This is a genomic window from Flavobacterium sp. GW821-FHT11G01 (assembly GCF_058808175.1).
Genome location: NZ_JBXARK010000008.1, coordinates 1 through 57,671, shown reverse-complemented (window position 1 = coordinate 57,671; position 57,671 = coordinate 1). Strand labels below are relative to the sequence as shown.

Annotated in this window: 53 protein-coding genes (1 of these 53 running past the window's edge); 38 read left to right on the top strand and 15 right to left on the bottom strand. The window is 33.2% G+C overall.

What is annotated here, in order from left to right:
• Positions 1-840 carry the 3' portion of a class 1 fructose-bisphosphatase gene (gene fbp / locus AC1RRN_RS14970; RefSeq protein ID WP_492968064.1) on the top strand. 165 nt of this gene lie to the left of the window's left edge, so 840 of the gene's 1,005 nt are visible here — the last part of the coding sequence; its start codon lies beyond the left edge, outside the window; its stop codon occupies positions 838-840.
• A gap of 197 nt (positions 841-1,037) precedes the next feature.
• Here fbp and AC1RRN_RS14965 read toward each other — a convergent pair whose 3' ends face one another.
• On the bottom strand, positions 1,038-1,469 hold the full coding sequence (locus AC1RRN_RS14965; protein ID WP_492968063.1) for a TerB family tellurite resistance protein: 432 nt from the start codon (positions 1,467-1,469) through the stop codon (positions 1,038-1,040).
• A 171-nt stretch (positions 1,470-1,640) separates the two neighbouring features.
• Here AC1RRN_RS14965 and AC1RRN_RS14960 point away from each other — a divergent pair, with 171 nt between their 5' ends.
• The 5 genes from AC1RRN_RS14960 to AC1RRN_RS14940 all read left to right on the top strand — a co-directional run bounded on the left by AC1RRN_RS14960 (position 1,641) and on the right by AC1RRN_RS14940 (position 5,028).
• Positions 1,641-2,234, top strand: coding sequence for a HupE/UreJ family protein (locus AC1RRN_RS14960; protein ID WP_492968062.1), 594 nt, complete (start codon positions 1,641-1,643; stop codon positions 2,232-2,234).
• Between the two features lie 5 nt (positions 2,235-2,239).
• On the top strand, positions 2,240-2,671 hold the full coding sequence (locus AC1RRN_RS14955) for a deoxycytidylate deaminase (RefSeq protein WP_492968061.1): 432 nt from the start codon (positions 2,240-2,242) through the stop codon (positions 2,669-2,671).
• Positions 2,672-4,249: a S41 family peptidase gene (locus AC1RRN_RS14950; RefSeq protein WP_492968060.1), complete on the top strand. Its 1,578-nt coding sequence runs from the start codon at positions 2,672-2,674 to the stop codon at positions 4,247-4,249.
• An 18-nt stretch (positions 4,250-4,267) separates the two neighbouring features.
• Complete coding sequence (locus AC1RRN_RS14945) at positions 4,268-4,633, top strand: nuclear transport factor 2 family protein (RefSeq protein WP_492968059.1); 366 nt, start codon at positions 4,268-4,270, stop codon at positions 4,631-4,633.
• Positions 4,634-4,710: 77 nt separating this feature from the next.
• Positions 4,711-5,028, top strand: a complete 318-nt coding sequence (locus AC1RRN_RS14940; protein WP_492968058.1) for a hypothetical protein — start codon at positions 4,711-4,713, stop codon at positions 5,026-5,028.
• A 229-nt stretch (positions 5,029-5,257) separates the two neighbouring features.
• Here the strand turns inward: AC1RRN_RS14940 and AC1RRN_RS14935 are convergent, their stop codons facing one another.
• From AC1RRN_RS14935 to AC1RRN_RS14925, 3 genes are all read right to left on the bottom strand, one after another.
• The gene (locus AC1RRN_RS14935) at positions 5,258-5,863 is read right to left on the bottom strand and encodes an FAD-dependent oxidoreductase (protein ID WP_492968260.1); all 606 of its coding nucleotides are present in this window, start codon (positions 5,861-5,863) and stop codon (positions 5,258-5,260) included.
• A 1-nt stretch (position 5,864) separates the two neighbouring features.
• The gene (locus AC1RRN_RS14930; RefSeq protein ID WP_056187321.1) at positions 5,865-6,068 is read right to left on the bottom strand and encodes a hypothetical protein; all 204 of its coding nucleotides are present in this window, start codon (positions 6,066-6,068) and stop codon (positions 5,865-5,867) included.
• A 106-nt stretch (positions 6,069-6,174) separates the two neighbouring features.
• Complete coding sequence (locus AC1RRN_RS14925) at positions 6,175-6,753, bottom strand: MarC family protein (RefSeq protein WP_492968057.1); 579 nt, start codon at positions 6,751-6,753, stop codon at positions 6,175-6,177.
• Positions 6,754-7,070: 317 nt separating this feature from the next.
• Here AC1RRN_RS14925 and AC1RRN_RS14920 point away from each other — a divergent pair, with 317 nt between their 5' ends.
• From AC1RRN_RS14920 to AC1RRN_RS14825, 20 genes are all read left to right on the top strand, one after another.
• Positions 7,071-7,643: a DUF3109 family protein gene (locus AC1RRN_RS14920; RefSeq protein ID WP_492968056.1), complete on the top strand. Its 573-nt coding sequence runs from the start codon at positions 7,071-7,073 to the stop codon at positions 7,641-7,643.
• Positions 7,644-7,975: 332 nt separating this feature from the next.
• Complete coding sequence (locus AC1RRN_RS14915) at positions 7,976-8,953, top strand: ribonucleotide-diphosphate reductase subunit beta (protein WP_072969680.1); 978 nt, start codon at positions 7,976-7,978, stop codon at positions 8,951-8,953.
• Between the two features lie 249 nt (positions 8,954-9,202).
• Positions 9,203-11,596 carry a ribonucleoside-diphosphate reductase subunit alpha gene (locus tag AC1RRN_RS14910; RefSeq protein WP_492968055.1) on the top strand — a complete coding sequence of 798 codons (2,394 nt, stop codon included), beginning with the start codon at positions 9,203-9,205 and terminating at the stop codon, positions 11,594-11,596.
• 592 nt (positions 11,597-12,188) lie between these two features.
• Positions 12,189-13,586, top strand: a complete 1,398-nt coding sequence (locus AC1RRN_RS14905; protein WP_492968054.1) for a DUF1800 domain-containing protein — start codon at positions 12,189-12,191, stop codon at positions 13,584-13,586.
• 12 nt (positions 13,587-13,598) lie between these two features.
• Positions 13,599-14,768, top strand: a complete 1,170-nt coding sequence (locus tag AC1RRN_RS14900; protein ID WP_492968053.1) for a DUF1501 domain-containing protein — start codon at positions 13,599-13,601, stop codon at positions 14,766-14,768.
• Positions 14,769-15,303: 535 nt separating this feature from the next.
• A complete protein-coding gene (locus tag AC1RRN_RS14895; protein ID WP_492968052.1) occupies positions 15,304-16,143 on the top strand; it encodes a prephenate dehydratase in 840 nt (279 codons plus the stop codon).
• Between the two features lie 88 nt (positions 16,144-16,231).
• Positions 16,232-17,377, top strand: a complete 1,146-nt coding sequence (locus tag AC1RRN_RS14890; protein ID WP_492968051.1) for a pyridoxal phosphate-dependent aminotransferase — start codon at positions 16,232-16,234, stop codon at positions 17,375-17,377.
• A gap of 107 nt (positions 17,378-17,484) precedes the next feature.
• A complete protein-coding gene (locus tag AC1RRN_RS14885) occupies positions 17,485-18,345 on the top strand; it encodes a prephenate dehydrogenase (protein WP_492968050.1) in 861 nt (286 codons plus the stop codon).
• 13 nt (positions 18,346-18,358) lie between these two features.
• Positions 18,359-19,441 (top strand): bifunctional 3-deoxy-7-phosphoheptulonate synthase/chorismate mutase type II, encoded by a 1,083-nt coding sequence (locus tag AC1RRN_RS14880; RefSeq protein ID WP_035653393.1) that lies wholly within the window; start codon positions 18,359-18,361, stop codon positions 19,439-19,441.
• A 256-nt stretch (positions 19,442-19,697) separates the two neighbouring features.
• Positions 19,698-20,681 (top strand): ribosome small subunit-dependent GTPase A, encoded by a 984-nt coding sequence (gene rsgA / locus AC1RRN_RS14875; protein WP_029270592.1) that lies wholly within the window; start codon positions 19,698-19,700, stop codon positions 20,679-20,681.
• A 30-nt stretch (positions 20,682-20,711) separates the two neighbouring features.
• Positions 20,712-21,074 (top strand): four helix bundle protein, encoded by a 363-nt coding sequence (locus tag AC1RRN_RS14870; protein ID WP_492968049.1) that lies wholly within the window; start codon positions 20,712-20,714, stop codon positions 21,072-21,074.
• Positions 21,075-21,108: 34 nt separating this feature from the next.
• Positions 21,109-21,561, top strand: a complete 453-nt coding sequence (gene dtd, locus AC1RRN_RS14865; RefSeq protein ID WP_492968048.1) for a D-aminoacyl-tRNA deacylase — start codon at positions 21,109-21,111, stop codon at positions 21,559-21,561.
• A 63-nt stretch (positions 21,562-21,624) separates the two neighbouring features.
• On the top strand, positions 21,625-23,532 hold the full coding sequence (locus AC1RRN_RS14860) for a DUF3858 domain-containing protein (RefSeq protein WP_492968047.1): 1,908 nt from the start codon (positions 21,625-21,627) through the stop codon (positions 23,530-23,532).
• Positions 23,533-23,567: 35 nt separating this feature from the next.
• Positions 23,568-25,577, top strand: coding sequence for a DUF3858 domain-containing protein (locus AC1RRN_RS14855; protein ID WP_492968046.1), 2,010 nt, complete (start codon positions 23,568-23,570; stop codon positions 25,575-25,577).
• A complete protein-coding gene (locus AC1RRN_RS14850; protein WP_492968045.1) occupies positions 25,578-27,566 on the top strand; it encodes a DUF3858 domain-containing protein in 1,989 nt (662 codons plus the stop codon).
• A 2-nt stretch (positions 27,567-27,568) separates the two neighbouring features.
• Positions 27,569-27,895, top strand: a complete 327-nt coding sequence (locus AC1RRN_RS14845; RefSeq protein ID WP_492968044.1) for a nucleotide pyrophosphohydrolase — start codon at positions 27,569-27,571, stop codon at positions 27,893-27,895.
• A gap of 134 nt (positions 27,896-28,029) precedes the next feature.
• On the top strand, positions 28,030-29,253 hold the full coding sequence (gene aroA, locus AC1RRN_RS14840) for a 3-phosphoshikimate 1-carboxyvinyltransferase (RefSeq protein ID WP_492968043.1): 1,224 nt from the start codon (positions 28,030-28,032) through the stop codon (positions 29,251-29,253).
• A 349-nt stretch (positions 29,254-29,602) separates the two neighbouring features.
• Entirely contained in the window at positions 29,603-30,652 is a 1,050-nt protein-coding gene (gene queA, locus AC1RRN_RS14835; RefSeq protein WP_072969667.1) for a tRNA preQ1(34) S-adenosylmethionine ribosyltransferase-isomerase QueA, read from the top strand.
• Positions 30,653-30,862: 210 nt separating this feature from the next.
• Positions 30,863-32,140, top strand: coding sequence for a kynureninase (gene kynU / locus AC1RRN_RS14830; RefSeq protein WP_492968042.1), 1,278 nt, complete (start codon positions 30,863-30,865; stop codon positions 32,138-32,140).
• A 249-nt stretch (positions 32,141-32,389) separates the two neighbouring features.
• Positions 32,390-32,821 carry a YMGG-like glycine zipper-containing protein gene (locus tag AC1RRN_RS14825; RefSeq protein ID WP_492968041.1) on the top strand — a complete coding sequence of 144 codons (432 nt, stop codon included), beginning with the start codon at positions 32,390-32,392 and terminating at the stop codon, positions 32,819-32,821.
• A gap of 55 nt (positions 32,822-32,876) precedes the next feature.
• On the opposite strand, the gene AC1RRN_RS14820 is transcribed toward AC1RRN_RS14825, so the two are convergent.
• Entirely contained in the window at positions 32,877-34,688 is a 1,812-nt protein-coding gene (locus tag AC1RRN_RS14820) for a hypothetical protein (protein ID WP_492968040.1), read from the bottom strand.
• A 157-nt stretch (positions 34,689-34,845) separates the two neighbouring features.
• A complete protein-coding gene (locus tag AC1RRN_RS14815) occupies positions 34,846-36,408 on the bottom strand; it encodes a hypothetical protein (RefSeq protein ID WP_492968039.1) in 1,563 nt (520 codons plus the stop codon).
• Positions 36,409-36,525: 117 nt separating this feature from the next.
• Between AC1RRN_RS14815 and AC1RRN_RS14810 the strand changes: the two genes are divergently transcribed.
• On the top strand, positions 36,526-38,916 hold the full coding sequence (locus tag AC1RRN_RS14810; protein ID WP_492968038.1) for a penicillin acylase family protein: 2,391 nt from the start codon (positions 36,526-36,528) through the stop codon (positions 38,914-38,916).
• 90 nt (positions 38,917-39,006) lie between these two features.
• Here AC1RRN_RS14810 and AC1RRN_RS14805 read toward each other — a convergent pair whose 3' ends face one another.
• From AC1RRN_RS14805 to AC1RRN_RS14780, 6 genes are all read right to left on the bottom strand, one after another.
• The gene (locus tag AC1RRN_RS14805) at positions 39,007-39,456 is read right to left on the bottom strand and encodes a hypothetical protein (protein WP_492968037.1); all 450 of its coding nucleotides are present in this window, start codon (positions 39,454-39,456) and stop codon (positions 39,007-39,009) included.
• A gap of 153 nt (positions 39,457-39,609) precedes the next feature.
• Positions 39,610-41,064 carry a serine hydrolase gene (locus tag AC1RRN_RS14800; protein WP_492968036.1) on the bottom strand — a complete coding sequence of 485 codons (1,455 nt, stop codon included), beginning with the start codon at positions 41,062-41,064 and terminating at the stop codon, positions 39,610-39,612.
• A gap of 230 nt (positions 41,065-41,294) precedes the next feature.
• The gene (locus AC1RRN_RS14795) at positions 41,295-41,795 is read right to left on the bottom strand and encodes a nuclear transport factor 2 family protein (protein ID WP_492968035.1); all 501 of its coding nucleotides are present in this window, start codon (positions 41,793-41,795) and stop codon (positions 41,295-41,297) included.
• Between the two features lies 1 nt (position 41,796).
• The gene (locus AC1RRN_RS14790) at positions 41,797-42,339 is read right to left on the bottom strand and encodes a nuclear transport factor 2 family protein (protein ID WP_492968034.1); all 543 of its coding nucleotides are present in this window, start codon (positions 42,337-42,339) and stop codon (positions 41,797-41,799) included.
• Positions 42,340-42,417: 78 nt separating this feature from the next.
• On the bottom strand, positions 42,418-43,212 hold the full coding sequence (locus tag AC1RRN_RS14785; RefSeq protein ID WP_492968033.1) for a helix-turn-helix domain-containing protein: 795 nt from the start codon (positions 43,210-43,212) through the stop codon (positions 42,418-42,420).
• A gap of 92 nt (positions 43,213-43,304) precedes the next feature.
• Entirely contained in the window at positions 43,305-43,898 is a 594-nt protein-coding gene (locus AC1RRN_RS14780; protein ID WP_492968032.1) for a GNAT family N-acetyltransferase, read from the bottom strand.
• Between the two features lie 426 nt (positions 43,899-44,324).
• Between AC1RRN_RS14780 and AC1RRN_RS14775 the strand changes: the two genes are divergently transcribed.
• Entirely contained in the window at positions 44,325-45,668 is a 1,344-nt protein-coding gene (locus AC1RRN_RS14775) for an FAD-dependent oxidoreductase (protein ID WP_492968031.1), read from the top strand.
• A gap of 87 nt (positions 45,669-45,755) precedes the next feature.
• Here AC1RRN_RS14775 and AC1RRN_RS14770 read toward each other — a convergent pair whose 3' ends face one another.
• A complete protein-coding gene (locus AC1RRN_RS14770; RefSeq protein WP_492968030.1) occupies positions 45,756-47,273 on the bottom strand; it encodes a helicase HerA-like domain-containing protein in 1,518 nt (505 codons plus the stop codon).
• A gap of 380 nt (positions 47,274-47,653) precedes the next feature.
• Between AC1RRN_RS14770 and AC1RRN_RS14765 the strand changes: the two genes are divergently transcribed.
• The 8 genes from AC1RRN_RS14765 to AC1RRN_RS14730 all read left to right on the top strand — a co-directional run bounded on the left by AC1RRN_RS14765 (position 47,654) and on the right by AC1RRN_RS14730 (position 54,146).
• Positions 47,654-48,478 (top strand): MotA/TolQ/ExbB proton channel family protein, encoded by an 825-nt coding sequence (locus tag AC1RRN_RS14765; protein ID WP_056187425.1) that lies wholly within the window; start codon positions 47,654-47,656, stop codon positions 48,476-48,478.
• 56 nt (positions 48,479-48,534) lie between these two features.
• Positions 48,535-49,161, top strand: coding sequence for an ExbD/TolR family protein (locus tag AC1RRN_RS14760; RefSeq protein WP_492968029.1), 627 nt, complete (start codon positions 48,535-48,537; stop codon positions 49,159-49,161).
• 19 nt (positions 49,162-49,180) lie between these two features.
• Positions 49,181-49,738 carry an ExbD/TolR family protein gene (locus AC1RRN_RS14755; RefSeq protein WP_492968028.1) on the top strand — a complete coding sequence of 186 codons (558 nt, stop codon included), beginning with the start codon at positions 49,181-49,183 and terminating at the stop codon, positions 49,736-49,738.
• A gap of 36 nt (positions 49,739-49,774) precedes the next feature.
• A complete protein-coding gene (locus AC1RRN_RS14750; RefSeq protein WP_492968027.1) occupies positions 49,775-50,572 on the top strand; it encodes an energy transducer TonB in 798 nt (265 codons plus the stop codon).
• Positions 50,572-50,802: a hypothetical protein gene (locus AC1RRN_RS14745; protein ID WP_026983456.1), complete on the top strand. Its 231-nt coding sequence runs from the start codon at positions 50,572-50,574 to the stop codon at positions 50,800-50,802. Before AC1RRN_RS14750 ends, AC1RRN_RS14745 begins: the two co-directional genes overlap by 1 nt.
• A gap of 2 nt (positions 50,803-50,804) precedes the next feature.
• Complete coding sequence (locus AC1RRN_RS14740) at positions 50,805-51,728, top strand: PstS family phosphate ABC transporter substrate-binding protein (RefSeq protein ID WP_492968026.1); 924 nt, start codon at positions 50,805-50,807, stop codon at positions 51,726-51,728.
• Positions 51,729-51,744: 16 nt separating this feature from the next.
• A complete protein-coding gene (locus AC1RRN_RS14735; RefSeq protein ID WP_492968025.1) occupies positions 51,745-53,412 on the top strand; it encodes a tetratricopeptide repeat protein in 1,668 nt (555 codons plus the stop codon).
• Positions 53,413-53,513: 101 nt separating this feature from the next.
• Positions 53,514-54,146 carry a 7-carboxy-7-deazaguanine synthase QueE gene (locus AC1RRN_RS14730; protein ID WP_056187446.1) on the top strand — a complete coding sequence of 211 codons (633 nt, stop codon included), beginning with the start codon at positions 53,514-53,516 and terminating at the stop codon, positions 54,144-54,146.
• A gap of 84 nt (positions 54,147-54,230) precedes the next feature.
• On the opposite strand, the gene AC1RRN_RS14725 is transcribed toward AC1RRN_RS14730, so the two are convergent.
• On the bottom strand, positions 54,231-54,776 hold the full coding sequence (locus AC1RRN_RS14725; RefSeq protein WP_492968024.1) for a YfiT family bacillithiol transferase: 546 nt from the start codon (positions 54,774-54,776) through the stop codon (positions 54,231-54,233).
• Positions 54,777-54,794: 18 nt separating this feature from the next.
• Positions 54,795-55,502: a class I SAM-dependent methyltransferase gene (locus AC1RRN_RS14720; RefSeq protein ID WP_492968023.1), complete on the bottom strand. Its 708-nt coding sequence runs from the start codon at positions 55,500-55,502 to the stop codon at positions 54,795-54,797.
• Positions 55,503-55,576: 74 nt separating this feature from the next.
• Between AC1RRN_RS14720 and AC1RRN_RS14715 the strand changes: the two genes are divergently transcribed.
• Together AC1RRN_RS14715 and AC1RRN_RS14710 are read left to right on the top strand one after the other, a co-directional pair.
• The gene (locus AC1RRN_RS14715; RefSeq protein ID WP_053472553.1) at positions 55,577-56,071 is read left to right on the top strand and encodes a YkgJ family cysteine cluster protein; all 495 of its coding nucleotides are present in this window, start codon (positions 55,577-55,579) and stop codon (positions 56,069-56,071) included.
• A 111-nt stretch (positions 56,072-56,182) separates the two neighbouring features.
• Entirely contained in the window at positions 56,183-57,418 is a 1,236-nt protein-coding gene (locus AC1RRN_RS14710; RefSeq protein ID WP_492968022.1) for an ABC transporter permease, read from the top strand.
• Positions 57,419-57,671 lie beyond the last annotated feature (253 nt).

Genomic DNA, 57,671 nt, shown 5'->3' with positions numbered 1-57,671 from the left:
GCAGGCGAACAAAATATTCAGGGCGAAGACCAGCAAAAATTAGATGTTTATGCAAACGAAGTATTTATCCAGACGTTAATAAACCGTGAGATTGTCTGTGGAATTGCTTCAGAAGAAAACGACGATTTTATAACTGTTCAGGGGAGCGACAACAGTCATAATAATAAGTACGTGATCTTAATGGATCCGCTTGACGGATCTTCAAACATTGATGTGAATGTTTCATTAGGAACTATTTTTTCTGTTTTTAGAAGAATAACACCAATTGGAACTCCGGTAACAAGCGAGGATTTTTTACAGCCGGGCATCAATCAGGTAGCAGCAGGATATGTAATTTACGGAACATCGACAATGTTGGTTTATACAACCGGACATGGGGTGAATGGTTTTACATTGAATCCGGCTATAGGAACATTTTATCTTTCACATCCAAATATGAGATTTCCACAAGACGGACATATTTATTCGGTAAACGAAGGAAACTATGTGCATTTTCCGCAAGGAGTAAAAAATTATATCAAATATTGTCAGCGTGAAGAAGATGACAGACCTTATACGTCAAGATATATTGGAAGCTTAGTCTCAGATTTTCATCGAAATATGATCAAAGGCGGAATTTATATTTATCCAACAAGTTCAAAAGCACCAAAAGGAAAATTACGTTTATTGTATGAATGTAATCCGATGGCTTTTATAGCAGAGCAGGCGGGTGGAAAAGCAACAGATGGTTTTGGAAGAATTATGGAAATCCAGCCGACAGAATTGCACCAAAGAGTTCCGTTTTTCTGCGGAAGCTATAATATGGTAGAGAAAGCTGAAGAATTTATGGCAGCTGAATAAGTATTCAGTGTTCAGTTTTTAGTATTCAGTCACAGTAATCCTAACAGGTTTTTAAAACCTGTTAGGATTACTGTTTTAAGTTTTCAGTAATAAAAAAAGTAAACCCGACAGGTTTTGAAACCTGTCGGGTTTATAAAAATTAGTTTCAATTTCAGTATCAGTATAAAGCTGAATACTAAAAAAGTGAACACTGAATACTATTTATTCATATTCTCCATTTCGAAAAGGAAAGTATCCAAATCTACTTTTTTGTCAACTAATGACAATGCTTTTCTAATAATATGATTTACGTTTCCTGGCGTAAATCCTAAAGCTAATCCCATACGTGTTAGCATAACTTCTTGTTGATCACCCAAATGATGGTCTACGTGAACCATTCTTGCCAAATCATATAAACGCTCTAAACGTTGCGCATATAAATAAGGTGGATTTATAGAATGTTGCCACGGATCTTTAAGGATTTCGTTATATTCGTCTTCTGAAATTTCTAACCTTGAAGCTAGTTTGTCCAAAAAAGCTTTCTCTTCGTCATTAATTTTTCCGTCAGCATATGCTACACGCACAATTGCAGAGAAATGACCTCTGTTTCTTTGTTTGAATTCGTTATCAAATAATTCTGAAAATGGCATAATTAATAGGGTTTTATATAGAACAAAGATAAATCTTATTTTAATTTAACATTTTAAATTTCTCATAAAATTTAACTTATTTTTCTGCGTTGAATTAATATCGGGGTTTCTTTAATTTTCAAAATAAATCGTAAGTTTACATCCCCTTAATCAATTAATACCATTACCCCTATGTCAGAATTTTGGATTTATTTTCAGATAGGATTAAAACACGTTTTAGATATCCATGCCTACGATCACGTTCTTTTTTTAATCGCCTTAACTATCCCGTATTTGTTTAAAGACTGGAAACGAATTCTGCTTTTAGTTTCTCTTTTTACAATCGGTCATACCTTGGCTTTGTTACTTTCTGTTTTTGGAATAATCGTTATAAAAGTAAATATAGTGGAGTTTTTAATTCCGATTACCATTTTGATAACAGCCATATTTCATCTTTTTACAGCAGGAAAAGCGACTAAAAATGAAGGTGTGAATTTAATTTTTATGGTAACGCTGTTTTTCGGAATCATACACGGACTTGGATTTTCAAACTATTTTAAAACCATTTTAGGTGGTTCGCCAAGTTCAAAATTATTACCTTTAGGCGAATTTGCATTAGGAATTGAAGCAGCACAGTTAGTAGTTGTTTTTGTAGTTTTGATACTATCCTATATTGTGCAGACCGTATTTCGTTTTTCAAAACGCGACTGGGCACTTGTAATGTCGGCTTTTATTATCGGAGTTGTAATTCCGATGATTATTGAAAGCCCAATTTGGAACAGATAAAATAAATGGACTTAAAAAAAATAAATAAGTACGATAAAGCGTACCTTCGTATTGCAAAAGAATGGGGCGCACTGTCTTACTGCAAACGTAAACAGGTTGGTGCCATTATCGTAAAAGACCGGATGATTATTTCTGACGGTTATAACGGAACACCATCCGGATTTGAAAATTGCTGTGAAGATGAAGATGGGTTAACCCGTTGGGAAGTTTTACACGCCGAAGCAAATGCAATTCTAAAAGTAGCCAGATCAACACAATCTTGTGAAGGTGCAACTTTATATATTACACTTTCGCCTTGCAAAGAATGTAGTAAATTAATACATCAGTCGGGAATAAAGAGAGTGGTTTACCAAAACGGATATCGCGATGATTCCGGAATTCAATTTTTATTAAAAGCAGGTGTCGAAGTCGAACATCTTCCTGTTTTAGAAGAGTAAATGAAATTTAATTCGAAATATTTGCCAATCGTGATCGGAGCGACTTTTGCTCTCGGAACTGTCCTCGGAAGCCTGATGAATGCTCCCGTTGATGACGGTCTTTTGGCTAAAAATTACTCCAAAACAAAACTCAACAAACTGATCGATTTTATCAATAATGAATATGTCGACAGTATCAATACCGATTCAATTGTAAACCTGACAGTTGATAATATTTTATCTAAATTAGATCCGCATTCTGTTTATATTCCGCCAAGCGAACAGGCAGAAGTGGCCGAAAGCATGAAAGGTGATTTCGTAGGAATCGGAATTAATTTTTATATGTATAAAGATTCTGTTGCGATTATAAAACCTATTGAAAATGGACCTTCTGCGAAAGCCGGAATAAAATCCGGAGACCGAATTTTATTTGCCGGAAAGACGAAATTATTTGGCAGAAAATTACCTTCCGATAGTTTGTTCTCCAAATTAAAAGGATTGCAGGGTTCTGAGATAGAATTGACGGTTTTTAGAAAATCGGAACAAAAGAAACTGAAGTTTAAAGTAAAAAGAGATGTTATTCCGATAAAAAGTGTCGATGCCTCTTTATTACTTGGAAATAATATCGGTTACATCAAAATCAATCGTTTTGCCGAAACTACTTTTAATGAATTCAAAACCGGTTTAACAAGATTAAAACAAAGCGGTATTCAATCGCTTGTAATTGATCTTCGAGACAACGGCGGCGGTTATATGGAAGAAGCTGTGGCTATTGCCGATGAATTTTTGAAAGACAAACAACTGATCGTTTTTACCAAAAATAAAAACGGAACAACAGAGAAAACATACGCGACAAAAGCCGGAAGTTTTGAAACCGGAAAAGTATATGTTTTGATCAATGAAAATAGTGCATCTGCAAGTGAAATTTTAGCAGGAGCCTTACAAGATAATGACCGTGGAATTATCGTAGGTCGACGTTCTTTTGGAAAAGGATTGGTACAACGCGAAATGGATTTCAACGACGGATCTGCTGTACGTTTGACCGTAGCAAGATATTATACTCCGACAGGAAGATCAATTCAAAAGCCTTATAAAAAAGGAAACGAAGAGTATTTTAAAGAATCGGAATCTCGTATAAAATCGGGTGAACTTTATGCTAAAGACAGTATAAAAGTGGCCGACTCATTAAAGTTTAAAACACCAAAAGGCAAAATTGTATACGGCGGCGGCGGAATCGTTCCTGATGTTTTTGTTCCGATGGAAGCAGAACATGGAAATGAAAATGTTGGCTATTTATTACAAACCGGAGTAGTAGGTCATTTTGTTTTTGAAGAATTAGATAAAAACCGAAAAGCTTTTACCGGACTTAAATTTAATGAGTTTTTAGCTGAAATGAAAAACTCGGATGTTTATTTCAAGAAATTCAAAAACTATATTTTCATGACGGGTTTGGATTTAAAATTAGACAAAACCAAAGCTTTGGTTAATCGTTATATCACTGCCGAATTTGCCAGACAATTGTATGGTGAACTCTATTATTACGATGTGATTTTGAAAGAAGATGCGATGATTAAAGCAGTTCAGAATCCGAAAAAATAACGTTGAAACCTTTTTAAGATGAAAATAGAAGCTGTTGTAAATGCTGAAATAGAACTTTTGACTGCCATTAAAAATGCAGATGTTTCGTTTCTAGAAAAAATCCTCCACGACGATTTGCTTTTCAATTTACCCGATGGAAATACGATTACGAAAGAATTTGATCTGAATTCCTATCGTTCAGGCAAAATGAAAATTGATGCACTGGAAGCTGTAGACCAAACTATAAATTTAATTGAAGATGTTGCGGTTGTTGCGGTAACAGTTTCATTAAAAGGATCGTTTGATAATAATCCTATAAATGGCGCTTTTCGCTACATCAGAGTCTGGAAACAATTTGACGAAAACCTAAAAGTGATTGCAGGAAGCTGTATTCAATTACAATAAAATAATAATAATTTATTTAAATATAATGTAATGAATCTCGCCTAAATAGTGCGAGATTTGTGTTTAAAATATATAATATGAAAAATCTAAAAAGAATAAGTTTTCTTGTAGTTTTAATGACTTTTATAATTTCTTGCACAAGTATGAAAGATACTAATAACAATACCGTAACAGGAAAAGTAGATTCAATAGAAGCAGGGAAAGACGGTTATACCGCTAAAATTTCTACAGCTGCTAAAGAAGTTTATTTTGCCACAATCAGCATAGTAAATTTTGGTGGGCCTCAAAATTATAAACAATTAAAAATTGGAGATAATGTTTCTGTAAAAGGAGAAATCTGGAAAACAGAAGATGAAAAACATATCAAGGTAACTGAGATTGTTTCGGTGAAATAATCGTTAAGAATATTTTTAACCATTAAGAGATTAAGTTTATTAAGCTTTGCGGCTTCTTTTCTTAATCTCTTAATGGTTTTGTTATGTTTTGAAGCTTAAGTTTATTAAGGGCAAAAACTTATGTCTGAAATTTTCTCGACACAACTTTGCGATTAAATTTATTAAATACAGAAACTTAATTTCTCTTAATCTCTTAATGGTTCAGAATAAAAAAACTTATGTTTTAAAATTATCGAATGCTATCGTGTGCGTGAGTTTGTACGCCATTATTCCATAAAGTCAGAATATCTGTAGCAACAGCAGCGCCGCTTCCTGCAGCAATGGCTAATTGACTTCTCCAGCCGGCTAAAGTTCCAATAACATAAATGCCATCAGCAACTTTATGATCGTCGTTTTTAAGCTGAATACGTTGTTTTTCCGGAAGTGCTTTTTTATGCGGTTCAATATACTGCATTAAACCTTCAATATCGAAAGTATTGGCAGAACCAATTCCGATTACAATATTTTTAGTTTTATATGAGTTTTTATTAGTAGTAACGGTAAATTCAGGATAAGTACCTTCAACTTTAACTACTTTTTCGTTTGGAATCTGAGTAATGTGAGGATAAGTCATGGCTAAATCCTGCGTACTTTCTACAAGTAATTCAGATCCTAATTTACCAGGCATTATTCCGTATGCGTTATAGAAGATCGCTTCTTGCAGTGAAGAATTCTTTTGATGGGTGAAGATTCCGATTTTTTTATCGACAACAAAAGCTTTGTTTTTGGCAGAACCTAAAACGAGAGCACAAGACATGCCTGATACGCCTCCGCCAATAATTAGAACGTCAAACATATTATCTGTTGTCGTGCATTTTTTCTTCAATTCTTTTTGAAATTCTAAAAATCAAAAGAATTAATACCGCGCAAAAAGCAGCTGCGATCCCAATAAGTGCTACACCGCTATCTCCCTGAAAAGGATTTTTAAAGTCTAATTGTGTAATATTAAAAACAATTAAAGCTAATGCTAAAAGCACTAAGATTGAAGTAAAGATTTTCATATGGTTGTTTGTTTGTCTAAAAATTAAACTAAAACTTTATACATATAGTAAATATGTTAAAAGTTCTATTTAGAAATTTTATGGGGTAAATTTATAAAAATATCTGTTAGACGAACAAACCTTTAACATTAGCAGCGAATAATTTAACAGCAATTGCTAAAAGTATGACTCCAAATGTCTTGCGTACCACGCCAAGTCCGTTTTCTCCTAATAAATTTTCTATTTTTTTTGATGATTTCAAAACAATATATACTAAGATAATATTCAACAAAATTGCAATGATAATATTGATTGTATGAAATTGTGATCGAAGTGAAAGTAAAGTGGTCATTGTTCCTGCTCCTGCAATTAAAGGAAAAGCTAAAGGTACAATAGAAGCAGATCCTGGTTCTTCGTCACGGTAGATTCTGATTCCGAGAATCATCTCTAAAGCTAAGAAGAAAAGTACAAAAGATCCGGCAACGGCAAACGAGTGAACATCAATTCCAATAAGATTAAGTAAACCTTCTCCAACAAAAAGAAAAACAATCATAATCAATCCGGCTACTATAGAAGCCTTTTCAGATTCAATATGTCCCACTTTTGATCTTAAATTGACGATAATCGGAATGGATCCCACGATATCAATTACAGCAAAAAGCACCATTCCAACAGTAATAATTTCTTTAAAGTCAATTTCTAACATATTACTTTGATTTTAAGCGTTTAAAATTTTTGCAAAGGTAGAGAATAAAGATAGGTGTTTTTTTAATACACGACACTTTTGTTATAAAAACATGTTTTGTTGGTTAAAAAAGTGATGTTTGTAACAATTATAAGTTTTGCCACAGAGTATCGCAAAGATTTTTCACAGAGATTCACAAAGATTTAATGGTAAAAAGAGAAAAAAATAAATTATTCTTTGTGAATCTCTGTGAAAGCCTCTGTGAATCTCTGTGGTAAATTTTTTATCCGCTTTCTTTGACTATCTTTGCACTTTATAAATTACAGTACTTTATTATCATGTTTCAATTAGGGAAAACCATTATTTCAGAAGATATTCTTGAAAAAGAATTTGTGTGCAACTTGTCAGCTTGTAAAGGAGCCTGCTGTGTTGACGGAGATGCGGGTGCGCCTTTAAGCGAAGCAGAAACTAAAATTCTGGAAGAAATTTATCCTAAAGTAAAACCTTTTTTACGAAAAGAAGGAATCGCTGCTATTGAAGCACAAGGAACCTGGGTAAAAGGAACCGATGGTGATCTTGAAACGCCATTAATTGATGAAAAAGATTGTGCTTACGTGATTTTTGACGGTAAAACTGCACTTTGCGGAATTGAGCAAGCTTACAACCAAGGAATCGTAGACTGGAAAAAACCAGTTTCTTGTCATTTGTATCCAATCCGTGTAAAAGACTTTACAGAGTTTGCAGCAGTAAATTACGATAAATGGGATATTTGTGATGATGCGTGTTCTTTAGGAAAAGAATTGGAAGTTCCGGTTTATAAATTTGTCAAAGAAGCTTTAATTCGTCGCTTTGGTGAAGACTGGTATATGGAACTTGAAAAAGTAGCGGAAGAACTTAAAAATTCGAAATAAAATAAGTGTCTTAATTACGTCTTTTCAGGAACATATTTTAACTCAAAAAATAAAGTTTTAACTCAAAAAAAACTTTTTAAAAACAATTAATATTTCTTGCTTTTTATTACAAAAAGTCTATATTTTACAGGGGCTTTAGGTATAAATGACTATATTAAATGTCTCATTTACAAATATTTAATTATTGTCTGAAAAGTATCTCATTTTTTAGCGTTGTTAAAAACTACATCGAATTGTGAATAAGTTTGGCTTTCATTTTTGGCAACAAATGACAATCTTTGTAATCGTTCTGAATAAGTAAAAATTCAGCATAAAAATTAAATAAAATTGTCATGTCACAAGTCGAACCAATATTACAAGAAAATAAAAATCGTTTCGTTATTTTTCCTATCAAACATCATGATATTTGGGAATGGTATAAGAAAATGGAAGCTAGTTTCTGGACTGCGGAAGAAATCGATTTGCACCAGGATTTGACAGACTGGAATAATAAATTGAGTGATGATGAAAGATATTTCATCAAACATATTTTAGCATTTTTTGCTGCATCTGATGGAATCGTAAATGAAAACCTTGCTGAGAATTTTGTAAATGAGGTACAATATGCTGAAGCGAAGTTTTTCTATGGTTTCCAAATCATGATGGAGAACATTCATAGTGAAACCTATTCATTATTGATTGATACTTATGTGAAAGATGAAGCAGAAAAAGCAGAGTTGTTTAATGCTTTGGAAGTTTTTCCTGCAATCAAGAAAAAAGCAGACTGGGCTTTAAAATGGATCGAGTCCGATTCGTTTGCCGAAAGACTGATTGCTTTTGCTGCTGTTGAAGGTATTTTCTTCTCAGGTGCTTTTTGTTCCATTTATTGGTTGAAAAAACGTGGTTTAATGCCCGGTTTAACTTTCTCTAACGAGTTGATTTCTCGTGACGAAGGTGTACATTGTGATTTTGCAGTTCACTTGCATAATCATCACCTAATTAATAAAGTTCCGAAAGACAGAATTAAAGAAATCATTGTTGATGCTTTAGATATTGAAAGAGAATTTGTAACAGAATCTCTTCCGGTAAGTTTAATTGGAATGAATGCGACTTTAATGACACAATACTTAGAATTTGTTGCAGACAGATTATTGGTAGAATTAGGTTGTGATCGTGTGTATGGATCAGCCAATCCGTTTGATTTCATGGATATGATTTCTCTTCAGGGAAAAACTAATTTCTTTGAAAAACGTGTTGCCGAGTATCAAAAATCTGGTGTGATGAACACTGACAGCGATGCTCAGAAAATTTCATTTGACGCAGATTTTTAGACAACAAAATATTTTAGCGATCCCAAAAACGCTAAAAGGATAAAATCATTTTTTTTAAATTGAATCTCTTCCCAAATCGTAGATTCAATAACAATTTTTTGCATTTTCGATCTATTTTATAGGTTGGGAGCAGACAACTATTGAGGATTCAATAATTCTCAAAAAATAATTTAAAAACACGCAATGTTTAAGTACTGGAATTCGTTTTCTAGTAACTTTCATTTTTTCAATAACTAAAATAGTAAGCTTATGTTTGTAGTAAAAAGAGATGGCCACAAAGAGCCCGTAATGTTTGATAAGATTACAGAAAGAATCAAAAAGTTGTGTTACGGCTTGAATGAGCTTGTAGATCCTGTTAAGGTAGCCATGAGAGTTATCGAAGGATTGTATGATGGGGTTTCTACTTCTGAATTAGATAATCTTGCGGCAGAAACGGCGGCTTCTATGACTATTGCGCATCCAGATTATGCACAATTGGCAGCGCGTGTGGCAATTTCGAACCTACATTCAAATACTAAAAAATCGTTCTCAGAAACGATGAAAGATATGTATCACTACGTAAATCCAAGAAATGGACAAGAAGCGCCATTACTTTCGGATGAAGTATTTAATGTGATCCAGGAAAACGCTGCGTTTTTAGATTCTCATATCATTTACACAAGAGATTTCAATTACGATTACTTTGGTTTCAAAACTTTAGAGCGTTCGTATTTGCTAAAAATAAACGGAAAAATCGTAGAAAGACCACAACATATGTTGATGCGTGTTTCGGTTGGTATTCACTTAAATGATTTAAAATCGGTAATTGAAACTTACGATTTAATGTCTAAAAAGTTCTTTACGCATGCAACACCAACGTTGTTCAACGCGGGAACTCCAAAACCTCAAATGTCTTCTTGTTTCCTTTTGGCAATGCAGGATGATAGTATTGATGGTATTTATGACACTTTAAAACAAACCGCTAAAATATCGCAATCAGCGGGAGGAATTGGTCTTTCTATTCATAACGTTCGTGCGACTGGATCTTACATTCGCGGTACAAACGGAACTTCAAACGGAATTGTTCCGATGTTGAGAGTTTTCAATGATACAGCTCGTTATGTAGATCAGGGTGGTGGAAAACGTAAAGGAAGTTTTGCGATTTACATCGAAACCTGGCATGCTGATATCTTTGAATTTTTGGATTTAAAGAAAAATACAGGAAAAGAAGAAATGCGTGCGAGAGATTTATTCTTCGCCATGTGGACTTCAGATTTATTCATGAAACGTGTTCAGGAAGATACAACGTGGACATTAATGTGTCCTAACGAATGTCCTGGATTATACGACGTTTATGGAGATGAATTTGAAGCTTTATATACAGATTACGAATTTAGAGGAAAAGGTAGAAAAACGATTCGCGCACGTGAATTATGGGAGAAAATCCTGGAATCACAAATCGAAACCGGAACGCCTTATATGTTATATAAAGATGCGGCAAACCGTAAATCGAACCACAAGAATTTAGGAACAATTCGTTCTTCTAACTTGTGTACGGAGATTATGGAGTACACATCTAAAGATGAAATCGCAGTTTGTAACCTGGCTTCTATTTCGTTACCAATGTTTATTGATAACGGAAAATTCGACCACGAAGCACTTTACAATGTTACAAAACGTGTAACTCGTAATTTGAACAAAGTAATTGATAGAAATTATTACCCGGTAAAAGAAGCTGAAAACTCTAACATGCGTCACCGTCCGGTTGGATTGGGAGTGCAAGGTTTAGCCGATGCTTTTATCATGTTGCGTATGCCGTTTACAAGCGATGAAGCTAAAGCTTTAAACCAGGAAATTTTCGAAACTTTATACTTCGCTGCTGTAACCGCTTCTATGGAAATGGCAAAAGAAGAAGGACCATATTCTACATTTGAAGGTTCTCCAATGTCTAAAGGAGAATTCCAATACAATATGTGGGGAATGAAAGATGAAGAATTATCTGGTCGTTGGGACTGGGCTTCATTAAGAAAAGAAGTGGTAGAGCACGGAGTTCGTAACTCATTATTAGTTGCGCCAATGCCAACAGCTTCGACTTCTCAAATTCTTGGAAACAACGAAGCTTTCGAACCATATACATCAAACATTTACACACGTCGTGTATTGTCTGGAGAATTTATCGTAGTAAACAAACATTTACTAGAAGATTTAGTGAAACTTGGTTTATGGAACGAAGATTTGAAACAAGAAATCATGCGTCATAACGGATCTGTTCAAAATATTGATATTATCCCGCAAGACTTAAAAGAACTATACAAAACAGTTTGGGAAATGTCGATGAAAGATATTATCGATATGTCTCGTCAAAGAGGTTATTTCATTGACCAATCACAATCGTTGAACTTATTCATGCAAGATGCAAACTATTCTAAACTAACGTCAATGCACTTTTACGCTTGGCAATCAGGTTTGAAAACAGGAATGTATTACTTGAGAACGAAATCTGCAGTTGATGCGATTAAATTCACATTGAACAATGATAAAAAAGAAGAAACTGCACCGTCTTTAGTTGCTGCAACTGAAGAAATCAGTGTTGAGGATTACAAAGCAATGTTGCTAAAAGCACAAGCAGCAGATCCTGAGGATTGTGAAATGTGTGGATCTTAATTTTTTTTAGAAGAAAAAGAAGAAAGAATAAAGAGAAAAGATTTATTCTGAATTAATAGAAAGCAGTTATTGTAATGATAACTGCTTTTTTTTGGGAGCTATTTCCCGCTTTTCGTTTCAATCTTTTTATTTTTAAAGAAAAAATAAAAAGGATTTCCACTTCAATCGGGGCTAGGAATTTAGATTTTCATTATAAGTTTTTGTTCAATTCTTTTATAATCTTATTAATTTCGATTTCTGTAATAAAGCTAATTTTTCTGTCTTTCTCAACGAATTAAAAATCCAGTTTGTCATTCAGAAACAATGAGAAATATTTGCAAGCAATTTTTATCATAGCCCACGGTTTCAACCGTGGGGATACAATGCATTTTCATGATTCGTCTCCCACGGTTGAAACCGTGGGCTATATTATTATTGTTTCAATATAAAAACGGCAATAACCCCAAAGATTCACCGTTTTAATTATTACCAAAAACTTTTTTCCAAATCTTAGTATCTTAGTATCTTAGTATCTTAGTAACTAAGAAACTCAGCACCTTTTCTTTTAAACCTTTAAAGAAAAGTCAAGTCTTATTGTAATAATTTCTGAATTATGAAAAAAAGCAATCTTTGGTCCTTACGATTAGGTTTTTCAGGAAAACAAGCAGCTCAAATTGAAAAACTAGGATTAGAAAAATTTCTAAAACATTCTTATGATTCAAAATTTGATAAACAACTTCCTGCTTTTTTAGAAGACGATCCCAAAACACTTCTCGAGCTTAAAGCATTGCGCGAATCCATAAAAACTGCGGATTCTGAATTCAAAAAGAAGATTCTGAAAAGAGAAATCTATTCTAATGTAGAATTAAAAAAATGGTGGATCTCTAAAATGCGAAATGACGAATTTCCTTTACGCGAGAATATGGTTTGTTTTTGGCACAATCATTTCGTCTCCACTTCCCAAAAAGTAAAAGTCAATTATTGGATTTACCAGCACAATATGATTTTACGCGAACATGCTTTTGGAAATTTCAAAGAATTAACAAAGCAAATTGTAAAATCAAATGCCATGGTTCGGTATTTAGATAATGTCGATAATAAAAAAGGCAAAATCAACGAAAATCTTAGTCGGGAATTACTTGAATTATTTACAATCGGAATTGGGAATTATTCTGAAAGTGATATCAAAGAAGGAGCAAGAGCTTTAGCGGGATTAAATTATGGAGACGACGGCGCAGTTTACAGAAAAAATATAGAAGATAATAGCGACAAAACCTATTTCGGGAAAACCGGAAACTGGAAAGCAGATGATTTGGTTGACATTATTTTTGAGCAGAAAGAGATTCCCTATTTAATTACCCGAAAAATCCTGAAGTGGTTTGTTTATGATAATCCACCAGAAGATTTGGTGACTTTTTATGGAGATTATTTCAGAAAAGTAAAGTTTGAAATCGAACCACTGTTGACTAAAATTTTCACAGAAGAATATAAAAAGGAAATTTCAGGAACTAAAATCAAAAATCCGCTAGTATATATTTTACAGCTTTTAGAAGAATTGCATATTGATGATTTGGATGATGCGATGATACTATTTTTTCTGAAACAACAAGGAATGGATTTCTACAACCAAATAAATGTGAAAGGTTGGGACGGAGGAAATTCCTGGCTGACTTCGCAAATTTATCTGCAACGTAATAATACTTCAGATTTGCTTTGCAGCGGAAGAAGTATTACCAGAAAAGTTTTGAATACAATGAATTCTGAAAATGAAAAACCAAAAACAGAATTCGAAAAAATTGAGGTGAAAATTGATTTTGATTCCGATGGAAATAATAAAACCATTATTATGGGACTGTCAGATAGATTATTATTCAAAGTAAATGATGCAATGCAAAAAGACATGGAGAATTTACTAAAATATGACTTTGATCCCAAAGATCCGCACGCCAATTTCGCAGTGGCAAGGCTCTTTAATTACATCACGAAACTACCGGAATATCAGTTGATTTAAAAGCTTAACATTATGAACAGAAGAAATTTTCTAACATTAACAGGGACATTCACCGGCGGATTGCTTGTACTTCCTGAATTTTTGCATGCTTTTGGTTCACAAAATAATTTGGTAATCGGAGAGCAATGTATAGTTTTTGTACAATTGAATGGAGGAAATGACGGATTGAATACTTTTATTCCGTACGACAATCCGTTGTATTATGACTTGAGGACAAAAATCGCTTTAAGTAAAGATGTAGTTGTCGGGAAAAATATGGGAATGGCATTTCATCCATCTCTGAAAGACTTTGTTCAAATGCAACAAAATGGAGATTTAACGGTAATTCAAAATGTGGGATATCCGGAGCCCATCCGCTCACATTTTAGAAGTCAGGAAATTTGGCAAACCGCAACCGATTCTGATAAATATATAAATGAAGGCTGGTTAGGAAGGTATTTAGATTTACAATGCAACGGTCATCAGGCGACGGCGGGTATAAATTTAGATTCGATTGATAATTTAGCTTTGAAAGGAATAGAACCCAATTCGATTACAGTAAAAGACCCAAACCGATTTAAAGTGAAATCAGATAAGGGCGAAAATGTAATATTGTCTGATAATCCTCAATTAGATTTTGTTCGAAAAATTGCCAATTCGGTTACAGAAGGTTCTGATGAAATCCAGAAAGCATTGGCAAAATCCAAAACAGAAATCAGTTATCCAAAAACCGGATTATCTAAAAATCTTGAATGGATTGCACGACTGATAAAAGGAAACCTGAATTCAAAAGTCTATTACACATCACTTGGCGGATTTGATACGCACGATAATCAGCTTGCTATTCATGAAAGAAAATTGACTGATTTGAATGATGCCTTGTACAGTTTTTACCAGGATTTAAAGCAGGCGCAATTAATGCAAAACGTTACAGTTGTTGTATTTTCAGAATTTGGAAGAAGAGTAAAAGACAATGGAAACGGTACCGATCACGGAACTGCAGCGCCAATGTTTATTATTGGTGGAAATAATAAAGGAACAATTTTAGGAAATAATCCAAATTTAGCCAACTTGGATAATGGCGATTTAAAATACCAAACTGATTTTAGAAGTGTTTATGCCTCTTTATTAAAAGAAAAATTGAATTTTGATTATTCAAAAATTGGGATTTCGAATAAGCCTGTTTCTGGATTGTTTGGATAATCGCAATCTTGTCATTTCGAGGAACGAGAAATCCTCATAAGTAATTCCGCAATCAAAATCGCCAATCTTTGTAGAGCTACTTGCGAGGATTTCTCGTTCCTCGAAATGACAAAAATGGCGGATTAATATTGTCTGTTGAATTAAATAACCAGAATAATTTGTGTGAATTTGTGTAATTCGTGGCGAAAAAACCTTAGCACCTTAGCATCTCAGAACCTAAGAACCTCATTTTAATATTCTCATTTTAAGCCGATATTTTTATATTATCATACAAAACCTGCTAAATTTGTTAAGAAATCCCTTTTTGTTTCATAAAATGCAATCTTTTTTTTGGTGCGGTAAAAATAATTTATACATTCGCAGAGAATTTAAATAATAACACAAACAAAATGGCATCTAACCGTTTTTATTTTAGCAACTCTTTTTATTTCTTCTTTAGTAGAAGTAAGGATTGTGCTATGGTTATTTGAAAAATATAAAGACAAATAAAACTAATATACAATCCTGATGCAAATCAGGATTTTTTTTTGAATATATGACAACGAAAATTGCAATACAAGGTATAAAAGGTTCTTTTCATCATCAAGTTGTGAAGGAGTATTTCTCTGAAAATGTGGCTATTGATGAATGTCTGTCTTTTGAAGAATTAATCGACAGCCTTCTTTCAGGAAAATCTGATCAGGCGGTTATGGCGATTGAAAATTCGATCGCAGGTCCAATTATTCCGAATTATGCTTTGATTGACAAGAACAATTTACACATTATTGGAGAACATTATTTAAGCATTCACCAAAATTTAATGGTTTTGAAAGGTCAGAAAATTGAAGATATAAAAGAAGTTCATTCGCATCCAATGGCCATTTTACAATGTATGGATTTCTTGAAACAATATCCAAATATCAAATTGGTTGAGGATAAAGATACAGCCGAAACAGCAAGAAGAATTCAGGAAAAACAATTAACCGGAATTGCAGCAATTGCAAGTAAAACGGCTTCGGAAATGTATGATTTAGAAATCATCGCGCCGGAAATTCAAACGATCAAAAACAATATGACTCGTTTTGTGATTATCAAAAAGCAAAATTCATTTTTGCCAGAAAACGAAATCAACAGAGCGTCCATCAAATTTGAATTGGATCACAAAAGAGGAAGCTTAGCAGCGGTTTTGAATGTAATGAGTGACTGCAAACTGAATTTGACAAAAATTCAGTCGCTTCCAAAAATTGAAACACCTTGGAAATATTCATTTTTCGTAGATGTAACATTTGAAAAATACGAAGATTTTGCAAAAGCCAAAACGTTATTAAACATAATGGCAGAATATTTTAAAGTGTTGGGAGAATATAAGAATACAAAACCTTTAAGTGAGTCTTAAAGTTGGAAAGTCGAAAGTCTTAAAGTCCAAAATAGAAAGTTTAAAAAGAGCCTAAAGCTTAAAGCTTACGGCCTAAAGCAATAAAAAAATGATTACAACAGCAAAAAGATTAGATACAGTTGAAGAATATTACTTCTCATCAAAATTGAGAGAAGTGCGTCAACTGCAGTCTGAAGGAAAATCGATCATCAATATGGGAATTGGAAGCCCTGATTTGAGTCCGTCAAAAGCAGTAATTGAAGCAGTCGCTGCGGCAATTCAAGACGAAAACGGACATGGTTATCAAAGCTATCAGGGATTACCGGAATTAAGAAAAGGGATGGCCGATTTTTATCAGAATCAATTTGGTGTTGAAGTGAATCCGAATAATGAGATTTTACCTTTGATGGGTTCAAAAGAAGGAATTATGCACATTTCGTTAGCATTTTTAAATGAAGGCGATCACGTTTTAATTCCGAATCCAGGTTATCCAACGTATACTTCGGTAACTAATTTGGTTGGAGCAGTTCCGGTTTATTATGATCTGAAAGAAGAAAATGCATGGGAACCGGATTTTGAAGCATTGGAAAAACTAGATCTTTCGAAAGTAAAAATTATGTGGCTGGGATATCCGCACATGCCGACAGGAGCGAGAGGAAGTTTAGCGTTATTTGAAAAATTGGTTGCTTTTGCTAAAAAACACAATATATTATTGATCAACGACAATCCGTATAGTTTTGTTTTGAATGATAATCCGATGAGTTTATTGCAGGTTGAAGGCGCAAAAGAGGTGGCTTTAGAATTGAATTCACTTAGTAAAACGTTCAACATGGCCGGCTGGAGAGTTGGGATGGTTTTAGGAAATCCTGAAATTATTGATGCGGTTCTGAAAGTAAAAAGCAATATGGACAGTGGAATGTTCTACGGAATTCAGAAAGGTGCAGTTGCAGCGTTGAATTGTGATAAATCATGGTTTGAAGATCAAAACAAAATTTACCGACGCCGCAGAGAATTAACAGAAAAACTAGCAGAAAAACTAGGTTGTGAAGTTTATAAAGAAGGAGTTGGGCTTTTTGTTTGGGCAAAACTTCCGGAAGGGATAGCATCAGCAGAGAAGTTCATTGACGAAATATTATACGAGAAACATATTTTCATTACACCGGGAACCATTTTTGGAAGCAACGGCGAAGGTTATATCAGATTCTCATTATGTGTGAAAGAAGAGAAAGTACAAGAAGCGATTGATCGGTTTTAGTATTAAGATTTCCTGCAAGGTTTTCAAAACCTTGTAGGTATGAGTTTGAAAGTCTTGATTATATAAACCTACAAGGTTTTAAAAACCTTGCAGGAAAAAAAAAGAATATGAAAGTATACGTAATAGGAATAGGATTAATAGGCGGTTCGATGGTGTTGGACATCAAAGACCAACATCCCGATTCGACCATTTTTGGAATCGATAGCAACGAAAAGCATTTGCAGGAAGCCATTGATTTAGGAGTTATCGACGAAGCGGGAAGTTTTGAAGATTTGGCTGAAGCCGATTTTGTAATCGTCTCAGTTCCGGTTGATGTCGCACTGACGGTTTTGCCAAAAGTTCTGGATGCAGTTGGAGATAAAACAATTGTTTTTGAGGTTGGTTCAACTAAAAAACCAATTTGTGATGCAGTGGCTAATCATCCGAAAAGAAGAAATTTTATTGCCACGCATCCGATAGCAGGAACGGAGTTTTCAGGACCTTCGGCGGCGATAAGAGGTTTGTTTAAAGGAAAAACAAACATTATTTGTGAAGTGGAAAAGACCACTTTTAAATTGCAGGAAAAGGCATTAAAGCTTTTCAGCGAAATAGGAATGAGGATTCGATATATGGACCCGACTTCACACGACAAACACATTGCTTACGTTTCGCATTTGTCGCACATTAGTTCGTTTATGCTTGGAAAAACGGTAATGAACAAGGAAAAAGACGAACAGGATATTTTTGATATGGCGGGAAGTGGATTTGAAAGTACGGTTCGTTTAGCAAAAAGTTCGCCGGCAATGTGGACACCGATTTTTAAGCAAAATAAAGAGCATGTTCTGGAAACATTAGAAGAATATATTTCAAATCTCAGTCGGTTTAGGGATTTGCTAAAAGAAGAAGATTACAACGCCATTTTTAATGAAATGGAAAGCACAAATAAAATAAAAGAAATACTAAACGGATTAACAACAACTAAAAAGTAAAATTAGAATTAAGATGGAAAATAAGAAAGAAATGAGAAAGTGGTTAGAAGATTTCAATTTAAATCACCCACTTGTGATAGCTGGACCATGTAGTGCAGAAACGGAAGATCAGGTTTTGAAAATTGCTCACGAATTGAAAGATTCAAAAGTTAGTGTATTCAGAGCAGGAATCTGGAAACCAAGAACACGTCCGGGAGGATTTGAAGGTGTTGGAGAAATTGGTTTAAAATGGTTACAAAAAGCAAAAGCTGAAACTGGTTTATTAATGGGAACTGAAGTGGCAACTGCAGCTCACTGTAAACTGGCTTTAGAACATGATATCGACGTTTTATGGGTTGGTGCTCGTACAACTGCAAACCCTTTCGCGGTTCAGGAAATTGCTGATACTTTGAAAGGAACTGATAAAATCGTTTTGGTTAAAAACCCAGTAAACCCGGATTTAGCTTTATGGTTAGGTGGTGTTGAGCGTTTACACATGGCTGGAATCGAGAAATTAGGAGTTATTCACAGAGGTTTCTCTACTTACGAAAAAACAAAATACAGAAACATTCCAGAATGGCAAATTGCTATCGAATTGCAAAATAAATTCCCTGATTTACCATTAATCATCGATCCATCTCACATTACAGGTGATCGTAAAATGATTTTTGAAGTAACGCAAGAGGCTTTAGATTTGAACTACGACGGTATGATTATCGAAACGCACTACGATCCGGACAACGCTTGGTCTGATGCTGCTCAACAAGTTACTCCAGACGCTTTGAAACAAATCATTAAAGATTTGACGATCAGAAAAACGGATGATACTACAGATGAGTACAGCCAAAAAATGAAAAAACTAAGAGCTAACATCGACGTTCTTGATGCTAACTTATTAGAACTTTTAGGAAAACGTATGAAAGTGGCTGACGAAATTGGTCAGGTGAAAAAAGATGCCAACGTAGCGATTCTTCAAAACAACCGTTGGAACGAAATCTTAGGAAAAATGATTTTAGAAGGTGAGAAAAAAGGTCTTACTGAAGAGTTTGTTTTGAGAATGTTCAAAGCAATCCACCAGGAAAGTATTGGTCACCAGGAGAAAATTTTCAACGCATAATTTTCTTTAAAATATATATGTGATATAAGTTAATTTAAGTTTGTTTGCATTTTGTGTTTAAATTTTCTTATGTCACAATATTAAAAATAGATTGTTTTTTTTAAAATCCCCATTGCTTTGAAAGAAGTGCTGGGGATTTTTTTTGATTTTAAATGCCGAAACCAATGGGTTTCAATTGTAAAACAGTAATTTTGTGCTTTAATATTTTAGTTTAAGAATAATCTAAAATCTAAAATCAGAAATCTAAAATTAAAGAATGACAGGACTCGTATATAAATCTACAGGAAGCTGGTACACTGTAAAATCGGAACAAGGCGATTTTATAGAATGCCGTATGAAAGGGAAATTTAGAATGAAAGGGATTAAAAGTACTAATCCGATTGCTGTAGGCGATATTGTCGATTATGAACTCGAAGAAACTTCTGATGCTGTAACCGGAACAATTTTTAATATTCACGAAAGAAAGAATTACATCGTTCGTAAATCGGTTAACCTTTCGCATCAAATGCACATTATTGCTTCGAATATTGACCGTGTTTTTTTATTGATCACGATTAATAATCCGCCAACAACTTTCAATTTTATAGATCGTTTTTTGGTAACTGCGGAAGCTTACAACATTGAAACCATTTTAGTTTTTAATAAGATCGATACTTTTGATGAGCCAACTTTAGAAGATCAATTGTATATGCAATACGTTTATCAGCAAATTGGATATAAATGTCTTCGTGTTTCTTCTACCGAAATGAAAGGTGTTGATGAACTAAAAGAAATGATGATTGGCAAAGTAAGTATGTTCTCCGGACATTCCGGTGTTGGGAAATCGACTCTGGTAAATGCTATGGAACCGTCTTTGCATCTTAAAACCAAAACCATTTCTGAAGCAAGTAAACAAGGTCAGCATACTACGACTTTTGCTGAAATGTATGATTTGTCTTTTAACGCAAAAATTATCGATACTCCGGGAATTAAAGGTTTCGGAATTGTGGATATGGAGAAAGAAGAAATCAGCGGATATTTCCCTGAATTCTTCAAACTGAAAGATCAATGCAAGTTTAACAACTGTCTCCATAAAGAAGAACCGCATTGTGCCATAAAAGCTGCATTAGAAAGAGACGAGATCGCCTGGTCGCGTTATAATAGTTATTTGAAAATCCTGGAAGGCGATGAAGAAAATTATCGCACGGACACTTATGACGAAGATCGTAAAATTAGCGACGAAACAAGAAACCAGAAGTAATTGTGAATTGTAAATTGTGAATTGTGAATTATGTCGGATAACGTAATAAAAACAAAGTCATTTAATTTTGCTCTTAGAATTATTAAGCTTTTTCAATATTTAAAAGAGGAAAAGAAAGAGTTTATTTTAAGCAAACAACTGCTTAGGAGCGGAACAGCAATTGGAGCATTGGTTAGAGAGTCCGAACAAGCAGAAAGCAAAAAAGACTTTATACATAAATTAGCAATTGCTCAAAAAGAAGCCAATGAAACAGATTATTGGCTAGAATTATTGTTTCAATCTGACTATTTGAATCAAACTCAGTTTCAATCAATAAAATCTGACATTATAGAGATAAATAAAATTTTAGCTTCTATAATAATTACAACCAAACAAAAATTAGTTACCACATGAATTCACAATTTACAATTCACAATTTACCATTTATATGAGAGTTGTTCTTCAAAGAGTATCACAAGCATCCGTAACTGTTGAATCTAAAATTGTCGCCGATATTCAAAAAGGTCTATTGGTTTTAGTTGGAATTGAAGATGCCGACACTCAGGAAGACATTGATTGGCTGGTTGGTAAAATCATTAAAATGCGAATTTTTGGTGATGAAAACGACGTCATGAATTGCTCGGTTCAGGATGTTGACGGCGATATAATTGTGGTAAGTCAATTTACACTTCACGCTTCTACAAAAAAAGGAAATCGTCCTTCTTATATTAAGGCAGCAAAACCTGAATTTGCTATTCCGATGTATGAAAACTTCGTAAAATCTTTAGAGAAAGACTTCAATAAAAAGGTGCAAACCGGAATTTTTGGTGCAGATATGAAAGTCAGTTTGTTAAATGATGGTCCGGTGACAATCTTAATTGATAGCAAAAACAGGGAATAAAAAATAATAAACAAATGTTAAGAATTTCTAAAAATAATATATATTTGGAGAAATTCCCTACTAATGAAAAGACCTTTTTTTGCGTTATTTTTTTTATTGTTTACCCTTATTTCTTCTGCTCAAAAGAGCGATTATTCTGTTGTAACTATTGCTGATAGTCTCAAGGCTAATGCCGATGCTGTGGTACGACTTGATCAAATGGATATAGTGATTGCTTCACAACGTAGCATGAATATCAAAACACAAAGAGTTGTAACTGTTTTTAATGAGGCGGGATTAAGTGATATTGAAGCTTATCAGGGATATGATAAATCAACTTCAGTAAAAAATATCGAAGCAATTATTTATGATGCTTTTGGTAATGAGATAAAGAAAGTAAAACGTAAAGATTTTAAAGACCAGAGCGCTGTCAGCGGAAGTACTCTTTTTTCAGATAATCGTGTGATTTTTTTAGAATATACCCCGATTTCTTATCCTTTTACTGTTGTTTACAATAGTGAGATTGAAAGTTCAAATACTGCCTTTTTACCACAATGGTATTTCTTAGGAGGCACTGCTGTAAGTATTGCAAAATGCGCTCTAAATGTTACCTATCCTAATAACCTTGGTTTTAAAAAGAAGGAATTTCAGCTTGCCGGATATAATATCAAAAAAACTTTAGATACTGATACACAATTAAGTTATGTTGCGACCAATATCTTCGCTCAGAAAGCAGAAAGTTTAAGCCCAACTGGCAGAGATCTTTATCCCAGAATTATGATGGGTTTAGAAAGTTTTCATTTAGAAGGTGTTGACGGAACTGCTAAAACCTGGGAAGCTTTTGGTAAATGGTACAGCGATAAAATTCTAACCGGAACTACCGATTTATCTGAAGAAACTAAAGTAAAAATAAAAGCCTTAGTAGGTGATGAAAAAGATCCGATAAAGAAAGCGAAAATCATTTATGATTATGTTCAGAAAAAATCAAGATATGTAAATATTGCTGTTGGTATTGGAGGATGGAAACCCATGCTTGCAACAGATGTAGATCGTTTGGGATACGGAGATTGCAAAGCATTATCAAATTATACTAAAGCGCTTTTACAGACAGTTGATGTACCATCCTATAACACTATTTTGTACGGAGATCGCAATAAGTCTAATATTCAGTCTGATTTTGTTTCGATGCAGGGAAACCACATGATATTGGCAATTCCAAATGGAGATAACTATACTTTTCTGGAATGCACGAGTCAGGATGATCCGTTTGGATATCAGGGAACTTTTACAGACGATAGAGATGTTTTAGTTGTTAAACCGGAAGGCGGTGTAATTGTAAGAACGAAAATTTATGAAGACAAAGGAAATAAGCAAATTGACAAAGGAATTTATACCATTGATGAAAACGGTAATTTTTCAGGTTCAATTTCGATAATTTCAGAAGGATCACAATATAGTTTTAAACAACGATTGGAAACTTTTCAGCCTACAGAAAAAGAGGCTCATTATAAAAAATATTGGGATCATATTAATAATCTCAAATTGGGAAAAATAACTTTTACGGACAATAAGGAAAATATACGTTTCACCGAAGATATTCAGATTAGTGCGATAAATTACGCCTCAATTTCATCTAATAAAATGATTTTTGCTGTTGACGCTTTTAATCAAAATAGCGAAAATATAAAACGCATCAGAAACAGAAAAAATCCTTTTGAGATTCAGCGTGGTTATTTGGATACAGATGAAATTGAAATTAATTTACCAGCTGGTTTTGCGATTGAGTTTTTACCTTCAAATTATGAATTAAAAGGGAAATTCGGAGAATACAAAACCGAAATCATCAAAAAAGAAAATAACAAACTGCTTTATAAACGCTCTATGTTCGTTAATAAAGGTAAATATTCAAACAAAGAATACGATGAATACCGTCTTTTTATGGAACAAGTGTCAAGAAATGATAACGCCAAAATTATACTAACTAAGAATTAACCAAGAATTAACCAAAACTAACCAAGAATCGACCAATGAAATTAACCAAACTTTTTAGTCTATCTGTTTTATTGTTGTTTCTCTCAAAAGTAACAGCACAAGAATTTAAATTAGGAAAAGTATCAATCGCTGAATTAGAGCAAAAAGTGCATCCAAAAGATTCATCGGCGGTTGCAGCTATTTTATATAAAAAAGGGAAATCAAGAATTGAATATGATCAAACTGACGGATTTGTAGTTTTGACAGATGTTGAAACACGAATAAAAATTTATAAAAAAGAAGGTTATAATTGGGCGAATCATAGTGTTTGGTATTATAACACTTCAAATCTGACTGAAAAAGTATTTTTTACTGATGCGTACACTTATAATTTAGTTAATGGTAAAATTGAAAAAACTAAACTAAAAAGTGAGGGAACTTTTGATGAGGTACTAGATAAAGTAAGAGGGCAAAAAAAGATCACAATGCCTAACATAAAAGAAGGCTCAGTTGTAGAATTTAAATACTCTGTGAAAAGCCCTTCCAGAATGATCAGAGAATGGAATTTTCAATCTAATATACCGGTAAATTATTCAGAATTTAGTACTTATGTTCCTGAATATTATGTTTTTAATCCAAGGCAAAAAGGATATATTTTTCCTAAAGTTACAACCACAAAAAACAATAAATCAATCACTTTTACAAATAAGGAAAGATCTGAAGGACGAGTTGTAAAAACAGAGTATTCTACTGAAAAAGTTGAATACATAGAGAGCCAAACTACTTATGTAGCTCAAGATTTTCCAGCTATGAAAAACGAAGTTTTTGTGAATAATATGGATAATTATGTATCTAGTATTGAACATGAATTAGCAATGGTGAAATTTCCGAATGAACCGTTAAAACCATATTCGACAGATTGGAGTTCTGTTGCGAAAACAATTTATAATTATGATTCTTTTGGGCCGGAATTAAACAAAACAGGTTATTTTGAAGATGATTTAAAAGTTGTATTGGCTGGAAAAAACACACCAGACGAAAAAATATTGGCAATTTTAAATCATGTGAAATCAACTGTAAAATGGAATCACTACACCGGTTACGATACTGATTTAGGAGTTAGAAAAGCTTACAAAGAAAAAACAGGAAACATTGGCGATATCAATTTAATGTTAACCGCAATGTTGCGTTTTGCAGGTCTAAATGCCGATCCTGTTTTAGTTAGTACACGTTCTAACGGAATTTCACTTTTCCCTAACAGAAACGCTTTCAATTATGTAATTGCTGCTGTTGAGACTCCAACAGGATATGTTTTGTTAGATGGATCTGATAAATTTTCGGTTCCAAATGTTTTGCCGATTCAAACCTTAAATTGGTATGGAAGGCTGATTCGCAAAGATGGAAGTTCTGAAGAAATTGATTTGATGCCTAAAAAACCATCTCTTGACACCGTTTTTATGAATTACAGTATTGATGCCGATGGTAAAGTTACCGGTAAAACAAGAAGACAATGTACAGATTATAACGCGTTAGTTACGAGAGATAATATTTATGGTGTTAAAGAAGAAACCTATTTGGAGCGATTAGAAAATGAAAATAATAAAATTGAAATTAGTGAATATTCGAGAACTAACGAAAAGGAAATTTTATTACCAATGATCGAGTCCTATTCTTTTACCGGAAATAATTTGTGTGAGCTTATTGGAGGAAAAATTTATGTGAGTCCAATGTTGTTTTTTACAGAAAACCAAAATCCGTTTAAGCAGGAAATCAGAGAATATCCGGTAGATTTTAGCTACCCATTTACAGACAAGTATAATATCATTATTAAAATACCTGAAGGATTTGTAGTTGAAACATTACCTGCGCCTGCAGTAATTTCGATGGAAGATAATCTGGGAACTTTTAAATTTAATATTGCATCAAACGATGGAACGTTGCAATTGGTAGTTTCACATCAAATTAATGAGGCAATAGTATCAACTGAAAAATATGAAATGCTAAAAGAATATTATAAAGGTATGGTCGCAAAAGAAACAGAGAAAATAGTTTTAAAAAGAATTTAGATGAAGTTTCAAAACTTACTAATAGTTATCGTTTTTTTCTGCTTTTCAAAAATTAATGCCCAAAAATATGAGCTGGGAAAAGTAACCGTCGCACAATTACAGGAAAAAGTACATCCAAAAGATACTACCGCTCCGGCAGCAATTATTTTTAAGAAAGGAAAAACTTTCTTTACATATAATAATACGAATGGTTTTTCGGCTAATCATGTTTATGAATTTAAAATTAAAATTTATAAAAAGGAAGGACTTGCCTGGGCTGATCAGAAGGTGAAATTTTATATTGGTTATGAAAAACTAAACGAAGACCGATTAGAGTTTTCGCAAGCAATAACTTATAATCTAGAAAATGGCTCAATCGTCAAAACAAAACTGGATAATCAGGGAACTTTTAAGAAAAAAATAAACAAATATTGGAACGAGAAAACCATAACATTGCCAAATGTAAAGGTAGGCTCAATCATTGAATATAAATATATCTTAAAAACAGAGAATATTGTAAAGCTTCCTGATTTTGATTTTCAATATGAAATTCCGGTTGATTATTTTGAATATAAAACAGAGATTCCGGAGTTTTATGTATATAAAACAATTTTAGTTGGAAAGACACCAATAACATCAGATGCTAAAATTGTTGCCGGAAGCCAAAGTTTTGAGAATGAGCACAACCAAACAAGCAGGCTTTCATATCAACAAATTAATTCGATATACACAGGAAGAGATATTTCTGCATTAAGATTAGAGCCTTACGTTAATAATATCGAAAATTACAAAGGAAGTATTCAATACGAACTAGAACGCATAAGATATCCTGATCAGCCGGTAAAAGATTTTACAATGACTTGGGAAGGAGTTGCATCGACTATTTTTAAAGATGAAAACTTTGGAAAAGAACTGAATCAAAGTGATTTTTTACTGGAAGATCTTAGAAGGTTATTAGGAAATGTAGAATCACTAAATGAGAGGCTAAATATCATTTTTAAATTCGTTCAGAATAAAATGAACTGGAATGAGGAAAATGGTTATTATGCAGATAAAGGAGTTGTAAAAGCATACAAAGAACAAACAGGAAATGCAGCCGAAATCAACTTTATATTGATTAACATGTTGAAGTTGGCAGGAATAGAAGTGAATCCGGTTCTGGTAAGTACTATTGAAAATGGAGTGCCGGTTTATCCTACAAGAACTGGTTTTAATTATGTTATTGCCGCTGCTGAAATTGATGGAAAACAAATCCTGCTTGATGCTACACATAAATTCACTTCTCCAAATATTTTACCGCTAAATCTTTTAAACTGGAAGGGGCGACTTTTTAGAAAAGACGGAACATCAAAAGAAATAGATTTATATCCTGTTTCGACATCTAAAGAATTTTCAAATACAATAGCCAAATTAGATGCTTCGGGTAAAATAGAAGGTAAGGTGAGAGTGCAAAGAACAGATTATGATGCTTATAGCTTTAGAGTTCAAAATGCCGATAAAAATCAGGAAAATTATCTTGAAAAATACGAAGAACAATTGGGTGATTTGAAGATATCTGATTATGCAATTGAAAATAAGAAAACGAATTTTTCTGAACCGATTATTGAGACTTTTTCTTTTATTTCAGATAATCAATCGGAGATGATTGGTGGCAAAATATTCATTAATCCGTTATTGTTTTTTACCAGAACAAAAAATCCTTTTACACAGGAAACAAGGCAAATGGGAATTTACTTTGGATATCCAACACTGGAAAAGTTCAATTTAAATTTAGATATTCCTGAAGGATATGCTGTAGAGTCAATACCAAGTCCTATCCGAATTTCCTCTGAAGATAAAATGATCGCTTATACTTTTAACATTTCCAATGAAGGGAATAAAATTCAAATTAGTTGTATAAAAGAAATTAACAGTAGTATTTTTGCAGCAGATGCGTATACTGGATTAAAAAATCTTTTCCAGAAAGTACTTGCGAGTCAAAATGAAAAAATTGTTCTTAAAAAAATATAACGATGGATTTGAAAAATGCTCAACTTGATGTTGATACCTGGATAAAAGAACACGGAGTTCGCTATTTTAACGAATTGACCAATATGGCACAACTTACTGAAGAAGTAGGTGAAGTAGCCCGAATCATCGCGCGTCGCTACGGTGAACAATCTGAAAAAGAAAGTGATAAAAATAAAGATTTAGGTGAAGAACTAGCCGATGTTGTTTTTGTAGTTTTATGTCTGGCCAATCAAACCGGAATCGATTTGCAAGCTGCTTTTGATAAAAAAATGGATTTAAAATCGGTTCGTGATGAAGATCGTCACAAAAACAATGAGAAATTGAAATAATTGTGAAATATCAGCGATAAGTTTTGAATTATGAGTTTTGAATTTTGAATTATGAATGGGGAGTGGTAAATTGCGGGGCTGAATTACGTTTGTAATCATTCGTAATTCATAATTTACAACTTACAATTAAAAAAATGAATTTACTACTTCAGACAACTCAACATAATTTACAAGGACAGATTGCAGTAACAGGATCAAAAAGTGAAACCAATCGTTTATTGTTATTAAAAGCATTATTTCCAAATATTACACTTGCGAATACTTCAAATTCTGATGACAGCGAGGTAATGCAAAAAGCTTTGGTTGGAAATGACGAAATCGTAGATATTCACCATGCAGGAACGGCAATGCGTTTTTTAACTGCCTATTTTGCTGTGAACGAAGGTAGAGATGTAGTAATGACAGGTTCAAGCAGAATGCAGGAACGTCCGATAAAAATTCTGGTAGAAGCTTTAGCACAATTAGGTGTTGAGATTTCATACGAAAAAGAAGTAGGTTACCCTCCAATAAAAATCAAAGGAAAAAAAGTTACAGCTTCAAAAGTAACTTTAGCTGCTGATGTAAGCAGTCAATATATTTCGGCACTTTTATTAGTGGCTTCAAAACTAGAAAATGGTTTAGAGCTGACTTTAGAAGGAGAAATCACTTCAATTCCGTATATCAAAATGACTTTGGCTTTGCTGAATGATTTGGATATTCAAACCAGTTTTGAAGGAAATGTAATTAAAGTTTATCCAAAAGAAACTGTTCCTTCAAAAGAAATGGTTGTAGAGTCAGACTGGAGTTCAGCATCTTACTTTTTTAGTTTGGTAGCTTTGGCCGATGCTGCAACAATCACTTTGAGTAGTTATAAAGAAAATAGTTTACAAGGAGATTCTGAATTAGTTTCACTTTATGAGAAATTGGGAGTGAAAACAACGTTTCAAAATAATAAAATGACCTTGGTAAAACAGGAGAATTTTAAATATGAAACGGTAAATTTCGAATTAAACAATACACCAGATATTGCACAAACAATTGTAGTAACGTGTTTAGGCTTGGGAATTGGTTGTCATTTGACAGGTCTTCATACTTTAAAAATTAAAGAAACGGATCGATTGGAAGCACTTAGAGTTGAACTTACAAAACTTGGTGCTAATATTTCAGTAACGAATGATTCGTTGACTTTAATAGCTTCAGAAAATATCAATCATAACGTGAAAATTGCAACTTACAACGATCACCGTATGGCAATGGCATTTGCGCCATTAGCACTTAAAGTCCCAATTATTATTGAAGATGCAGGAGTAGTTTCAAAATCATATCCAGATTTTTGGAATGATTTAAAAGCATTAAGCTTCGAAATTTCAGAATTGTAAAAAAAATAGTCGCCACGAATTCACGAATTTTAATTAATAATTCGTGAATTCGTGGCGAAAAAATAAATAGCCCCTAGTTTTAACTAGGGGTTTTTTGTGTTTTGGTTTTCGGCTTTAGCCAAATAATTAAGTTGCAATTTTTAAAGAATCCAAAATTAAATGAACTTATATTTCTTATATGGTGAAAAAAACGTTTTTTAATGAAGTCAAACCATCAGTAAATCAACGACTTTTGAAAATAAACAGCAAAACACTTGACAACGCCTATCTCACAATCGTATATTTGCACACGATTTATAATTTTAGATATAAAATCTAAGATCTACACTTTAAAATCAACAATTCAAATATGAAATTATCACATTTTCAATTTAATTTACCAAAAGAACTTTTAGCGGAATTTCCAGCAGAAAACAGAGACGAATCTCGTTTAATGGTAATCGATCGTCAAAAACAAACTATAGAACATAAAATGTTTAAAGATGTTATCAATTATTTTGATGACGGTGACGTTTTAATTCTTAACAATACAAAAGTTTTCCCTGCACGTTTGTACGGAAACAAAGAAAAAACTGGAGCAAGAATCGAAGTTTTCTTATTGAGAGAATTAAATTCAGAGCAACGTCTTTGGGACGTTTTGGTTGATCCGGCAAGAAAAATCCGTATCGGAAACAAACTTTATTTTGGTGATGACGATTCGTTAGTTGCTGAGGTAATTGACAATACAACTTCTCGTGGTAGAACTTTGCGTTTTTTATATGATGGTTCTTACGAAGAATTCAGAAACAAATTGACAGAACTTGGAGAAACTCCAATTCCTAAATACATCAACAGAGAAGTAACTGCTGAAGATGCTGAAAGATATCAAACAATTTATGCAAAAGAAGAAGGAGCTGTAGCGGCACCAACTGCTGGTTTACACTTTTCAAAACACCTTTTGAAAAAATTAGAAATCAAAGGAGTAAACTTTGCTGAGGTTACACTTCACGTTGGTTTAGGAACTTTTAATCCGGTTGAGGTTGAAGATTTATCAAAACACAAAATGGATTCTGAGGAATTGATTATCAAACAAGAAGCTTGCGATATTGTAAACGAAGCGAAAGCAAAGAAAAAACGTATCTGTGCTGTTGGAACAACTTCAATGCGTGCTATTGAAAGTTCAGTTTCTTCTCAAAATACTTTAAATCCTTACGAAGGATGGACGAATAAATTCATTTTTCCTCCTCACGATTTTAGTATTGCAAACTGTATGATTACGAATTTCCACACACCAAAATCAACATTATTAATGATGATTTCTGCTTTCTGTGGACATGATTTAATGAAAAAAGCATACGACGAAGCGATCAAAGAAGGATACAAATTCTATTCTTACGGAGACGCGATGTTAATAATCTAATTAGATATTTCGAATCAAATATAAAACCTGTCAGTAATGGCGGGTTTTTTTATGGTGTTCAGTGTTCAGAATTTTAGTGCTCAGCTTTAATTTTAAAATCACGACTGAACACTAAAATTCTGAACACTGAATACTTTAAAAAGCAAAACTTGTTAAATTTATTCGAAATAATTCAAAAGGTGTTATTTTAGCAGACAAAACAAAAACTCAATGACTTTTCAAAATACACGCGAATTCGCACGAGAGCTTGATTCGCAAGACACTTTAAATCACTATCAGGATCAGTTTATTTTCCCGAAAGTGAATGACAAACGAGTAATTTATTTCACCGGAAATTCTTTAGGATTACAACCAAAACGTACCAAAGCCTATATTGACGAAGTAATGAACGACTGGGCAGAATTGGCTGTTGAAGGTCATTTTTATGCGGAAAAACCTTGGTGGGATTATCAGGAAAGATTCGCAGAACCTTTGAGTAAAATTGTTGGCGCTTTGCCTTCAGAAGTTACGGTAATGAATACTTTGACTGTAAATCTTCATTTATTAATGGTTTCTTTTTATCAGCCAAAAGGCAAACGTTATAAAATTATCTGCGAAGAAAAAGCGTTTCCTTCAGATCAATATATGTTTCAAAGCCAGGTTCATTTTCATGGATATAAAACAGAAGATGCAATTGTTGAAATCAAACGTCGTGAAGGAGAACATAATATTCGCCTGGAAGATGTTTTAGCAAAAATTGAAGAAGTTGGCGATGAGTTAGCTTTGGTTTTAATAGGAGGAGTGAACTATTATACAGGACAAGTTTTTGATATAAAAACCATTACAGCAGCCGGACAAAAAGCGGGCGCAAAAGTGGGTTGGGATTTGGCGCACGCAGCCGGAAATATCAAATTAGAACTTCACGACTGGAATGTAGATTTTGCTGCATGGTGCAGTTACAAATACATGAATTCAGGTCCAGGAAATGCTTCCGGATGTTTCGTTCATGAAAAACATCATAACGATCCTGATTTACCAAGATTTGCCGGTTGGTGGGGACATAACAAAGAACGCCGTTTTAAAATGGAACCAACTTTCGATCCTGTTCATGGAGCGGGAGGATGGCAAATTAGTAATCTTCCGGTACTTTCATTGGCTCCCTATTTAGCATCAGTAGAAATGTTTGCTGAAGTTGGAATGGATGCTTTAATTGCCAAAAGAGATCATATTACGTCTTTTCTGGAATTCATTTTACATGAAATTGATAAAGAAGTTAAAGGTAATTTTGAGGTTATTACACCATCAAATCCTTTAGAAAGAGCGTCGCAATTATCTGTGTTTTTACATGGAGAAGGAAGAAGCTTATTCGATTATTTAATGAAAAACGGAGTGATTACAGATTGGCGTGAACCGAATGTAATTCGGTTAGCTCCCGTTCCTTTATATTGTTCTTATGAAGACATGTATGACTTTGGACAAATCCTGAAAAAAGGAATTTTAGGTAAATAATAAGTATAAAAAGGAAAGAATCTCGCAAAGTCGCGAAGTCGGAAAGTTTTTCTAAGTATTTTCTTTGCGACTTCGCGACTTTGCGTGCATAAAGAAGCATAAATCTTAGTGAACTTTGCGAAAAAACCTTGCGTGCTTTGCGGTTAAAATGTCAAAGCATGTAATTCTGTAATCTTTATTTCAAATCATATAACATCAACAAATAACATCTTCTTTACTTTGTAGTGTATAATCAATAAAACTACAATCATGAAAGCCTTATATGTATTATTTGCCGTATTATCTATTGTTTCTTGTCAGAATCAAGGAAAAGAAGATGTCAATAAAGCAAAACAAGCAACTATCGATTCAATGAAAGTTGAAGTTAATAAACAACGAGTGATCGATTCGATGAAGACTGAAATGGCTAATTTAGAAGCAGCAAAAGCGCACGAGCAACAAGAGCAAAAAGTTGTAGTAGTACATCAACAAGACGGAACTGCAACAACAACCACAACTACTAAAAAGAAAGGTTGGAGTTCAACTGCTAAAGGTGCTGTAATTGGTGCCGGAGTGGGTGCTGCAACAGGAGCCATCATTAGTAAGAAAAAAGGAGAAGGTGCCATAATTGGTGGTTTAGCCGGAGCCGGAGTTGGTGCAGGAACAGGTGCTATAATCGATGGCAGTAAGAAAAAAGAATAAAATTTTAAAATAAATAAAAACCCCGATTTAGATTCCTAAATCGGGGTTTCTTTTTTTATACCATTTCAGGAACAGGAATTTTTATCGAGCGTAATTCTAATTTGTAAAAATCAATTTGATATTTAATTTTTTCTGTCTCGTTTTTGAAATAGAAAGTAGAGTCGAACAAATTATGATAGTATTCAATTCCCTCTAAAAGATTTGCTTTAAAACTATTCCATTTTTTAAGTTGATTGGCTGTGATTTCGCCTGAAATATTTTCAATTTCATTTCTGAAATATTCAACATACATTTTCAATTCTTTTACAAACAAATTAGGACGATTTTTAGTGCGTAAAACAGACTTATTTCCATAAATGTGTTCTACCATATGTTTTAAAGAAACTTCCTGATCAAAATAAGCCATATTAGGTCCAGGGCAAATGATAACGCCTTGCGGCTGGCCTTTAATCTTTATATTGTTTTCTAAGTAAGAAGAATTGGCTAACCCCACACATAAGCACGATTTTTCGGTGATTTTTATTTTTGATTTTTCAAATGCATCATCAGAAAGTGTTTCTTTTATATTTTCTAATTCTGCTAATTTAATATCCTGATATTTTTTTGATGCCGTGCAAATTCCGTGTGGATCGTATTCTTTGCTTAAGGCGAGAAATTTTTTTGGACACGAACTTCCGGCCTTGTTCTCCTGAATTCTTTTCTGTTTCAAAATTTCATTTGTTGTTCCTTTCAAAGTATTAAACGGAACTCCCAAAGGCGAAATATGACTCAAATATAAATCTCTTTCTTTGGCATTGATCAATAAATTACGCGTAGACTCATCTACTGAAGTGGCTTCCGGAACTAATAAAAAAGGAGTTCCCCAGCCTATAGAATCAACATTATAAGTATTCAGTAAAAATTCATGTTCTTCTGAAGTTCCTACGCCACCCTGAACGGTAATTTTTAGCTCTAACGGTTGATCAGGAAAATATGCGTCTTTTTGTTGTAAAGCTTTTATCATTAATTCGTGAGCAGATTGAACTAGTTCTTCTTTTTTCTGTTTGAATTCTTTCAGAATCGTTCCTAATAAAAGTCCATCGGTTGCAAAAGCATGTCCGCCACAATTTAAACCCGATTCAATTCGATATTCAGAAACCCAAAGTCCTTTTTTGGCTAAAAAATTTCCCTGAATCATAGCCGATCTGAAATCACTTACTTTTAAAATGATTTTCTTTTTAAGTTGATTTTTTTTATTTGGAAAGAAATCAGAAAAATTCTCAAAATAACTATAAAGTCTCGGATTCATTCCTGCAGAAAGTACTACTGAAGATTCTAAATTACTATTTGCAAAACCTCGTAAAGCTGCGTGAGCATCATTAAATTCAATTGGCAATTGTTCATTTTTTATAAAATTGTCTTTGTCCAGTTTTGTCATGATATTAACATCAATATTTCCTGGAGAAAGATGAGATTCAATATACTGCTGAATATTTTCTTTGAATGAAATTCCGTCTTCAAGTAAATTTTGAAAACCTTTTTTAATGTCAGATGAATTGGGTAACATCGTTATGAAATTTTCTAAAGCGGTTTTGCTTTCTGCTAACTCCGTTTTAAAGCTTTCGAATTTCTGTTTTACAATTTTGTCAACCAAATTTAAGTATGAAGTAATTCTTTCGGCGCGATAATCATGAAATTTTTGACTTATTTCTTCGTAAGGAAAATTGAATTTGGTACTGTAAAAATTACGCATTTTTTCGATTAAATCATCATCTGCGATTGAAACTACAGACGAGATTCCATATTGTGCCACTCTAATTGGGCTATCAATAGTATACGCAAGCCCCATGACCGGAATATGGAAAGTATGTAAAGGTGTTTTTGTCATTTGTTTTCAAATTAAAATAAAACAAATGTTAGAAAAAGCATTTTCATAAAACCTGATATTTGTCAGGTTTGAAATGTAAATTAGGATAAAAAAAACAGCCACGAATTCACGAATTTATTTATTTAATTCGTGAATTCGTGGCGGAAAATACACTTATCTATATCAAAATCTTCTTCAAAGATTCTGCAATGCTTCTCCATAAAAAGTTATAGAATGATTTTTCCTGAATTCGTTCTAATTCAACATCAGCTGTTTTTGCTTTTTCTTTTGAATCATTTTTGACAAGTAAATTGACAAGAGCAGATTTTAGTTTGGCCTCTTTTTCGGGATCTTTTTTCTTGTACAATTTTACTTTTAAATCGTCATAATCTAATGAGGCATTTCCTTTTGAAATATTATCATTTCCATAAAAATTAAATCGGTATTTATGGAAAACTCCAGTAAATGAAGCATTCATGTAAGGTTTGCTGAAGCGCCCCATGGCAGCAACATCAAAATTTGAAATAACTCCCTGAATATGAAAACTGTCCTTTTTATCCAAAACATTAAAACTCCAGTCAACATTTAAAGGAGAAGTTTTCATAAATTGACAATTGATTTTGATTTTGACATCAGCCGTCTTTTTTAAGCCAAAACCACTTCGAAGATTAGTTGCTCTCAAATTAAAGTGATCAAAATTTAATTTTCCGGGACCTTTAGAAAAATCCATTTCTTCTTCATAAACTAATTTTGATTTCAGAACCTGTAAAGTATCAATTTGCAACGGAAATTTTAGATTTCGCAACAAATGGTTATAAAGATATTTTTTACTCAAATCATCTTTTGGCATTTTGCCGCGGTAAATATTAGCATCAAAATGATTCATTACAACCGAATTTGCCTTAAAGAAAAAACGATCATTTTTAAATCCCCAATCCATTTTATTAATGTGCACTGAGTCTACTTTTAGCGTATAAATGTCTTTTTCTTTTTCTAGTTTTTGAACAAAGGTTTTTCGGTTATATTCGGGCAGCATCGAAAAGTGCTTAACTTTTAGAAAATTATTTTCCGTGCTGATTTGACCAATGTCCATACGATAAAATTGATTGGGTTTGTAATATAAACTATCACAAACCAAAACATATTTCTCATATCGCATCGGGATTTTTTCTTTTAAAGTCGCATCTGTAATTAAAATCCCTTCAAGTTTCAGCAGAATATTTTTAACACTGAAAATAGGTTTATTATTTTTCAAATAAACAACATCAACACTTCCGTCATTAAGATAAATATTAGAAACAGCAACGACTTTTCGAAAGGGTTCTATAATTTGGGTTCGAATACTTTTGCTATTATTTAAAAGCTTGTCATTTTTTTTATATAAAATAACTCTGGGTTTGTTAATGATGATACTTTCTGCCTGAATAACATCATGAAAAGCTAAATCCCAAATATTAAAATGCTTAATGGTAATCGACTCAATTTTAGAAAAAATTCCCGTTTTTATCTTGCTGTTTTCAAGTTGATTTTTTGGATGTACCAATATAGTTTGGGCATAGATGTTTCTGGACCAAAGTGAAACTTCAATTTTCTCGTAATTAATATGATAGGCGGTTTTGTTTTTCTCTTCAATAATAATCGGCAATTGTTTTTTAATCCAATAATTAAGTCCGAAATTGATTAAAAGTCCGAAAACAAAGACTGAAATTACGCCGATTGCTATTTTTTTGTAGATTGACATTTATCGTATTGATTTTAAATCTAAATTTAAGCTTTTAAAACATAGTGTTTCTTATAGGATTACGTCTATAAGTTACATCATTACCAAATCATTTTTATCGTTATACTTTTTTTGAATATGAGAAAAATTAAAAAAATCCTGTTGATTTTAGTTATCATAATTGTTCTTTTGGGAATTGGTTTGTGTGCTTATATTTTTCATTTAAAACCGAAATATGAGGGCGAAATTCAATTGAAAAATTTGCAAAAAGAAACCACAGTTTATTTTGATGATTTTGGAGTTCCTCATATTTACGCTGATTCTGAAAAAGATGCGATGACAGCTTTAGGTTATGTGCATGCACAGGAAAGATTATGGCAAATGGAATTGCTTCGCAGAATTGCGCCAGGACGTTTGTCTGAAATATTCGGATCAGTTGCGCTTAAAAACGATATGTTTTTCTCCGGAATTGGTATCGAAGAAGCATCGGCGAAAGCCATTGCCAAATTAGATAAAAATAGTCCGAGTTATCAATTGACGATGGCTTATCTGGACGGCATAAATCAGTATTTAGAAGAAGGAGTGACGCCAATTGAATTTACTTTGGTGGGTGTGAAAAAGGAAAAATTCACAATAAAAGACGTTTATAATATTTTCGGATATATGTCTTTCAGTTTTGCGATGGCTCAAAAAACAGATCCATTATTGACAGATCTTCGTGCTAAATACGGAGCTGCATATGTGAAAGATTTAGGAATTGAAGGAGAATTTAATACGACGAAAATCAGAAGTTCAAAAGAGAACTTAGAGGAATATGCCGAGATTTCAAAATCGGTTGCTAGTTTGTTGGATAAATCTCCAATTCCGCCATTTGTTGGGAGTAATAGTTGGGTTGTGGGCCCTCATAAAACCAAAAGTGGAAAAGTTATTTTTGCGAATGATCCGCATATTGGGTTTTCGCAACCTGCCACCTGGTATGAAGCACATTTAGTAACGCCGGATCATGAATTGTATGGTTGTTATCTGGCAGGAACTCCGTTTCCGTTATTGGCACACAACCGCGATTATGCTTACGGTTTAACGATGTTCGAAAATGATGATATCGATTTTTATCAGGAAACAAACAAAACTGATGATGCAAATCAATATCAGACACCAGCAGGTTTTTCGACTTATGAATCGAGAAAAAAAACAATTAAAATAAAAGATACATCAGATGTGGTTTTGACGGTTAAATCAAGTCGACACGGACCAATTATGAACGATTTGCTGGCGAACCTGAAAAGTAAAAAACCTATCGCAATGTCGTGGATTTATACCCAACAACCGATTCAAATTTTAGATGCGGTTTACGGACTTTCGCACGCAAAAAGCAAAGACGATTTTAGAAAAGCAGTGCAATTGGTAGCAGCGCCCGGATTAAACGTAATGTATGGTGATGCCAAAGGAAATGTGGCGTGGTGGGCAACGGGAACGCTTTATAAACATAATAAAGGCGTGAATTCATTTTTTATCTTAGATGGAGCGAGTGGAAAAGATGATATAACAGAATATTTAGATTTTACTAAAAATCCATCAGCTGAAAACCCGAAATGGGGTTATGTGTATTCGGCCAATAATCAACCGGAAGCGATTGATGGATATTTGTATCCGGGTTATTATTTGCCTGAAGATCGTGCTAAAAGAATTTCTGGTTTAATGGATGCAAAATCAGATTGGAATAAAGAAGAGATTAGTAAAATGATTTTTGATAATACTTCTCCTGTTGCCACTGGTGTTGTTCAGCATTTAATTGCAAATTTGGATTCTAAGATGATTTCAGCCGAAGAAAAAGAAGTGCTGAATGTTTTGAAATCCTGGAAAGGAACTACCAATTTAGAAGATGTAGCACCAACGATTTATAACAAATGGATTTATTTGTATTTGAAAAATACATTTGAGGACGAAATGGGTAAGGAAGATTTTATGATATTTCTTGGAACGCATTTAGGAAAACAAATTATTGCCCGACAAATTGTGAATGAGAATTCGGTTTGGTGGGATAATATCAAAACTAAAAATGTAAAAGAAACGAGAGGTCAAATAGTTTCAAAATCGTTTCATGAGGCGGTTTCCCAACTTAACACACAATTAGGCACTACTATTGCTGACTGGAATTGGGGAAAAGTGCATACTGTAGAACACGAGCATCCGCTTGGAAAAGTAGCTGCGCTTCGCAAATTATTTAATGTTGGACCTTTTGCTGCTCCGGGATCAAATGAAGTGATTAACAATCAGTTTTTCGGTTTTAATGATGAAGGAAAATATTACGTAAAAGGAGGTCCTTCAACCAGAAGAGTAGTAGATTTCTCTGATATTGAAAATAGTTGGAGCATTATTCCAACCGGACAATCCGGAAACCCTTTTAGCGAACATTATCACGATCAGGCAGAAATGTTTAATGCCGGTAAATTCAGAAAAATGAAACTGAATAAGGAAGAAATTATAAAGACTTCGACAAAGTTGATTTTGAAACCAGAAAAGAAATAGTTTCAAGTTTTAGATGTTTCAGATTTCAAGAAAGGTTCAAAGGTTAAAACAAAAACCTTTGAACCTTTGTAGCTCTGCAACTTTGAACCTTTATTTAGAAATATATTTCCCTTTCACAATGTCACGAGCAAAAATGTCTAAATTATTAAGCAACACTTTATTTGTTGTCATGATGTTTGTTGTCTGATATGCAGTATCTTTTTCATAAGCTTTTAATAAAGTCTCTAGTTCAACTTCGTCATAAAAAGCAAAAATATTGTAGATCGCGTCTCTGAAATTTTTGTAATTGATGCTTTCTGTGATTTCCATTGCTTTTTGCTCGTTCCAGCCTTCTTTGGCAGAAGCCTCATTTATTTTAGTTAAGCAATAGTCAACAACATAAGTTTTGTAATGCGCTACTTCGACAATTCTGTCAACTATAATTTTATTTTGCTGAGTCGGCATTGCCGGAGGCGGAGCGGTGTTTTGAGAAATAGAAATAGTTGGAGTAAAAAGACATAGCACTAAAGCTAAAAAGGCGAACTTTTTTAAATTTTTCATAGGTTATTTTAGTGTTTTTGGGTACGGCTAAAATAATATTTTTTATGACAAATTATCGAATTTGAATGTTAGAAATTGTAACAAAAAAAAAACTTCGATACTATCGTTTTTAAATTGATACTATCGAAGTTGATTTGTAATTTTTTAAGATTATTATTTTTTTGTAATTTCTTCTAAAACTTTTTTTCCGGCTTCATTTTTTGGATCCAGTTCAATAGATTTAATGTAATTCGCAATAGCCAGATTTTTATCTCCATCGGCCAAATAAGCTTCGCCAAGACTATCATAAACATTGCCGGATTTAGGAAAATTTTCTACATTGATTTTAAAAATTTCAATTGCTTCTTTCTTTTTACCACTTTGCAATAATTGATAGCCAATATTATTTATATCACCTTCTTTAATACGATATGTTGGATCGCTTTTTAATTTTTTATAAAGCTCCGTACCAGCGGCGGCACCTTTTTCTGAATAAACATCTAAAAGTTCAATTGCCATTGATTTTTTAGGTTCGTTAAAAGGTTGGTTATATAAAATAGCTCTGATGGCCTCGTTCATTTCGCCTAAAACGGTTCCACCCGTATTATTTAATAAGACAACTAAATTTTTATCTGCAGGAACTCGTGAAATAATGGTATTAAATCCGTTAATACCACCACCATGCTCAATAATTTTCAATTTAGCTTTGTCTCCGTTTGGTGCTTCTTCTAAAAACCAGCCATATCCGTAAAAATCATCGCCACCTGTACTAATATAAGGCTTGAAAAAAGATTCCATTGATTTTGCAGAAAGCAGTTTATTGGTATAAAGTGCCTGATCCCATAAATACAAATCTTCTACAGTAGAATACAATGATCCTGCTGCATAAGGAATACTCATATCAAGATAAGGAGAATTTCGAATTATTTTGCCTTGTTTTTCGTAACCTGAAGCTCGGTTTTTAAGAATGATCTCAAAATGATCGTATCCTGTATTTACCATTTTCAAAGGCGTAAGAATAGTTTCCTGCAAATATTGCTCATAGGTTTTACCTGAAACTTTTTCAATAATATAACCCAATAAAAAATAACCGGAATTGCTGTATTTGAATCTTTCGGCAGGCGTAAATTCAAGTGGTAAACTCGAGAATGTTTTTACAAATTCTTCCGGAGCATAAGGATTTCTGCTTTTCTCTTTAAAGAAATTGGGCGCCGAAGTATAATTCGGAATTCCTGAAGTATGTGTTAGTAGATGATGAATCGTTATTTTATCTCCATTTTCTTTTGGATAATCTGGCAAATAAGTAGTTATGGGTACATCAAGTTTTAGTTTTCCATCTTCAGCCAGTTTAACAAGTAAGAAAGCTGTAAATTGTTTGCTGATTGAGCCTAATCTAAATTTTGTGTCGGGTTGGTTTGGAATATTCCATTCCATATTGGCAGAACCATATCCTTTCTTGAAAATAATTTTTCCATTTTCTGATACAAGTGCAGATCCGTTAAATTGTCCATATTCATTGTATTTGCTTAAAAGCAGGTCAATTTGTTTTGCTTTGTCTTGTGCAAAGACATGAAATGAAAACAGCTGTACCAAAATACAGACTGCAAATAGTTTGATTGATTTGTTCATGGTGATTGATGATTATTGATTAAGATTAATGATCGGTGATTAATTTTTTGATTGATGATTGAAACTATTTAATCATCTGAAATTTAATTTGTTATACGAATGTACAAATTAAAAAGGATGATGATGTTTGCGTTTGATTCTTGTTAGACGATTCAAATGCGATTTGGTTTCAGGAACAATCAGTTTTTTTCTATTTTTTTTAAAAGTGATAAAATGACATAAAAAAAGAGCTATTTTTTAATAGCTCTATGTTCATAACTAACAATTCTTTTTAGTATCCAGGTATTACCTTTTCGTTCCCAGATATGAACGAATTTTCCAGTTCCTGAGGGCTTTCCATTAACATAAAAAGTGTGTTCGCCAATTTGCACGGCTCCAAAATCTCCCAATTTATCAATAGTACAGGAATTTAATTTTCGGGTCAGTTTCTCAGATCTTCCACATTTATCGAGTAATGATTTTATTTCATTTCCTTTCGAGGTATTTAATCCGGAACGATCGTCGTAAAATTCTATGTCATCAGCTATTATTTTCTTGAAAAGTGCGGCATCACATTGATTGAAAGAAACATCAAATAATAAACTGTCCATTTTAATGATTTCTGTTTTTAAAGCATCCATTTTTAAAACGTCACTATTGGTCTGTGCTTTTGCTTCTCTGCTTAAAAAAAGCATGAAAAGAATTAATATATTCATCATGGGTTCCATAGTTTTGATTTTATCAGTTTTCATTTTATTTTTTTGAATGTTGTTTGCCATTATCTTCTAGTTTATGATCGTAGCTAAAAGATCTCGCTAATTTCCAGACTCCATTTTTCAGAAGCCAGATGTGAGTAAATTTTGCGATACTTCCGGGCTTGTCTTCTTGGCCGGGAGAAATTTCAAAAAATTGATGAGTTCCATTTTGTAAAGCGCCATACAAAGCACCATTTTTTGTTAACGGATAAATTTCTGTACTACCTTGTTTCAAATCTCTTCTCACTTTGTAATTTTTGCCAGGAAGACAGATGCCATTTTTTAAGTTGACTAAAAAAAGTTCTTTGTTAGAAATGCTATCCTGATCGTGGTAAAATTCAAAATCGTCGCTAAAAAGATTTTCAAACTGAGAGATGTCGCAAGTATTGAAGCCAACATTAAATAGAAGACTGTCTTTGGACATAATGGTTTTGTACAATTCTGAGTTTTTTTCTTCCTGAGAAAATCCGCAGTGGACCTGGAAGAACTGAATTCCAATTAAAATACTTTTTAACTGGAGAAATGTTGGATTGATTTTCATTTTTGTGATTGATTGTTGATTGATGATTTTGCAAAACTAAATCAACAATCAATCACAAAATTGTATAAATGCGAAATGTTATCTTTTTTTTGAAAGAAAATACAAGTCCGAATTGAACATTTTTGGAGTTGTTTTCGTCACATCTTTGAACTGTTTTATAAAGTGCGACTGATCAAAATATTGATTGTAAAGTGCTACATCAGTTAGTTTTAGTTTTTCTAAATCCGAATTTACCATTTGATCGACTGATTTTCGGAATTTCAGAATCTGAATGTATTTTTTAATCGTAAGTCCGGTTGCCAATTTAAATTTAATTTGAAGCATTCGTTGTGAAACATTTAAACTTTTACCAATTTCGGAAACCGAAATTTCTTCATGGTGAAATTTGATGATTTCGCAGATTTTTTCGATTGCGTTTTTAACTGAATGTGCCGAATTTAACTCTTCAAAATAAATATTAATTGTGTTTAATAAAACGGAAATATCACTTTTTGAATCAATTTTAAAAGGCAATTCAGTAGAATCGATTTTGATAATAGAATCTGTAAAATTGTTTAAATCATATTTTGGAAAAAATGAAAGTGTCCAGGCATGCAATTGAATAATAGTGACTTTAGTTTTCGGTTGAATATTAACCAAAACTTTATTGGTCATTTGCGAACAAAAGTAAAAACCTTCGTCCATTACATATTTATTTTTACTCGTATGTACTTCTATAGCATTTCCGCTAACAATGGCGAGATTAAAACAGCCATTTGGTAAGACAAGTTTGTTTTCGATCAGGCTTTCGCCAATGCTATTGTCAAGGCACCAAATTTTATTCACGAACCGTTCGCAATTTTTGCTGACATAATGTTCGGAATATAGATTCATTTGGAGATTATATTAGTAGATTTTTTCTGATTTTTAGATTAAAATTTCTATGCTAAATTACCATTTTAAATCACAATAACAGAACATATTTTCTAGCTAAATTCTGGAAAGAATACTCTTTTCGTACTTTCCCATTCCTCCAAAATAACACTATAATAAACATCATCTTTACTCTTTCCTTCAGAATCAACATAATTATTTCTAAAGATTCCTTCTTTAACTGCACCTAATTTCTCAATCGCTCTTTGTGATTTTTTGTTTTCCAAATCAGCGCTGAATTGTATTCTTTTAAATTGAATGTTTTCAAAACCAAAATTTAATAACTCATATTTACAGGCTTTGTTTAAACCCGTTCCCTGAAATTGTTTTCCGTACCAAGTCCAGCCAATTTCGCATTTTTGACTTGCGTGATTTAGATAACCATATCTTGTGCTTCCGGCAACTTTGTTTGTGGCTTTGTCAATAATCAAAAACGGATAACAAATTCCGTCCGCTTTTTGTTTTAAAGTGTTTTTAATGTAGTTTTCGAAGTCAGTTTCAGTTCGTACATACATTCCCATATATTTCCAGATTTCATCGTCGAAAATGATTTCTTTGAGTTCGATGTTTCTTTCGTTTTCAAAAGGAAGTAATAAAACGCGTTCGTTTTCCAGAATGATATTTGATTGTAATAGTTCGCTATTCATTGTGTTTTGTTTTATGTGGTGCTTAACTAAGTTCTTTAATATATTGCGATATAATTTTCACGCAAAGTCGCGAAGACGCAAAGTAAAAAATGAAATTTTAAAAAGGAAAACGTAAAAACTTTGCGTCTTTGCGACTTTGCGTGATTTTTCCACCAGTATTCCCTAAAGCGAAAATAGTCCTTTTCATATTCCTAATAAATTTATAAAAACGAGATTTTGTTATGAAAACGGGTCTTGCATGAGGGATAGAGGCGGTATCCTTTTATGGAGAGAAGCGGAATAAAAAATATAGCCGAAAGCCCGACCCGCTTTTTCTGCGGGTCATGCCATGATAAATAAGCTTTTAAATCATAAATATTTCCTTTATTTTTAAGCTCTTGTAGAATTATTACTTATTTTTACGATCTTATATTTAGATTTTTCTTGATGCAAACTTCACTAAAAATTGCCGTTGTAGGTTCTGGATTGGTAGGATCGCTGTTGGCAATTTACCTTAAAAAAGCAGGTCATGCCGTTCATGTTTATGATCGTAGTCCTGATATTCGCAAAATTAATTTTTCGGGCCGTTCTATAAATCTGGCAATGTCTAATCGGGGCTGGAGAGCGCTTGATGGTGTTGGTGTTGGAGATGCGGTACGAGAAATCGCAATTCCGATGGACAAACGAGCAATACATTTGGTCGATAAACTCAATTTTCAGAACTACGGACAGGAAGGCGAATCGATTTATTCGATTTCAAGGGGAACTCTGAATCGAAAAATGATTGATCTTGCGGAACAGGCCGGAGCAGAATTTTTGTTTGATCAGAAAATCTGGGATGTAACGCTGAGTGACGCAACTTTACATATTGGTGAAACCGAAAGAGGCGAGTGGGAAGAGAAGAAATATGATATGGTTTTTGGTGCCGATGGTGCTTTTTCAAGAATCCGTCATAGAATGCAACGCCAGAGCATGTTCAATTATTCGCAGGAATTTTTGAATATGGGTTACAAAGAATTGAATATTCCGGCCAATGCCAATGGAACTCATAAATTAGATAAAAACTCATTTCATATTTGGCCACGCGGTAAATACATGTTGATTGCGCTTCCTAATTTGGATGGAAGTTTTACCTGTACTTTATTTATGCCTTTTGAAGGCGAAAATTCTTTTGAATCGCTTACAGACCGTAAAATGGTCGAAGATTTCTTTGAGAAAAATTTTCCGGATTCGATTGAAGTGATTCCAAAGCTGGCTGAAGATTTCTTTAAGAATCCAACCAGTACTTTGGTAACCATGAAATGTTTTCCGTGGACGTATGAAGATAAAATTGCTTTAATTGGAGATGCCTGTCACGCGATTGTTCCGTTTTACGGACAAGGAATGAATGCTGGTTTTGAAGATATCACAGTTTTAAATGAAATGATTGAAAAATACGGAAACGACTGGAAAAAGATTTTCTCTGAATATCAAATTTCAAGAAAACCAAATGCTGATGCTATTGCAGAACTTTCGTATCGTAATTTCATGGAAATGAGCACGAAAACTGCTGATGAGAAATTCTTATTACAAAAGAAGATTGAAAAAGCATTTTCAGACAAACATCCGGATAAATGGATTCCGCTTTATAGTCGTGTAACTTTTAGTGATCGTCCGTATGCCGAAGCCTTGGCAATTGGAGATTTCCAAAACGGAATTATGGAAGAAGTTTTAAAACTAGATAATATTGAAAATATTTGGAACACCCCAGAAGTAGAAAATAAGATTCTGGAATTGCTACAAAACGCATAATTTTTTTTCACCATAAGTGATATAAGTTTCATTTTGATTTATGCGCAAAGCATTATATTAACTTATATCACTTATGGTGAAATATTTTTACTTCTTGAAGATTTTTGACAATACGCCAAAAACGCCTCTTATAAAGGTCGCACTAGTTACCACTTTCAAAACCGATTTCCCGACAACACTTGCTGTACTAGGTTCCGTTTTTGAAGATTTTGTTGGAGCTTGTTCTTCTTGCTCGGCAGCAGCTTGGGTCGCATCTTCGATTTTTTTGCATAGCAATTCGTAAGCGCTTTCTCTGTCAATTTCTTCGTTGTATTTTTTAACCAGTTTCGATTTATTGTTTATTTCGTCGATTTCTGCTGAAGTTAAAATATCCATTCGGCTTTCTGGTGCGCGCATCATGGTGGCAACAAGCGGAGTTGGAACTCCTTTTTCATTTAAAGCCGTAACCAAAGCTTCTCCAATTCCTAAACTGGTAAGCAATTCTTCTGTTTTATAATAGGTAGAAGTTGGGTAATTGTCAGCCGTTTTTTTAATTGCCTGACGATCATTTGCCGTAAAAGCTCTAAGTGCATGTTGAATTTTTAAACCTAACTGAGCCAAAACACCACTCGGAACATCCATTGGGTTTTGAGTTACAAAATAAACGCCAATACCTTTAGAACGAATTAGTTTCACAATCGTTTCTATTTGTTCTAATAATACTTTACTGGCTTCGTTGAAAATTAAATGCGCTTCATCTATAAATATCACTAATTCAGGTTGTTCAGCATCTCCTTTTTCAGGCATTTTTTGATAAATCTCGGCCAATAAACTCAACATAAAAGTAGAGAATAATTTAGGTTTGTCCTGAATATCCGTCAGGCGGATGATGTTTACGTACCCTTTTCCGTTTTCGTCAATTCGCATTAAATCATCAATTTCAAAAGACAATTCTCCAAAAAATAAATCGGCGCCTTGTTGCTCCAATTCAATGATTTTTCTTAAAATCGTTCCGGTTGTTGCTGTTGAGATTTTACCATAACTTTCTGTGATTTCGTCTTTACCTTCTTCGGTAATATAATTGATAACTTTTTTAATGTCTTTTAAATCCAATAAAGGCATTTGATTGTCATCGCAATATTTAAAAATTACAGCAACAACGCCAGCCTGAGTATCATTAAGATCTAAAATTCGTGAAAATAATACAGGGCCAAATTCAGAAACTGTTGCGCGCAAACGCACACCATCTTGTTTTGATAATGACATTAATTCTACAGGAAATGAGGCTACATTATAAGGTATGTTTATTTTAGCATGACGCTCCGTAATAAAGCCTTCTTCTTTTCCTTCTTTTGCAATACCACTAAAATCACCTTTAATATCCATCATCAAAACAGGAATTCCCGCGTTTGATAATTGTTCTGAAAAAACCTGAATTGTTTTAGTTTTTCCCGTACCCGTTGCCCCGGCAATCAGCCCGTGACGATTTAAGGTTTTAAGAGGAATTTTTACATGAGCCTCAGCAATTGGTTCTCCATCCAGCATAGCACCTCCCAAAATGATACTGTCACCTTTAGAAAGATATCCTGTATTGATATCTTGAATGAAATTATCTTTTTTATTCATGTTTTTATTTGTAATTTAGATGATTATAAGAATATTGCTTAATTTTTTAAGAATTTCAATATATATATTTTAGTAGGAAAAAGCCTTTTTTGATTAAAAATATGATAAAAAAAAATTTCGCAACTTTTTAAGAAGATATCAACGGAATCTTTGAATATTTACTAAAACGTTGTAATTTTCCCATAATTCGTCCTGTTTTTTGTTTTATCAAAAAAATAGAGTTGGCAATTTAATGAGATATTTTTTAAATTGACGTTAAATTTCCTTCAATAAAATTAAAAAAAGTTTTTTTATTTAAACTAAACGTATAAATTTGCTCCTCTACAAGTTAAATATAACTAAAAAATAAAAATTATTTAAAACTATTAAAATTAAAAAAAATGGCAAACGTTAAAGTTAAAAAAGAAAGCACTTCAAATGGAGGAGGAATGATCACTGGAATCATTATTGTAGCGTGTATTTTAGTTGGGGTGTTTATTTGGAAAGTAATCATGGGAGATGCAGCGAACTTCGAAGGCGGAAATCCAGAAACAGGTCACCCGATCAATACATTAGGACAAGTATATAAAGGAGGATTTATTGTACCAGTATTATTAGGTATGTTTTTAATGGTTGTTGTTTTTTCAATTGAAAGATTTATCGTTATCGGAAAAGCTGCTGGAAAAGCAAACTTAGATAAATTCATGAAAAGCGTTCAAGGAAGTATCAAAGAAGGAAACATCGAGGCTGCTATTGCTTCATGTGACAAACAACAAGGTTCAGTTGCAAATGCAATTAAATCTGCTTTGATTAAATATCAAGATGTTAAAAAAGAAGGTTTCAACAGTGAAGAAGCTTCTGAAGTAATCCACAAAGAAATCGAAGAGGCAACTTCATTAGAAATGCCAATGTTAGAAAAAAACATGACAATTATCTCTACTTTAGTATCATTAGGAACTTTAGGAGGATTATTAGGAACTGTATCAGGTATGATTAAAGCGTTTGGTGCGTTAGCTTCTGCTGGAACTCCAGACCAGGCTGCTCTTGCAACAGGTATTTCTGAGGCACTTATCAACACTGCAACAGGTATCTCTACTTCTATCTTAGCTATCGTTTCTTATAACTTCTTTACTGCTAAGATTGATGATTTAACTTACTCTATCGATGAGGCTGGTACTACAATCGTAAATACTTACAGAAGATTCAGAGGAAGTTTGAAACAATAATTAATTTTTGATATTAATAATTAAGATTAATTATATCAAAATAAAAATAAAAGAGAATGGCTAAAATAAAAATGAAAAAAAAGTCAACATCGACAGATATGACTGCCATGTGTGATGTTGCGTTCCTTTTGCTTACGTTCTTTATTTTGACCGCTACTGCTAAGGTGCCTGAAGCACTTCCTGTAGATATGCCTGCTTCTGTTGCTGAATTTAAATTACCAGATACTGATTTGGCAATTATCACAGTAGGAAAAGGTGCAGATGGGAAAAGCAAAGTGTTTTTCGACCTAAAAGGTAGAGAGATTCGTAAAAAAACTCTTGAAGGAATGGGTGCAAAATTCGGCGTGACTTTTTCAGAAGATGATAAAACTAAATTTGCTTTAATGGATGACTTCGGTGTGCCTGTTGCAAATTTAAAGCAAATCATTGCTATGAAAGCAGCTGACAGAGTGAAAGCGGATCAACCTGGAATTCCAATCGATTCTTTAGACAATCAATTAAAAGAATGGCTTTTAGTTTCAAGAAGAGCTGCGATTGACCTTGATGATAAAGAATTGCAAATTGCAATAAAAGGTGATGCGAAAGAACAATATCCACAGATCAAAAAGATCATGGATATTTTACAAGATCAGAAAATCAACTCCTTTAACTTAGTTACAGGGACGAGAGGAAAAGACTTTTAATTAAAAAAGATACACTAAAATGGCTGAATTAAATACCGGCGACGGTGGTGGTGGAAAAGGTGGCAAAGTAAGAAGTAAAAAGCAAAATTCTAAAGTCGATTTAACGGCAATGGTGGATTTGGCATTCTTGTTGATCACGTTCTTTATGCTAACCACATCGTTGTCAAAACCTCAATCGATGGATTTGTCTCTGCCGGATAAAGATCCTAATGAGAAAGATACTAAAGACACCAAGGTAGATGAAAATCTTACTATGACTGTGATATTAGGTGAAAATAATAAGTTAACTTATTATATGGGATTATTGTCTGCTCCTAAAGTTGGGCCAAAAGATATTGCCTATGGTAAAGATGGTATTCGTAGAGAACTTCTTAAACGAAAGAAATTAGCTACAGAATATGCTGTTTCGATAGGGAAACCTAAAAGCGGGATCATCGTTATTATTAAGCCAACTAAAAAATCAAATTACCGTAATTTAGTTGATATTTTGGATGAAATGGCTATTAGTGGAGTTAAAACTTATGCTATTGTTCCTGAGTTTACACCAGAAGAAAATAAATTGGTAGAGAAAAAGTAAGATTTATCTTATTTTAACATCCTAATAATCAAGAAAATGAAATTAGATATAATTAAAAACACGTGGCTTGATATCGTATTCGAAGGACGTAATAAGATATATGGTGCATATGAGTTAAGAAAATCGAACAATAAAACTACGGTAAAAGCGCTTATCATAGGTTCGATCATTTTTAGCTTTGCTGTTGCAGCTCCTCTTATTGCTAGTTTTTTACCAGACTCTGGTGAAGATGAAGTAGATAACAATGTTAAGATCGCGACAGTAAAACTGCCTCCTAAAAAAGAGGAAGTAAAACCTAACCAACCGCCACCACCGCCACCGCCACCAAAAGTGGATCAGGTGAAGTTTACAAAACCTGTGGTTGCAAAGGCAGAAGAAGTTACAGAAGAGCCTCCGAAAATTGAGGATCTTAAAGATAAAAAGGTTGGTGCTGAAACTATTAAAGGAGATCCGGATGCAGTTTTAACTGTTGATGAGCCAGTAGGTACTGGAACTGCTGCAGTAGTAGAAGAAGATAACCAAGTATATAACACTGCTGGTATCGAAGTAAAACCAGATTTCCCAGGAGGAATTGAGAAATTCTACAAATTCGTAGGAAACAATTATAAGACTCCGGAAGAAGAAGGTTTAAAAGGTAAAGTTTACGTTACGTTTGTAGTTGAAAAAGACGGTTCATTAACCGACATTAAAGTTTTAAGGGATATCGGTTACGGTACAGGAGCAGAAGCAATTCGTGTTCTTAAAAAATGTCCAAAATGGACTCCTGGCGAGCAAAATGGTAAAAAAGTTAGAGTACTTTACTCTCTTCCTATTACTATTCAATCTGCAGAATAATGTTAAAAGATATGCTTAATAATATTCAGAAGAAATCGCTCAAAGAGCGATTTCTTCTTGTTTTAGGAATACTGTTTTTTTTAATATATCTTGTGCTGGGTTTAATGATTATGTTCTGGAAGAAATTGCCATTAGATATGGAACCTAAATACAGATATGCTTTTGGTGGTTTGCTGATCGTTTATTCAGCAATCCGTTTTCTAAGATTAATTAATTCAAACGCAGAGTAAATATGTTAAAATATAGTAGAGTTTTCGGTTTGGTAGTTTTTGTTTTTTTGTTTGCCATGTGCAACCAAAAAAGCAAGAACGAATCAGATAAGGAAACAATTCTAAAAGGTTCTATTGATATTACGGTAGATGAAACGGTTAAGCCAATAGTGGATGATCAGGTTGCTGTTTTTGAAGGAACTTACTATGATGCAAAAATAGGAGTTAAAGCAAAATCTGAAGCAGAGGTTATAAACGATTTATTAAATCAGAAGACTGAAGTTGTTGTTACCACCAGAAATTTGACTAAGGAAGAATTGCAAAGATTTGAAAAAAGTAAGATCAAGCCAAGGGTTACGCCATTTGCAACTGATGCAATTGCTTTAATTTCGAACAGGAACAATAATGATACATTAATTGCGTTGAAAACTGTACTGGATTTAATGCAAGGTAAACCAGATGGAAGAATTAAGGGGCTTGTTTTTGATAATCCAAACTCAAGCACAGTTCGCTACATGAAAGAACTGGCAAAAGTAAAAGACATTCCGACTACTGGTGTTTTTTCTTTTAAAACCAATGAAGAAGTGATTAAGTTTGTTTCGGAGAATGATGGAATGATTGGGATAGTTGGTGTTAATTGGTTATCTCAGCCTTCGCCAAATATGATTGAAACAATTAAAAAAATCAACATATTAAGCGTGAAAGGTTTAAATGGTGATAAGTATTATGATCCAAGTCAAACTGACATTGCATTAAAGAAATATCCTTTGGCACGTGATTTGTTTATTATAAATTGTCAGGGTTATTCTGGATTAGGAATGGGGTTTGCATCATTCGTTGCGGGTGACATTGGACAGAGAATTGTATTAAAATCGGGATTAATGCCAGTCAGAACTCCGGGAAGAAAACTTAAAATTAGGAATGAAATTATTAACGACAAAGAATAAATTAATTACAATAAAGATGAATAAATTTAAAATTTTTAGTCTTGCCTTAGTTGCTTCAGCTTCTGTTGCAAAAGCGCAAGATATAAACCAGGCCAAAAAGGCAATTGACGCTGAACAATTTGAGAAAGCTAAATCCTTGCTGAAATCAATCATCAAAGCTAAACCTTCTGATGGTGAAGCTAACTTTGTATTGGGTAATGTTTACCTTAATCAAACTATTGTTGATTCTGCTAAAATTTATTACTTAAATGGTTTAGAAGCTGCTGACAAGAAAAACTTAAATTATATTGGTTTAGGTCAATTGGACCTTGATTCAAAAAATACAGCATCAGCTCAGGCAAATTTTGGTTTAGCTACAAAAGATATGAAGCGTAAAGATGTAAATGAATTTATTTACATTGGTAGAGCTTATATGAATTCTACAAATCCTGATTATACAAATGCTATTGCTAGTTTAAAGAAAGCTTTATTATTGGAGCCTCAAAACGCAACTGCACTTTTGGCAATTGGTGATGCTTATTACGGAGCAAACAACCAAAATGATGCATATAAAGCATATCGTGATGCATTTACTGCTGATCCAACGCTTTTAAGAGCAAAAATGCAATTAGGAGTTTTATTAAAAGGTGCTAAATCTTATGATGAAGCAATTAAATCTTTCAATGAAGTTATTGCTATTGATGCTAATTACGGACCAGTTTACAGAGAGTTGGCTGAAACGTATTATAAATGGGCTAGAAATAAACCTTCTACAAGACAGGTAAATTATCAAAAAGCAATTCAGAATTACGAAAAATACTTGAGTTTAACGGATTATTCTATGAACTCTAGAATGCGTCATGCTGATTTCTTGATCTTAGTTGAAGATTATAAAGCTCTTGAAAAAGAAGCAAATAAAATGATCGAGTTAGATAAAGTTAATCCTAGAATTTACAGATATTTAGGATATTCAGCTTACGAAAATGGTAATTATGATGTGGCAATTAAATCTTTAGAAGATTACATGAAAGTGCCTTCTAATAAAGTTATCGCAAAAGATAATTTGTACTTAGGATTTGCTAAAATTAAAAAAGGAACTGATGCTGCTGGTGTAGTTGATCCTGCTGCTTTTGAAGCTGGTTTAGCTGAAATCAAAAAAGCAGTTGCTGTAGAACCTTTAGCTGTTGAAGATCTTGGTGATTTCGGTAAAGAATTGTTTACTAAAAAACAATACAATCAAGCTGCTGCAATCTATGAATTGAGCACTACAAATACAGAGCAAAAAAATTATCTAAATGATAATGTATACTATGGTATTTCTCTTTACTATGCAAATGCAAATAAAGAAAAAACAGCTATGGATGCTGCTGGTTTGGCTAAAGCTGATGCTGCTTTTGATAGAGTATTGGTTGCTTCTCCAACTTATGATGAGGCTTACTTATACAAAGGAAGAATCAATAACTTATTGGAGAAAGATGATTTAATTATCAAAAACTACCAAGAGTATATTAACAAAACAACTGCAAAAGGTGCTGAAGAATTAGCAAAACCTGCAACAGTTAAAAAAGTTGTGGAATCTTATAATTCAATTGGTGCTGCTTATGCTAACACTGACAAAGCAAAAGCTATTGAATATTTCAATAAAAGTTTAGTTTTAGATCCAACTAATGCTTATGCTGCTCAATCTGTGAAAGCTTTAAAATAAGAAAGTTTATTTGATTAAATATAAAACCGGCAGTTCCTTTGAACTGTCGGTTTTTTTTGTTCCGTATTTAATTGACTATCTTTGCACTTTAAAATAAAATAATGTTATCAAAAGAAATACAATTAGAAGTTAATAAAGGAGCGATGTTGCCTTTGATGGAAGAATTTTATACCATTCAGGGAGAAGGTTTTCATACAGGTACAGCAGCATATTTTATTAGAATTGGAGGATGCGATGTAGGTTGTCACTGGTGTGATGTGAAGGAAAGTTGGAATGCTGAATTACATCCGCCAACAAGTGTTGATTTAATTGTAAAGAATGCTTCAAGTTATGCCGATACCGTTGTAATTACAGGTGGAGAGCCTTTAACCTGGGATATGAGTTTGTTAACTCAACAATTAAAAGATAAAAATTTAAAAGTTCATATTGAAACTTCCGGCGCATATCCGCTTTCAGGAACATGGGATTGGATTTGTCTTTCGCCGAAGAAAAATAAATTGCCTACTCAAACCGTATATGATAATGCGCACGAATTAAAAGTAATTATTTACAATAAACATGATTTTATCTTTGCAGAAGAGCAAGCAGAATTAGTAAATGATAATGCAATTTTGTTTCTTCAGCCAGAATGGAGTAAAAAAGAAGAAATGACTCCTTTAATTGTTGATTATGTAATGAATAATCCAAAATGGAGAGTTTCGCTTCAAACTCATAAATATTTGAATATTCCATAAATAGAATAAAAAAATCTCTTCAGCTGAAGAGATTTTTTGTTTGTGGTAATTTGTATACGCTGTGTAAAAAAGAAACAACCTTCTTTATTTCCAGTTTTTATATTTTTTTAAATTAGTAATATGGGTCAAATGATGGTTTCCATGCCAGGCATAAGTTCCTATAAGTTGTTTAATTCGATATTCTGAAATATTTTCCGGATGTATAAAGGATTTATCTAAATCAGCTTCTGATAAATTTTTCATTATAAACGTCAATCGGTAATGTAGCCCTTCCAGTAAATTTAATGTGGGTTGAATAGGCATTTTTAAATTATCGGGTAGTTCAGACCATAAAGTTTCATCGTACGCTTTTATAACAGGATTATTTTCAGTCAAGGCCCATTTAATTCGTATGAAACAATTCATATGGCTTTCGGCGCAATGATGAACGACTTGACGAACCGTCCATCCGCCCGGGCGATAAGGTGTATCCAATTGTTCATCAGTTAAATGAAGCGTTACTTTTCTTAGTCTTTCAGGAAAAGATACTATTTCGTCAATTCGATCTGAAATATATTCGGACGTATAGGCTTTCGGTGCCTCAAATTTTCCAATCGGAAATTTTAATTTCTCTAAATCTAATTCTTCCATAATATTGTAATAATGTTTTTATATCGAAAGTCTCGCTAAATAATCATAATGTTCGCCTTCTAAAATAAGCTCACATTTTAATCCATTTGCAACGGCAGCATTTTGTAATGTATTATAATCAAGATATAACCAATCAAAAGGCTCTTCTTTTTCTCCTTTGTAAGAAATATTAAATACTAGTTCGCCGTAGTAATCGTTATTCGACGGAATCCATTTTCCGCCATCTTCATCCTCATCAAACATATAGATAATATCAGAACTGTCTAATAAAATTTGACCTCCAGGATTTAAAAGTGACTTTAATTTTGATAAATATTTATTACAGTTATCTAGTTTTCCAAAAATTCCAACTCCGTTCATTAATAATATAACGGTATCGAATTTCTCTACTTCAAAGTCTAATATATTCTGAACTTTTGCATTTTTAACACCACGAAGTTTACAGGTTGCTATTGCTTTTTCTGAAATATCGATAGAAGTAACATCTAAATTACGATCATTTTGTAGTGATAAGCTGTGGCTTCCGGCTCCGCAACCTACATCTAAGGTTTTTCCAAAAGCTAATTGTAGTGCTTTTTGTTCCAGTTTAGGCATTTCATTATAAGACCGAAATAGATAATCGACACTCATCTCATCTTCTTCAGAAATAGAAGTTTCTGTTATTATATCTTCAGGTGAATTATTGGTCTGAAAATCGTACATCGCTTTTCCAAAAAGATCTTTCATGGTAATTTAGTTCAAAGTTTAAGGTTTCAAGTTCAAAGTTGTTTAATTTTGCAGATCAACTTTAAATTTTAAACTTGAAACAAATTTTAAATAACTTAAATAAGTTAGCCAAAGATAAGCATATCGAAAACAAAAAGTATTTTGATAAGCTGAAAAAGAAGCAGCCAAAGAATTTAGATTACGTCATGCAGGATTTGCATGATGCGGAATTTAAAAAAACGGATTGTTTACAATGTGCCAATTGTTGTAAAACAACCGGGCCGTTGTTTACTTTGGCTGATATTGAAAGAATTTCAAAATCTTTCAGACAAAAACCACAGCAATTTATTGATCAATATCTCCGTATTGATGAAGATAAAGATTACGTCCTGAAAAGTGTTCCTTGTACTTTTCTGGACAGTGAAAATTATTGTATGATTTACGATGTACGCCCAAAAGCATGTAGAGAATTTCCTCATACCGATCGTAAAAAGTTTCATCAGATTGCTGACCTTACGCTAAAAAATGTAGCCATTTGTCCTGCAGCATATAATATAGTAGAAGAAATGAAAAAGAAGCTGCCACTTTAGAGTTTAAATATTGTAATTGTTTTTCGAACAATTCTTTTTTGCTTTTTAAAGTGTATTTTTGGACAGAAGTGAAATCAAATAAAGAAATAATCATTAATCAGACGTCATAAATTGAATTTAGAATATTTTATAGCCAAAAGACTAATTACTGCCAAAGATTATAAAAGCAGTATTTCGGCGCCGATTATCAAAATTGCCATTTCCGCTATTGCTATTGGTATTATTATGATGCTGGTTTCTGTTGCAACCGGAATTGGCTTGCAACAAAAAATACGCGACAAAGTTTCAGCTTTCAATGGACAGGTTATTATTTCGAATTATGACAATAATAATTCTGAAGTAACTTTAATTCCTATTTCTAAAAAACAAGATTTTTATCCCAATTTTAAATCAGTCCCCGAAGTAAAGCATATCCAGGCGATCGCAAGTAAGGCCGGAATCATTAGAACCGAAAATGCTTTTGAAGGAATTATTTTCAAAGGAGTTGGTGCAGATTACGATTGGAATAATATAAAAGAATATTTAGTTGAAGGGAAATTGCCTGATTTTACTAAAGAGCTGAATGAAGAAGTCATAATTTCAAGATTTCTTGCTGATCGTCTAAATTTAAAAGTAGGTGATCAATTCAATACCTTCTTTATAAAAGAAGAGCAAGGCAAAATGCCAAATAGTCGTCGATTTAAAATTACAGGGATTTTTAATTCAGGTTTTCAAAATTTCGATGCTACATATATAATAGGAGATATTCGTCACATTCAAAGAATAAATAAGTGGACTCTGGATCAAATTGGCGCCTTCGAAGTTTTTGTAAAAGATTTTAATACCATTAAAACAACAGGCGATCAAATCTATGATCAAACATCATCAAATCTTGATACAAAAACAATAATCGAAAAATACAGTTACATTTTTGACTGGCTTCAGCTTTTCGATTTTAATATAATCGTCATTCTTGCTGTTATGATATTAGTGGCAACAATAAATATGGTTGTGGCATTATTGGTTCTTATCTTGGAGCGTACCCAAATGATCGGTATTCTAAAAGCGTTGGGAGCAAATAACTGGACAGTTCGTAAAATATTTTTGTACAATGCATTTTACCTTATTGTAAGAGGGCTCTTCTGGGGTAACTTAATTGGTATTTCATTATTGCTAATTCAACAACAATTCGGAGTCATTCATTTAAACCCCGAAAACTATTATGTCAACGTAGCGCCAGTATACATAAACTGGGGTTATATAATACTTCTGAATTTGCTAACAGTTACGGTTTGTTTCCTGGTATTATTAATTCCTTCCTATATCATAACCAGGATCTCGCCAGTAAAAGCAATTCGTTTCGATTAATTGTTTAGTATATAACGATTCCAAACCCGACAAGTTTTCAAAATCTGTCGGGTTTATTTTTTATACATATATACATAAGTAGAAAACATACTATAATATATAAGAGCAATAAATCTTCCTCTAATACGAGTTTTGGAATTTTGATCATTATGATTTAGATTTTAATCAGGAGCTGATCCCGCTGTTCCTTCCAATCTTTCTTGCCGAACCCCGGCAAGAAAGGATTTTCCCTCCCATCGGGGCTAGGGGAGTC

What these genes read in the sequence shown, in the direction of transcription:
- AC1RRN_RS14730 (WP_056187446.1), top strand. Translation starts at nt 53,514, where the DNA reads ATGTTATCAAAAGAAATACAATTAGAAGTTAATAAAGGAGCGATGTTG.
- AC1RRN_RS14765 (WP_056187425.1), top strand. Translation starts at nt 47,654, where the DNA reads ATGGCAAACGTTAAAGTTAAAAAAGAAAGCACTTCAAATGGAGGAGGA.
- aroA (WP_492968043.1), top strand. Translation starts at nt 28,030, where the DNA reads ATGAATTTACTACTTCAGACAACTCAACATAATTTACAAGGACAGATT.
- AC1RRN_RS14935 (WP_492968260.1), bottom strand. Translation starts at nt 5,863, where the DNA reads ATGTTTGACGTTCTAATTATTGGCGGAGGCGTATCAGGCATGTCTTGT.
- AC1RRN_RS14725 (WP_492968024.1), bottom strand. Translation starts at nt 54,776, where the DNA reads ATGGAAGAATTAGATTTAGAGAAATTAAAATTTCCGATTGGAAAATTT.
- AC1RRN_RS14770 (WP_492968030.1), bottom strand. Translation starts at nt 47,273, where the DNA reads ATGAATAAAAAAGATAATTTCATTCAAGATATCAATACAGGATATCTT.
- AC1RRN_RS14820 (WP_492968040.1), bottom strand. Translation starts at nt 34,688, where the DNA reads ATGACAAAAACACCTTTACATACTTTCCATATTCCGGTCATGGGGCTT.
- AC1RRN_RS14780 (WP_492968032.1), bottom strand. Translation starts at nt 43,898, where the DNA reads ATGAATAGCGAACTATTACAATCAAATATCATTCTGGAAAACGAACGC.
- AC1RRN_RS14795 (WP_492968035.1), bottom strand. Translation starts at nt 41,795, where the DNA reads ATGAAAACTGATAAAATCAAAACTATGGAACCCATGATGAATATATTA.
- AC1RRN_RS14965 (WP_492968063.1), bottom strand. Translation starts at nt 1,469, where the DNA reads ATGCCATTTTCAGAATTATTTGATAACGAATTCAAACAAAGAAACAGA.
- AC1RRN_RS14760 (WP_492968029.1), top strand. Translation starts at nt 48,535, where the DNA reads ATGGCTAAAATAAAAATGAAAAAAAAGTCAACATCGACAGATATGACT.
- AC1RRN_RS14720 (WP_492968023.1), bottom strand. Translation starts at nt 55,502, where the DNA reads ATGAAAGATCTTTTTGGAAAAGCGATGTACGATTTTCAGACCAATAAT.
- AC1RRN_RS14890 (WP_492968051.1), top strand. Translation starts at nt 16,232, where the DNA reads ATGATTACAACAGCAAAAAGATTAGATACAGTTGAAGAATATTACTTC.
- AC1RRN_RS14815 (WP_492968039.1), bottom strand. Translation starts at nt 36,408, where the DNA reads ATGTCAATCTACAAAAAAATAGCAATCGGCGTAATTTCAGTCTTTGTT.
- AC1RRN_RS14915 (WP_072969680.1), top strand. Translation starts at nt 7,976, where the DNA reads ATGTCACAAGTCGAACCAATATTACAAGAAAATAAAAATCGTTTCGTT.
- AC1RRN_RS14810 (WP_492968038.1), top strand. Translation starts at nt 36,526, where the DNA reads ATGAGAAAAATTAAAAAAATCCTGTTGATTTTAGTTATCATAATTGTT.
- AC1RRN_RS14895 (WP_492968052.1), top strand. Translation starts at nt 15,304, where the DNA reads ATGACAACGAAAATTGCAATACAAGGTATAAAAGGTTCTTTTCATCAT.
- AC1RRN_RS14825 (WP_492968041.1), top strand. Translation starts at nt 32,390, where the DNA reads ATGAAAGCCTTATATGTATTATTTGCCGTATTATCTATTGTTTCTTGT.
- AC1RRN_RS14950 (WP_492968060.1), top strand. Translation starts at nt 2,672, where the DNA reads ATGAAATTTAATTCGAAATATTTGCCAATCGTGATCGGAGCGACTTTT.
- AC1RRN_RS14860 (WP_492968047.1), top strand. Translation starts at nt 21,625, where the DNA reads ATGAAAAGACCTTTTTTTGCGTTATTTTTTTTATTGTTTACCCTTATT.
- AC1RRN_RS14920 (WP_492968056.1), top strand. Translation starts at nt 7,071, where the DNA reads ATGTTTCAATTAGGGAAAACCATTATTTCAGAAGATATTCTTGAAAAA.
- AC1RRN_RS14735 (WP_492968025.1), top strand. Translation starts at nt 51,745, where the DNA reads ATGAATAAATTTAAAATTTTTAGTCTTGCCTTAGTTGCTTCAGCTTCT.
- AC1RRN_RS14740 (WP_492968026.1), top strand. Translation starts at nt 50,805, where the DNA reads ATGTTAAAATATAGTAGAGTTTTCGGTTTGGTAGTTTTTGTTTTTTTG.
- AC1RRN_RS14955 (WP_492968061.1), top strand. Translation starts at nt 2,240, where the DNA reads ATGGACTTAAAAAAAATAAATAAGTACGATAAAGCGTACCTTCGTATT.
- AC1RRN_RS14910 (WP_492968055.1), top strand. Translation starts at nt 9,203, where the DNA reads ATGTTTGTAGTAAAAAGAGATGGCCACAAAGAGCCCGTAATGTTTGAT.
- AC1RRN_RS14750 (WP_492968027.1), top strand. Translation starts at nt 49,775, where the DNA reads ATGAAATTAGATATAATTAAAAACACGTGGCTTGATATCGTATTCGAA.
- AC1RRN_RS14755 (WP_492968028.1), top strand. Translation starts at nt 49,181, where the DNA reads ATGGCTGAATTAAATACCGGCGACGGTGGTGGTGGAAAAGGTGGCAAA.
- dtd (WP_492968048.1), top strand. Translation starts at nt 21,109, where the DNA reads ATGAGAGTTGTTCTTCAAAGAGTATCACAAGCATCCGTAACTGTTGAA.
- AC1RRN_RS14745 (WP_026983456.1), top strand. Translation starts at nt 50,572, where the DNA reads ATGTTAAAAGATATGCTTAATAATATTCAGAAGAAATCGCTCAAAGAG.
- AC1RRN_RS14870 (WP_492968049.1), top strand. Translation starts at nt 20,712, where the DNA reads ATGTCGGATAACGTAATAAAAACAAAGTCATTTAATTTTGCTCTTAGA.
- AC1RRN_RS14930 (WP_056187321.1), bottom strand. Translation starts at nt 6,068, where the DNA reads ATGAAAATCTTTACTTCAATCTTAGTGCTTTTAGCATTAGCTTTAATT.
- AC1RRN_RS14790 (WP_492968034.1), bottom strand. Translation starts at nt 42,339, where the DNA reads ATGAAAATCAATCCAACATTTCTCCAGTTAAAAAGTATTTTAATTGGA.
- rsgA (WP_029270592.1), top strand. Translation starts at nt 19,698, where the DNA reads ATGACAGGACTCGTATATAAATCTACAGGAAGCTGGTACACTGTAAAA.
- AC1RRN_RS14940 (WP_492968058.1), top strand. Translation starts at nt 4,711, where the DNA reads ATGAAAAATCTAAAAAGAATAAGTTTTCTTGTAGTTTTAATGACTTTT.
- AC1RRN_RS14845 (WP_492968044.1), top strand. Translation starts at nt 27,569, where the DNA reads ATGGATTTGAAAAATGCTCAACTTGATGTTGATACCTGGATAAAAGAA.
- AC1RRN_RS14900 (WP_492968053.1), top strand. Translation starts at nt 13,599, where the DNA reads ATGAACAGAAGAAATTTTCTAACATTAACAGGGACATTCACCGGCGGA.
- AC1RRN_RS14880 (WP_035653393.1), top strand. Translation starts at nt 18,359, where the DNA reads ATGGAAAATAAGAAAGAAATGAGAAAGTGGTTAGAAGATTTCAATTTA.
- AC1RRN_RS14800 (WP_492968036.1), bottom strand. Translation starts at nt 41,064, where the DNA reads ATGAACAAATCAATCAAACTATTTGCAGTCTGTATTTTGGTACAGCTG.
- AC1RRN_RS14905 (WP_492968054.1), top strand. Translation starts at nt 12,189, where the DNA reads ATGAAAAAAAGCAATCTTTGGTCCTTACGATTAGGTTTTTCAGGAAAA.
- AC1RRN_RS14785 (WP_492968033.1), bottom strand. Translation starts at nt 43,212, where the DNA reads ATGAATCTATATTCCGAACATTATGTCAGCAAAAATTGCGAACGGTTC.
- kynU (WP_492968042.1), top strand. Translation starts at nt 30,863, where the DNA reads ATGACTTTTCAAAATACACGCGAATTCGCACGAGAGCTTGATTCGCAA.
- queA (WP_072969667.1), top strand. Translation starts at nt 29,603, where the DNA reads ATGAAATTATCACATTTTCAATTTAATTTACCAAAAGAACTTTTAGCG.
- AC1RRN_RS14805 (WP_492968037.1), bottom strand. Translation starts at nt 39,456, where the DNA reads ATGAAAAATTTAAAAAAGTTCGCCTTTTTAGCTTTAGTGCTATGTCTT.
- AC1RRN_RS14960 (WP_492968062.1), top strand. Translation starts at nt 1,641, where the DNA reads ATGTCAGAATTTTGGATTTATTTTCAGATAGGATTAAAACACGTTTTA.
- AC1RRN_RS14925 (WP_492968057.1), bottom strand. Translation starts at nt 6,753, where the DNA reads ATGTTAGAAATTGACTTTAAAGAAATTATTACTGTTGGAATGGTGCTT.
- AC1RRN_RS14945 (WP_492968059.1), top strand. Translation starts at nt 4,268, where the DNA reads ATGAAAATAGAAGCTGTTGTAAATGCTGAAATAGAACTTTTGACTGCC.
- AC1RRN_RS14885 (WP_492968050.1), top strand. Translation starts at nt 17,485, where the DNA reads ATGAAAGTATACGTAATAGGAATAGGATTAATAGGCGGTTCGATGGTG.
- AC1RRN_RS14855 (WP_492968046.1), top strand. Translation starts at nt 23,568, where the DNA reads ATGAAATTAACCAAACTTTTTAGTCTATCTGTTTTATTGTTGTTTCTC.
- AC1RRN_RS14850 (WP_492968045.1), top strand. Translation starts at nt 25,578, where the DNA reads ATGAAGTTTCAAAACTTACTAATAGTTATCGTTTTTTTCTGCTTTTCA.
- AC1RRN_RS14775 (WP_492968031.1), top strand. Translation starts at nt 44,325, where the DNA reads ATGCAAACTTCACTAAAAATTGCCGTTGTAGGTTCTGGATTGGTAGGA.